The sequence below is a fragment of the Streptomyces sp. NBC_00654 genome, from assembly GCF_026341775.1.
In the GTDB taxonomy this organism is placed as follows: domain Bacteria; phylum Actinomycetota; class Actinomycetes; order Streptomycetales; family Streptomycetaceae; genus Streptomyces.
In genome coordinates this window covers 1,669,717-1,727,387 of the sequence record NZ_JAPEOB010000002.1, presented here as the reverse complement: position 1 = coordinate 1,727,387, position 57,671 = coordinate 1,669,717, and the positions used below count along the sequence as shown (strand labels likewise).

At 72.5% G+C, this 57,671-nt stretch carries 50 protein-coding genes (1 of these 50 running past the window's edge); 39 read left to right on the top strand and 11 right to left on the bottom strand.

The features are described 5' to 3' along the window. Positions 1-453, top strand: the 3' portion of a protein-coding gene (locus OHA98_RS27895) for an ABC transporter ATP-binding protein (protein WP_266929488.1). 456 nt of this gene lie to the left of the window's left edge; only the last 453 of its 909 coding nucleotides appear in the window; its start codon lies beyond the left edge, outside the window; it ends in the stop codon at positions 451-453. 27 nt (positions 454-480) lie between these two features. Here OHA98_RS27895 and OHA98_RS27890 read toward each other — a convergent pair whose 3' ends face one another. Beyond that, on the bottom strand, positions 481-828 hold the full coding sequence (locus OHA98_RS27890; RefSeq protein WP_266929487.1) for an SCP2 sterol-binding domain-containing protein: 348 nt from the start codon (positions 826-828) through the stop codon (positions 481-483). A 42-nt stretch (positions 829-870) separates the two neighbouring features. Between OHA98_RS27890 and OHA98_RS27885 the strand changes: the two genes are divergently transcribed. From OHA98_RS27885 to OHA98_RS27865, 5 genes are all read left to right on the top strand, one after another. Next, positions 871-1,203 carry a hypothetical protein gene (locus OHA98_RS27885; protein ID WP_266929486.1) on the top strand — a complete coding sequence of 111 codons (333 nt, stop codon included), beginning with the start codon at positions 871-873 and terminating at the stop codon, positions 1,201-1,203. A gap of 7 nt (positions 1,204-1,210) precedes the next feature. Next, a complete protein-coding gene (locus tag OHA98_RS27880; RefSeq protein ID WP_266929485.1) occupies positions 1,211-2,026 on the top strand; it encodes a TlyA family RNA methyltransferase in 816 nt (271 codons plus the stop codon). Beyond that, positions 2,023-2,928 carry an NAD kinase gene (locus tag OHA98_RS27875; protein WP_266929484.1) on the top strand — a complete coding sequence of 302 codons (906 nt, stop codon included), beginning with the start codon at positions 2,023-2,025 and terminating at the stop codon, positions 2,926-2,928. The genes OHA98_RS27880 and OHA98_RS27875 overlap by 4 nt, the downstream gene beginning before the upstream one ends. 97 nt (positions 2,929-3,025) lie before the next feature. Continuing rightward, positions 3,026-4,771, top strand: coding sequence for a DNA repair protein RecN (gene recN / locus OHA98_RS27870; protein ID WP_266929483.1), 1,746 nt, complete (start codon positions 3,026-3,028; stop codon positions 4,769-4,771). Between the two features lie 282 nt (positions 4,772-5,053). Next, entirely contained in the window at positions 5,054-6,151 is a 1,098-nt protein-coding gene (locus tag OHA98_RS27865) for a glycosyltransferase family 4 protein (RefSeq protein ID WP_266929482.1), read from the top strand. Positions 6,152-6,221: 70 nt separating this feature from the next. Here the strand turns inward: OHA98_RS27865 and OHA98_RS27860 are convergent, their stop codons facing one another. The 3 genes from OHA98_RS27860 to OHA98_RS27850 all read right to left on the bottom strand — a co-directional run bounded on the left by OHA98_RS27860 (position 6,222) and on the right by OHA98_RS27850 (position 11,262). Beyond that, positions 6,222-7,853 (bottom strand): PucR family transcriptional regulator, encoded by a 1,632-nt coding sequence (locus tag OHA98_RS27860; protein ID WP_266929481.1) that lies wholly within the window; start codon positions 7,851-7,853, stop codon positions 6,222-6,224. An 81-nt stretch (positions 7,854-7,934) separates the two neighbouring features. Continuing rightward, entirely contained in the window at positions 7,935-9,344 is a 1,410-nt protein-coding gene (locus OHA98_RS27855; RefSeq protein WP_266929480.1) for an FAD-binding oxidoreductase, read from the bottom strand. A 115-nt stretch (positions 9,345-9,459) separates the two neighbouring features. Next, positions 9,460-11,262, bottom strand: a complete 1,803-nt coding sequence (locus OHA98_RS27850; RefSeq protein WP_266930952.1) for a glycoside hydrolase family 15 protein — start codon at positions 11,260-11,262, stop codon at positions 9,460-9,462. Positions 11,263-11,693: 431 nt separating this feature from the next. Between OHA98_RS27850 and OHA98_RS27845 the strand changes: the two genes are divergently transcribed. The 14 genes from OHA98_RS27845 to OHA98_RS27780 all read left to right on the top strand — a co-directional run bounded on the left by OHA98_RS27845 (position 11,694) and on the right by OHA98_RS27780 (position 27,312). Further along, positions 11,694-13,358 carry a CTP synthase gene (locus OHA98_RS27845; protein ID WP_266929479.1) on the top strand — a complete coding sequence of 555 codons (1,665 nt, stop codon included), beginning with the start codon at positions 11,694-11,696 and terminating at the stop codon, positions 13,356-13,358. A gap of 82 nt (positions 13,359-13,440) precedes the next feature. Beyond that, positions 13,441-14,067, top strand: a complete 627-nt coding sequence (locus OHA98_RS27840; RefSeq protein ID WP_266929478.1) for an NUDIX hydrolase — start codon at positions 13,441-13,443, stop codon at positions 14,065-14,067. A 229-nt stretch (positions 14,068-14,296) separates the two neighbouring features. After that, complete coding sequence (locus OHA98_RS27835) at positions 14,297-16,363, top strand: tetratricopeptide repeat protein (RefSeq protein ID WP_266929477.1); 2,067 nt, start codon at positions 14,297-14,299, stop codon at positions 16,361-16,363. A gap of 143 nt (positions 16,364-16,506) precedes the next feature. Next, positions 16,507-17,622, top strand: coding sequence for an alanine dehydrogenase (gene ald / locus OHA98_RS27830; RefSeq protein WP_266930951.1), 1,116 nt, complete (start codon positions 16,507-16,509; stop codon positions 17,620-17,622). Between the two features lie 369 nt (positions 17,623-17,991). Continuing rightward, positions 17,992-19,110 (top strand): ParA family protein, encoded by a 1,119-nt coding sequence (locus tag OHA98_RS27825; RefSeq protein WP_266929476.1) that lies wholly within the window; start codon positions 17,992-17,994, stop codon positions 19,108-19,110. After that, positions 19,107-19,724, top strand: a complete 618-nt coding sequence (locus OHA98_RS27820) for a hypothetical protein (RefSeq protein WP_266930949.1) — start codon at positions 19,107-19,109, stop codon at positions 19,722-19,724. The genes OHA98_RS27825 and OHA98_RS27820 overlap by 4 nt, the downstream gene beginning before the upstream one ends. Positions 19,725-19,887: 163 nt before the next feature. Continuing rightward, entirely contained in the window at positions 19,888-20,997 is a 1,110-nt protein-coding gene (locus OHA98_RS27815) for a ScpA family protein (protein WP_266929475.1), read from the top strand. Beyond that, positions 20,994-21,659 (top strand): SMC-Scp complex subunit ScpB, encoded by a 666-nt coding sequence (gene scpB, locus OHA98_RS27810; protein ID WP_266929474.1) that lies wholly within the window; start codon positions 20,994-20,996, stop codon positions 21,657-21,659. The genes OHA98_RS27815 and scpB overlap by 4 nt, the downstream gene beginning before the upstream one ends. Continuing rightward, positions 21,659-22,864, top strand: coding sequence for a pseudouridine synthase (locus tag OHA98_RS27805; protein ID WP_266929473.1), 1,206 nt, complete (start codon positions 21,659-21,661; stop codon positions 22,862-22,864). The genes scpB and OHA98_RS27805 overlap by 1 nt, the downstream gene beginning before the upstream one ends. A 125-nt stretch (positions 22,865-22,989) precedes the next feature. Then, positions 22,990-23,646: a nicotinamide riboside transporter PnuC gene (pnuC, locus tag OHA98_RS27800; protein WP_266929472.1), complete on the top strand. Its 657-nt coding sequence runs from the start codon at positions 22,990-22,992 to the stop codon at positions 23,644-23,646. After that, the gene (locus tag OHA98_RS27795; protein ID WP_266929471.1) at positions 23,643-24,722 is read left to right on the top strand and encodes an AAA family ATPase; all 1,080 of its coding nucleotides are present in this window, start codon (positions 23,643-23,645) and stop codon (positions 24,720-24,722) included. The genes pnuC and OHA98_RS27795 overlap by 4 nt, the downstream gene beginning before the upstream one ends. Before the next feature lie 5 nt (positions 24,723-24,727). Beyond that, the gene (locus tag OHA98_RS27790; RefSeq protein WP_266930947.1) at positions 24,728-25,510 is read left to right on the top strand and encodes an NUDIX domain-containing protein; all 783 of its coding nucleotides are present in this window, start codon (positions 24,728-24,730) and stop codon (positions 25,508-25,510) included. Then, positions 25,507-26,529, top strand: coding sequence for an ADP-ribosylglycohydrolase family protein (locus tag OHA98_RS27785; protein WP_266929470.1), 1,023 nt, complete (start codon positions 25,507-25,509; stop codon positions 26,527-26,529). Before OHA98_RS27790 ends, OHA98_RS27785 begins: the two co-directional genes overlap by 4 nt. 3 nt (positions 26,530-26,532) lie before the next feature. After that, positions 26,533-27,312 (top strand): nucleotidyltransferase domain-containing protein, encoded by a 780-nt coding sequence (locus OHA98_RS27780; RefSeq protein WP_266929469.1) that lies wholly within the window; start codon positions 26,533-26,535, stop codon positions 27,310-27,312. A gap of 33 nt (positions 27,313-27,345) precedes the next feature. On the opposite strand, the gene OHA98_RS27775 is transcribed toward OHA98_RS27780, so the two are convergent. After that, positions 27,346-28,044: a nucleotidyltransferase domain-containing protein gene (locus OHA98_RS27775; protein WP_266929468.1), complete on the bottom strand. Its 699-nt coding sequence runs from the start codon at positions 28,042-28,044 to the stop codon at positions 27,346-27,348. 121 nt (positions 28,045-28,165) lie between these two features. Between OHA98_RS27775 and OHA98_RS27770 the strand changes: the two genes are divergently transcribed. Next, entirely contained in the window at positions 28,166-31,462 is a 3,297-nt protein-coding gene (locus OHA98_RS27770) for a hypothetical protein (RefSeq protein WP_266929467.1), read from the top strand. Positions 31,463-31,522: 60 nt separating this feature from the next. On the opposite strand, the gene OHA98_RS27765 is transcribed toward OHA98_RS27770, so the two are convergent. Next, entirely contained in the window at positions 31,523-31,960 is a 438-nt protein-coding gene (locus OHA98_RS27765) for a Rieske (2Fe-2S) protein (RefSeq protein ID WP_266929466.1), read from the bottom strand. 281 nt (positions 31,961-32,241) lie between these two features. Between OHA98_RS27765 and aroH the strand changes: the two genes are divergently transcribed. The 5 genes from aroH to der all read left to right on the top strand — a co-directional run bounded on the left by aroH (position 32,242) and on the right by der (position 36,677). Then, positions 32,242-32,604 (top strand): chorismate mutase, encoded by a 363-nt coding sequence (aroH, locus tag OHA98_RS27760; protein WP_266929465.1) that lies wholly within the window; start codon positions 32,242-32,244, stop codon positions 32,602-32,604. Then, positions 32,601-33,686, top strand: a complete 1,086-nt coding sequence (locus tag OHA98_RS27755; RefSeq protein WP_266929464.1) for a prephenate dehydrogenase — start codon at positions 32,601-32,603, stop codon at positions 33,684-33,686. The genes aroH and OHA98_RS27755 overlap by 4 nt, the downstream gene beginning before the upstream one ends. Before the next feature lie 101 nt (positions 33,687-33,787). Further along, on the top strand, positions 33,788-34,483 hold the full coding sequence (gene cmk, locus OHA98_RS27750; RefSeq protein WP_266929463.1) for a (d)CMP kinase: 696 nt from the start codon (positions 33,788-33,790) through the stop codon (positions 34,481-34,483). After that, positions 34,480-35,136 (top strand): 1-acyl-sn-glycerol-3-phosphate acyltransferase, encoded by a 657-nt coding sequence (locus OHA98_RS27745; RefSeq protein WP_266929462.1) that lies wholly within the window; start codon positions 34,480-34,482, stop codon positions 35,134-35,136. Before cmk ends, OHA98_RS27745 begins: the two co-directional genes overlap by 4 nt. A 68-nt stretch (positions 35,137-35,204) precedes the next feature. Then, positions 35,205-36,677: a ribosome biogenesis GTPase Der gene (der, locus tag OHA98_RS27740; protein WP_266929461.1), complete on the top strand. Its 1,473-nt coding sequence runs from the start codon at positions 35,205-35,207 to the stop codon at positions 36,675-36,677. Between the two features lie 102 nt (positions 36,678-36,779). Here the strand turns inward: der and OHA98_RS27735 are convergent, their stop codons facing one another. Then, complete coding sequence (locus OHA98_RS27735) at positions 36,780-37,136, bottom strand: hypothetical protein (RefSeq protein WP_266929460.1); 357 nt, start codon at positions 37,134-37,136, stop codon at positions 36,780-36,782. A gap of 137 nt (positions 37,137-37,273) precedes the next feature. After that, a complete protein-coding gene (locus OHA98_RS27730; protein WP_266929459.1) occupies positions 37,274-38,053 on the bottom strand; it encodes a hypothetical protein in 780 nt (259 codons plus the stop codon). Between the two features lie 339 nt (positions 38,054-38,392). On the opposite strand from OHA98_RS27730, the gene OHA98_RS27725 reads away from it, so the two are divergent. Together OHA98_RS27725 and OHA98_RS27720 are read left to right on the top strand one after the other, a co-directional pair. Further along, entirely contained in the window at positions 38,393-39,676 is a 1,284-nt protein-coding gene (locus tag OHA98_RS27725) for a glycosyltransferase family 4 protein (protein WP_266929458.1), read from the top strand. Positions 39,677-40,135: 459 nt separating this feature from the next. Then, positions 40,136-40,351, top strand: a complete 216-nt coding sequence (locus OHA98_RS27720; RefSeq protein ID WP_266929457.1) for an I78 family peptidase inhibitor — start codon at positions 40,136-40,138, stop codon at positions 40,349-40,351. 153 nt (positions 40,352-40,504) lie between these two features. On the opposite strand, the gene OHA98_RS27715 is transcribed toward OHA98_RS27720, so the two are convergent. Then, complete coding sequence (locus tag OHA98_RS27715; protein ID WP_266929456.1) at positions 40,505-41,602, bottom strand: phosphatase PAP2 family protein; 1,098 nt, start codon at positions 41,600-41,602, stop codon at positions 40,505-40,507. A gap of 499 nt (positions 41,603-42,101) precedes the next feature. Here OHA98_RS27715 and OHA98_RS27710 point away from each other — a divergent pair, with 499 nt between their 5' ends. Both OHA98_RS27710 and OHA98_RS27705 read left to right on the top strand, forming a co-directional pair. Then, positions 42,102-43,787: an MFS transporter gene (locus tag OHA98_RS27710; RefSeq protein WP_266929455.1), complete on the top strand. Its 1,686-nt coding sequence runs from the start codon at positions 42,102-42,104 to the stop codon at positions 43,785-43,787. A gap of 272 nt (positions 43,788-44,059) precedes the next feature. Then, positions 44,060-45,298, top strand: a complete 1,239-nt coding sequence (locus OHA98_RS27705; protein ID WP_266929454.1) for an acyl-CoA dehydrogenase family protein — start codon at positions 44,060-44,062, stop codon at positions 45,296-45,298. Between the two features lie 37 nt (positions 45,299-45,335). Here OHA98_RS27705 and OHA98_RS27700 read toward each other — a convergent pair whose 3' ends face one another. Further along, the gene (locus tag OHA98_RS27700; protein WP_266929453.1) at positions 45,336-45,779 is read right to left on the bottom strand and encodes a cell division protein SepF; all 444 of its coding nucleotides are present in this window, start codon (positions 45,777-45,779) and stop codon (positions 45,336-45,338) included. A 309-nt stretch (positions 45,780-46,088) separates the two neighbouring features. Here OHA98_RS27700 and OHA98_RS27695 point away from each other — a divergent pair, with 309 nt between their 5' ends. After that, positions 46,089-47,264 (top strand): DUF5685 family protein, encoded by a 1,176-nt coding sequence (locus tag OHA98_RS27695; RefSeq protein ID WP_266929452.1) that lies wholly within the window; start codon positions 46,089-46,091, stop codon positions 47,262-47,264. Positions 47,265-47,322: 58 nt separating this feature from the next. On the opposite strand, the gene OHA98_RS27690 is transcribed toward OHA98_RS27695, so the two are convergent. Beyond that, entirely contained in the window at positions 47,323-48,270 is a 948-nt protein-coding gene (locus OHA98_RS27690; protein WP_266929451.1) for an ABC transporter substrate-binding protein, read from the bottom strand. Between the two features lie 487 nt (positions 48,271-48,757). Between OHA98_RS27690 and OHA98_RS27685 the strand changes: the two genes are divergently transcribed. From OHA98_RS27685 to OHA98_RS27650, 8 genes are read left to right on the top strand one after another with little or no spacing between them, the layout of a single operon-like run. Then, positions 48,758-49,627 carry an amino acid ABC transporter permease gene (locus OHA98_RS27685; protein ID WP_266929449.1) on the top strand — a complete coding sequence of 290 codons (870 nt, stop codon included), beginning with the start codon at positions 48,758-48,760 and terminating at the stop codon, positions 49,625-49,627. Further along, positions 49,624-51,483 (top strand): FAD/NAD(P)-binding domain-containing protein, encoded by a 1,860-nt coding sequence (locus OHA98_RS27680; RefSeq protein ID WP_266929448.1) that lies wholly within the window; start codon positions 49,624-49,626, stop codon positions 51,481-51,483. Before OHA98_RS27685 ends, OHA98_RS27680 begins: the two co-directional genes overlap by 4 nt. 47 nt (positions 51,484-51,530) lie before the next feature. Continuing rightward, positions 51,531-52,418 carry an amino acid ABC transporter permease gene (locus OHA98_RS27675; RefSeq protein ID WP_266929447.1) on the top strand — a complete coding sequence of 296 codons (888 nt, stop codon included), beginning with the start codon at positions 51,531-51,533 and terminating at the stop codon, positions 52,416-52,418. Positions 52,419-52,435: 17 nt separating this feature from the next. Next, entirely contained in the window at positions 52,436-53,188 is a 753-nt protein-coding gene (locus tag OHA98_RS27670; RefSeq protein WP_266930946.1) for an amino acid ABC transporter ATP-binding protein, read from the top strand. Between the two features lie 32 nt (positions 53,189-53,220). Next, positions 53,221-54,195, top strand: a complete 975-nt coding sequence (locus OHA98_RS27665) for an ABC transporter substrate-binding protein (protein ID WP_266929446.1) — start codon at positions 53,221-53,223, stop codon at positions 54,193-54,195. A 16-nt stretch (positions 54,196-54,211) separates the two neighbouring features. Next, positions 54,212-55,288, top strand: a complete 1,077-nt coding sequence (locus OHA98_RS27660) for an LLM class flavin-dependent oxidoreductase (protein WP_266929445.1) — start codon at positions 54,212-54,214, stop codon at positions 55,286-55,288. Positions 55,289-55,302: 14 nt separating this feature from the next. Further along, the gene (locus OHA98_RS27655; protein WP_266930945.1) at positions 55,303-56,583 is read left to right on the top strand and encodes an NtaA/DmoA family FMN-dependent monooxygenase; all 1,281 of its coding nucleotides are present in this window, start codon (positions 55,303-55,305) and stop codon (positions 56,581-56,583) included. 4 nt (positions 56,584-56,587) lie between these two features. Then, entirely contained in the window at positions 56,588-57,394 is an 807-nt protein-coding gene (locus OHA98_RS27650; RefSeq protein WP_266929444.1) for a DUF1684 domain-containing protein, read from the top strand. The last annotated feature ends 277 nt before the right edge of the window (positions 57,395-57,671 follow it).

Sequence of the window (57,671 nt, the reverse complement as noted above, 5' to 3'; positions counted from 1 at the left end):
GCGCTCGCGCAGCAGACCCCGCTGCTGCTCCTCGACGAGCCGACGACGTATCTCGACATCCAGCACCAGATCGATGTGCTGGACCTCTGCGCCGAACTGCACGAGACGCGGGGACGCACGCTCGTGGCGGTGCTGCACGACCTGAACCACGCTGCCCGGTACGCCACCCATCTCATCGCGATGCGGGACGGCGAGATCCTCGCCGAGGGGGCGCCGTCGGACGTCGTGACGGCGGAGCTGGTGGAGCGGGTGTTCGGGATGCGGTGCCAGGTGATCGACGATCCGGAGACGGGCACGCCGCTGGTGGTGCCCGCCGCGCGCAAGAAGCGCCGGGCGGGAGCGGTCACCGACACGGTCACCGACACGGGCGCCGCCGGGGGTGCCGATGGGGAGGCCGGTGACGGGGGTGCCGGCGACGGCGGTGCGGTGAAGGCTTCGGCGCGGGCGGTGTGAGTGAGGGGCGGGGAAGTGCCCCCGCCCTCACAGCAGTGCTCTGAGCTTCAACAGGTCCCGGAAGCCCGCCTCCAGGCGGACCCGGCCCGATCCCCACGCCTTGGCGAAGTTCAGGTCGCCGTTCACCATCGCCACCAGGTCGTCGCCGGTCATGGCGAGACGGATCTCGGCCTTCTCCCGGGGCGGGCCCTCGACCGTGTCGAGCACCCGGATCCGGCCATCCGCCAATCGGCCGGTGAACGTGATGTCGAGGTCCTTGATGTGGCAGCTCAGCGAACGGTCGAGGGCAGCCGCGCTGCGTACGTCGCCGTCGGCCCCTGCGAGATTCTCGGAAAGTCTGTCGAGTGCGCTGCGGCACTCCGCCATGGTCGCCATCATGATCGACGGTACACCGGCCCGTCGCGGTAGCGTTTCGGCATGAGCGACTGGATGCCGGGACCGGACACGGCGCCCGCGAGTACGCTCGGGGAGCCTCCGGTGGCCCCGGCGGCCGCCGGGCCCACCGCCGAGCCCTCCCGCGAGCCGGCCGGCCCCGCACCCATCGGCGTCGGGCGCACCCCCACCGGCAGCGCGGACGTCGATGCCCAGCTGGAGCGGCTGGCCGATGCCGACCACCTCCCGGCGGACGGGCACATCGATGTGTACGAGGATGTACACCGTGGGCTGCGCGATGCGCTGACCTCGCTGGACACCCGTCCGGCACCCGCACCCGGGCCCGCGCCCATGCCCTCGTACGACAACAGGAGCTGAACCGAACGTGGCAGGAGTGGTACGTCGCCGTCTCGACGCCGAGCTGGTACGCCGAGAGCTCGCCCGCTCTCGTGAGCACGCGAGCCAGCTGATCGCCGAAGGGCGGGTGACCGTCGGCGGCAACACCGCGACCAAACCCGCCACCCAGGTCGAGACCAGTGCCGCGGTCGTCGTCACCAAGGACGACAACGACCCCGAGTACGTCTCGCGCGGCGGGCACAAGCTCGCGGGCGCCCTTGCCGCCTTCGTACCCCTCGGACTGGCGGTCGAGGGGCGGCGGGCGCTGGACGCCGGGGCGTCCACCGGGGGTTTCACCGATGTCCTGCTGCGGGCCGGTGCCGGACACGTCCTCGCCGTCGACGTCGGCTACGGGCAGCTCGCCTGGTCGCTCCGGTCCGACGAACGCGTCACCGTCAAGGACCGCACCAACGTGCGGGAGCTGACCCTGGAGGCGATCGACGGCGAGCCGGTGGACCTGGTCGTGGGCGACCTGTCGTTCATTCCGCTGGGGCTCGTGCTGCCCGCCCTCGCGCGCTGCGCCGCCCCCGACGCGGACCTGGTCCTCATGGTCAAGCCGCAGTTCGAGGTGGGCAAGGAGCGGCTCGGCACCGGCGGCGTCGTGCGCAGCCCGCAGCTGCGGGCCGAGGCGGTCCGGGAAGTCGCGCGCCGGGCCTGGGGCCTGGGGCTGGGCGTCCGGGGCGTGACGGCCAGTCCGTTGCCCGGACCCGCGGGAAATGTCGAGTACTTTCTGTGGCTGCGGGCCGGTGCACCTGAGCTGGATCCCGCGGATGTCGACCGTGCAGTGGCGGAGGGGCCTCGTTGACGACGAATGCGGCACGAACAGTCTTTCTTTTGGCACATACCGGCCGTCCGGCCGCGATCCGGAGCGCGGAGCTCGTCGTCCAGGGGCTGCTGCGCAGCGGCCTCGGTGTACGGGTCCTGGCGACCGAGGCGGCCGATCTGCCGCTGCCGCCGTCCGTGGAGACGGTCACGGACACCACTCCGGGGGCCGTGGACGGCTGCGAACTCCTGATCGTCCTCGGCGGGGACGGGACCCTGCTGCGGGGCGCGGAGTTCTCCCGGGCGTCCGGCGTACCGATGCTGGGGGTCAACCTCGGCCGGGTCGGCTTCCTCGCCGAGGCCGAGCGGGACGACCTGGACAAGGTGGTCGACCGGGTCGTCACCCGTGCGTACCGGGTCGAGGAGCGGATGACGCTCGATGTGATGGTCCACAGCAACGGTGACATCGTCCACACCGACTGGGCGCTCAACGAGGCGGCCGTGCAGAAGGTGTCGCCCGACCGGATGCTGGAGGTCGTCCTGGAGATCGACGGCCGGCCGGTCACCGGGTTCGGCTGCGACGGGATCGTCTGTGCCACCCCGACCGGTTCGACGGCGTACGCCTTCTCGGCGGGCGGGCCCGTCGTGTGGCCCGAGGTCGAGGCGCTGCTGATGGTTCCGATCAGCGCGCACGCCCTGTTCGCCAAGCCGCTGGTGACCTCGCCCACTTCCGTGCTGGCCGTCGAGGTCCAGCCGCACACCCCGCACGGGGTGCTCTGGTGCGACGGGCGCAGGACCGTCGAACTTCCGGCGGGCGCACGCGTCGAGGTGCGGCGCGGCGCGGTGCCCGTGCGGCTGGCCCGGCTGCATCAGGCCTCGTTCACGGACCGGCTGGTGGCGAAGTTCGCGCTGCCCGTGTCGGGCTGGCGGGGCGCTCCGAACTGATCTTCCGGTGCTCCGTCGCGGGGGGCCTTCCGGTGCCCGGGAGAGTGAATTAACGACCGGGGGCCGTCGCACACCGGGCCGCGGACCTCGTAAGGTCATGTCCGTGTTGGAGGAGATGCGGATACGGTCGCTCGGAGTCATCGACGACGCGGTGGTGGAGCTGTCACCCGGCTTCACCGCCGTGACGGGCGAGACCGGGGCCGGCAAGACCATGGTCGTCACCAGTCTCGGGCTGCTGCTCGGCGGGCGCGCCGACCCTGCCCTGGTGCGGATCGGCGCCAAGGCCGCGGTCGTCGAGGGACGGATCACCGTCTCCGACGGCGACGCGGCCGCGCTGCGCGCCGAGGAGGCCGGTGCGGAACTCGACGACGGGGCGTTGCTGATCAGCCGTACCGTTTCGGCGGAGGGCCGCTCCCGGGCCCACCTCGGGGGCAGATCCGTGCCCGTGGGGGTGCTGGCCGAGCTCGCCGACGAACTGGTCGCCGTGCACGGGCAGACCGACCAGCAGGGGCTGCTCAAGCCCGCGCGGCAGCGGCAGGCACTGGACCGGTACGCGGGCGGCGGCGTCGATGTGCCGTACGTCAAGTACGAGGGGGCCTACCGGCGGCTGCGGGCCGTCGTCTCGGAGCTCGACGAGCTGACCACCCGTGCCCGGGAGCGGGCCCAGGAGGCGGATCTGCTGCGCTTCGGCCTCAACGAGGTCGCCGCGGTCGACCCGCTGGCCGGTGAGGACGCCGAACTGGCCGCCGAGGCCGAACGTCTCGGTCACGCGGAGGCCCTCGCCTCCGCGGCAGCCCTCGCGCACACCGCGCTCGTGGGCGACCCCGAGGACCCGGAGGGCGTCGACGCCACGACCGTGGTCGCGGCCGCCGGGCGGTCCCTGGACGCGGTACGGGCCCATGACCCGGTGCTGGCCGCGCTGGCGGAGCGGACCGGGGAGATCTCCATCCTGCTCGCCGATGTGGCCGGGGAACTGTCCGGGTACGCGGACCAGCTCGACGCCGATCCGCTGCGGCTCGCCGCGGTCGAGGAGCGGCGGGCCGCCCTCACGGGGCTGACCCGTAAGTACGGCGAGGACATCACCGCCGTACTGGCCTGGGCCGAGGAGGGCGCGGGGCGGCTCACCGAACTGGAGGGCGACGACGACCGGATCGGCGAGCTGACGGCCGAGCGGGACGCGTTGCGCGCCGAACTGTCCGGGCTCGGGCAGGCGTTGACCGACGCCCGTACGGAGGCGGCGACGCGTTTCGCCGACGCGGTGACCGCCGAGCTGGCCTCCCTCGCCATGCCGCACGCCCGGGTCTCCTTCGCCATCCGGCAGACCGGGGCGCCGGACGAGGACTCCGGCATCGACATCGGCGGACGGAGCGTCCTGTACGGCCCGTCCGGCGCCGACGAGGTCGAACTGCTGCTGGCCCCGCACCCCGGGGCGCCGCCCCGGCCGATCGCCAAGGGTGCCTCGGGCGGTGAGCTGTCCCGGGTGATGCTCGCCGTCGAGGTGGTCTTCGCGGGCTCCGCCCCCGTACCGACCTATCTCTTCGACGAGGTCGACGCGGGAGTCGGCGGGAAGGCGGCCGTCGAGGTGGGCCGCCGGCTGGCGAAGCTGGCCAGGTCGGCGCAGGTGGTGGTGGTGACGCACCTGCCGCAGGTGGCGGCCTTCGCCGACCGCCAGCTGCTGGTGGAGAAGACGGTGGACGGCTCGGTGACCAGGAGCGGTGTCACGGTCCTGGAGGGCGAGGACCGGGTACGGGAGCTGTCCCGGATGCTGGCCGGCCAGGAGGACTCCGAAACGGCCCGTGCCCACGCCGAGGAGCTGCTGGCCACGGCGCGCGCCGACGGATAGCGGACGGACGGGGGGAGCGGGCGACGGTCCGGGGCGGCCGGGTGACGGGGGAACGGCCCGTCACCCGGCCGCCCCGGGCGTTCGCGGTGCCCCCGTTGCCCGGGGCCCCTACCGGAGTTGGCAATTTCGCGCCATAGATCTCACCCATGTGGGTGATGACGTGTGTCCGGTTGTCGATGCAGGTGCCGCAGCAACGTTCCTGCGGTCCCGGAACGTGCGTACGGACTGGCATCCTTGGCGCAGTACCCACCACCGACTCGGGAGCCCCGGGAGCCATTCGACGTGTCACAGCTGCGTACGGTCCAAGTCCTGGGCGGCGGCAGTGCGGGCAGCAGCGCGCACGTCAGCTCGCTGGCCGCGGGGCTGATCGCCAGAGGGGTACAGGTCACCGTCTGCGCCCCCGCCGCGGTGGACCGTGCCTATGGCTTCCCGGCCACGGGCGCCCGCTTCACCCCCGTGCCCCGGCGCAGTGATCCGGCCGCCGTCGCCGCGCTGCGCGCCGCCTGCGCGGGCGCGGACGTCGTTCACGCCCATGGGCTGCACGCGGCCGTGCGCACCGCTCTCGCACTCAGCGGCCGGACCGTTCCCCTGGTCGTGACCTGGCACACCCGTACCCACGCCGAGGGCGCCCGGCGCCGGATGCTGCACCTGCTGGAGCGAAGGGCCGCACGGGCGGCGGCCGTTGTGCTCGCCACCTCGTCGGACCTGGTGGACCGGGCCCGCAGCCGGGGCGCCCGCGACGCCCGGCTCGCACCGCTCTCCGTGCCGCTCGCCCGGTTCCCCGGCGCGGCCCCGGACGGCAAGGCGAGGGCCGAACTGGGGGCGGTGGGGCGGCCGTTGCTGATGGCCGTCGGAAGTCTCGTACCGCATCGCGGATTCCACACCCTGCTGGACGCCGCCCGGGTGTGGCGGGAACTCGACCCCGAGCCCCTGCTGATCATCGCGGGGGAGGGGCGGGACCGGGCGGCGCTGCAACGGCGCATCCGGGACGAGGAGCTGCCCGTCGTGCTCATCGGGTCCCGGGAGGACGTCGGCGAACTGCTCAGCGTCGCTGATGTGGCGCTCCTGCCCAGTCGCTGGGAGGCCCGGTCGCCGCTGGCGCAGGAGGCGCTGCGGCTGGGTGTTCCGCTGGTCGCCACGGCGGTCGGCGGGGTCCCCGAACTCGTCGGGAACGCCGCCGAACTGGTCCCGTACGGGAACGCCGAGGCGCTGGCCCGTGCCGTCGTGCGGCTGCTCGGTGACCCGGCGCGGTGCGAGCAACTGGCCCGGGAGGGGCGGGTGCAGGCGGCGAGCTGGCCCACCGAGGACGACACGATCGCCCATGTGCTGAGTGTGTACGACGAGTTGGCACAGCCGCTGGCGGCGGCCCGGCCGCGCTGAGCCGGACCCGGGCGGTGCGCGGGGTGCCCGGGGAGGCGTCACCCCGGGGCAGTCGGGCGGCGGGACCGGCTCAGCCGGCGTGGCGGCGGGCCCGCAGCGCCAGGCTCAGGGCCAGTACCGTCTGCGGGTCGTCCAGATCGGTGCCGAGCAGCTCACCGATGCGGGCCAGCCGGTTGTAGAGCGTCTGCCGGTTCAGATGCAGCTCGCGCGCCGTCTCCGCCTTGCGGCCCGCATGGGCGAGATAGGCCTCCAGGGTGGGCAGCAGCGGCGGGCGCGAGGTGCGGTCGTGGTCGCGCAGCGGGCCGATCGCCCGGTCCACGAACGCCGCCAGGTCCGGATGGTCCCGCAGCCGCCAGAGCAGCAGATCGATGTCCAGCCGCCGGGCGTCGTACCACGGGCGGTCGCTCAGCCCCTGCGCCGCGGCCGCCGTCTCCGCGGCGTGCCGCAGCCCGGCCCCGGCCGCCGCCCAGCCGCCCGGGACGCCCACCACGACGACCGGCGGATGGGCCCCCGCCCCGGCCCGCTCCAGCCCGGCCCGCTCCACGCCCGCCCGCAGCGCCGTCGCCACCCGGTCGGCGACCGCGGCGCGCTCCGACTCCGAGCGCAGGCCCAGCAGCAGCGGCACCCGGCCCTCCACGGGACGCACCCCGAGCAGTACCGGCACGCCCACGGAGGACAGCTCCTCCAGCACCGCGCGGGCCAGCAGCGCCCAGTTGCCCGAGGGGGACAGCTCCGGGGCCAGCCGCATCACGACCGGCAGCAGCGGGGTGTCGCCGGGCTTGAAGCCGAGCACACGGGCCTGCGCGGGCGCGTCCTCCGGGGCGATCCGGCCCTCCGCGAGGTCGGTGAGGAAGTCGCCCCGGCCGCGGGCCGCCAGCTCCTCCTCCTGCCGGGCCTGCATCAGGACGACGGCGAGGATGCCCGCCGCCCGCTCCGCCGCCATGCGGTGCACCGTCACGAGCGGGCCGGACACGGCGAGCAGCACCAGCCTCGCCCGCACCGAACCGGCACCCGGGCCGCCGCCCGGCACATCCACCAGGACCGCGCCGGCCGGCGGTGTCTCGCGGGCCGCCCGGCCGCCGCGCATGCCGTCCCAGACCTGGAGGGGGTCGGCGCCGACCGGGCCGGTACCGGTGCCGGCCGCGTACAGGAGCTGGCCGTCGGGCGTTTCGAGGAAGACCGGGTTGGCGGTGAAGTCCGCCAGGATCCCGAGGACCTGCGGTACGCCACCGCCGCCGAGCAGCGCCTGCGTACAGCGCCGGTGCACCTCCTCGGCCTGCTGGAGCAGCGCGTAGTGCCCGTTGACGATCTCGGTGTGCACCTCCTCGGTCACCGCGACGAACGGCACCTCGCGGTGCAGCTGGACCAGGGGCAGCCCGGCCGTGCGCGCCGCGTCCACGATGGAGGCGGGCAGCCTGCTGAAGCGCGGGCCCAGCTCGACCACGAGGGCGGCGATGCCGCGGTCGGCGAGCCTGCGGACGAACGCCCGCTGCTCGGCCGGCCGGGTACCGAGCCCCAGACCGGTGGTGAGGAGCAGCTCGCCGCCCTTGAGCAGTGAGGCGATGTTCGGCACCTCGCCCGCGTGCACCCAGCGCACCGTACGGTTCAGCCGCTCGGCACCGGCCACCACCTCCGGGAGCCCGCCGCGCAGGCCGGGCAGTTCCAGCGCGCGTCGGACGGTGATTCCGCCTTGGCTCTCCACAGGATCCGGCCTCGTGCTTCCACTCGCGTACGACAGGGCGACAGCCCTGGTCAGGAAGCTACCGGGCAGCCGGTGCCCGCGTCATGCGCCGGCGGCGGCGGGCTCGATGTTGTGATTGAGACGGAACACGTTGTCCGGGTCGTACCGCGCCTTCACCGCCGCGAGCCTGGCGTAGTTGTCCGTGCCCACACCGGCGACGACGCGGGCCTGGCCCTCATGGCCGATGAAGTTGAGGTACACGGCGCCGCTCGCCCAGGACCGGAAGTCGTCGCGGACCCGGTGGACCCATTCACGGCCCCGCTCGTCGTCGTCCGGGCTCTCCCAGACGCCGAAGGGGTGGACGGCCCAGGGAGCGGCACGCCAGGGCAGCGGGTGGTCGGCGGGGCCCCGGGCGACGGCTCCGCCCATGGGGAACAGGACGTGCTGGGAGCCGGAGGGGACGGGCATCGCTCCGGCGGCGGCGCAGAAGGTGTCCACGGCGGCATCGGGGAACGCGTCCAGGTATTCGGCGGACCAGTAGTTCCGCATCCCCGGCGGGTCGTCGAGCATGCACTGGAGATCCGCGTACGGAATCCCGGTGACGATCTCGGCCTCGTGGGGGAGGGCGAGCAGCGGAGCGGCCGCCGCACGGGCCTCGGCCTCCGGGCCCGCCCAGGTCAGCAGCGCCGCGAAGGTCAGCTGTCCGACGAGATGCGCGGGGACGAAATCCTCGGGCGGCCCGGTCAGGTACATGCACGCCCCGCCCGCCTCGTCGGGGGCCGACTCCATCAGGTCCCGGTAGGCGGTGAGGACAGCGGGGCCGTCGTCCGGGCGGAACAGCAGGAACACGATGCTCATCGCGGGCAGCGGGTGCAGCCTCAGGGTCAGTGAGGTGGCCACGCCGAAGTTTCCGCCGCCGCCGTGCAGCGCCCAGAAGAGGTCGGGGTTCTCCTCGGCACTGGCCCGTACGCTCTCGCCGTCGGCCGTGACCAGTTCTGCGGCCAGCAGGCTGTCGCAGGCCAGCCCGAACTTGCGCTCCAGCCAGCCCGAGCCGCCGCTCAGGGTGAATCCGCCCACGCCGGTGGTGGACACCCGGCCGCCGGTGGTCGCCAGCGCGTACGGCTGGGTCGCCCGGTCCAGGTCGCTCATGGTGGCGCCGCCGCCGACCTGTGCCGAAGCCGCTCGCGGGGCCACGGTCACGTCGTGCATCCGGCGCAGATCGACCACCAGGCCGCCGTCGCTCACGGACATTCCGGCGACGCTGTGGCCGCCGCCGCGCACGGCGATCTCCAGGCCGTTGTCGCGGGCGAAGCGGAGAGCCCGTGCCACGTCCGCGGGGGACACGCACTGGGCGACGACCGCGGGCCGGCGGTCGATCATGCTGTTGAAGACGGTACGGGCCTCGTCGTACCCGGCATCACCGGGCGCGAAGGCGTCGCCGGTCAGATCCTTGCGGAGCCCGGAGAGCCCGGAGAGCCCGCCGGGTCCGTCACCGCTGCTGCGGGGCGTCATGATGCCCCCCTTCGAAGGGTGCTGCAGGACCCTTCAAGCCTAAGGGCGGGGCGGCGGGACAGCCCCTTCCCAGGACTGTCCCGCACGGGTGGGGGATCCCGGGATCCCCCACCCGTCAGCCGACGTACGCCCCGCTGGCCGTCAGCCGCAGTGCCGTGTCGATCAGCGGCACATGGCTGAACGCCTGCGGGAAGTTGCCCACCTGGCGCTGGAGCCGGGAGTCCCACTCCTCGGCCAGCAGGCCCAGGTCGTTGCGCAGGGACAGCAGCTTCTCGAAGAGCTGGCGGGCCTCGTCGACCCGGCCGATCATCGCGAGGTCGTCGGCCAGCCAGAACGAGCAGGCCAGGAACGCCCCCTCGTCGCCCGCCAGGCCGTCCACGCCCGCGTCCTCGCCGGACGTGGGGTAGCGCAGCACGAAGCCGTCCTCCGTGGAGAGCTCACGCTGGATCGCCTCGATCGTGCCGATGACGCGCTTGTCGTCCGGCGGCAGGAAGCCCATCTGCGGAATCAGCAGCAGGGACGCGTCCAGCTCCTTCGACCCGTAGGACTGGGTGAAGGTGTTGCGGTCCTTGTCGTAGCCCCGCTCGCAGACATCGCGGTGGATCTCGTCGCGCAGCTCGCGCCACCGCTCCAGCGGCCCCTCGGCGTCCCCGGACTCGATCAGCTTGATCGTGCGGTCGACCGCGACCCACGCCATCACCTTGGAGTGCACGAAGTGCCGGCGCGGCCCGCGCACCTCCCAGATGCCCTCGTCGGGCTCGAACCAGTGCTTCTCCAGATACTCGATCAGCTTGAGCTGGAGCCCCATCGCGTAGTCGTTGCGGGTCAGGCCCGTCATGTGTGCCAGGTGCAGCGCCTCGGTGACCTCCCCGTAGACATCCAGCTGGAGCTGGTTCGCCGCACCGTTGCCGACCCGGACCGGGCCGGAGTTCTCGTAGCCGGGCAGCCAGTCCAGCTCGGCCTCGCCCAGCTCCCGCTCGCCCGCGATCCCGTACATGATCTGCAGGTTCTCCGGGTCGCCCGCCACCGCGCGCAGCAGCCACTCGCGCCAGGCGCGGGCCTCCTCGCGGTAGCCGGTGCGCAGCAGCGAGGAGAGGGTGATGGCGGCGTCGCGGAGCCAGGTGTAGCGGTAGTCCCAGTTCCGTACGCCCCCGATCTCCTCCGGGAGCGAGGTGGTCGGGGCCGCCACGATGCCGCCGGTCGGCGCGTAGGTGAGGGCCTTGAGGGTGATCAGCGAGCGGACCACGGCCTCCCGGTAGGGCCCGTGGTACGTGCACTGTTCGACCCAGTCGTGCCAGAACAGCTCGGTCGCCTCCAGGGACCCCTCGGGGTCCGGGAGCGCGGGCGGCTGGTGGTGCGAGGGCTGCCAGCTGATCGTGAACGTGATCCGGTCCCCGGGTGCCACGGTGAAGTCGGAGTACGTCGTCAGGTTCTTGCCGTACGTGTCGGCCTCGGTGTCCAGCCAGACGGAATCCGGGCCCGCCACCGCGACGGTACGGGAGTCGACCTTGTGGACCCAGGGGGTCACCCGGCCGTAGCTGAACCGCATGCGCAGCTCCGAGCGCATCGGCACCCGGCCGCTGACGCCCTCCACGATCCGGATGAGCTGCGGTGCGCCGTCACGCGGCGGCATGAAATCGGTCACGCGTACGGTGCCGCGCGGTGTGTCCCACTCCGATTCCAGAATGAGGGATTCGCCGCGGTAGCGGCGCCGGTCCGCGGACGGCGGCTCGGCTCCCTCCGCCCGCGCAGGTCCCAGACGCCAGAAGCCGTGCTCCTCGGTGCCCAGCAGTCCTGCGAAGACGGCGTGCGAATCGAAGCGGGGTAGGCACAGCCAGTCTGCTGTGCCGTCCCGGCAGACCAGGGCGGCGGTCTGCATGTCTCCGATGAGTGCGTAATCCTCGATGCGCCCGGCCACGTGCATCTCCAGTCGAACGGCCATGTCGCCCCTGAGGGGCTCTTACTGCTGGTCAAAGGGGGGGTCGTAGAGAAACCGACGAGCTCTTGCGACCGGTGTGCGGGCTGGGGTGGTGCCGCTGGCAGGCCGGCTCGGCAGCGAGTGTTTGAGCAGGATACGACGCACCGGCAAGATCCGCGCGACGGTCTTCGCAAGACAACTGAGCTGAACGGGTGGGACGTGAAACCAGTGCGATGAACCTGTGATGCCAGTGTGAGGGCTGTGGCCGGAAGCAGCCTCTCGCCGTCGCTGTTACCCTGGTAGCCCGTGGACCGGTGGTCGTTCGCGACAGCGGACGAGGCCCCCGAACCGCAGCGACGGCACCCCCGGATTCTCCGGTTCGGCGGCCGGTACGCACCTCATCATCGCGACCACGGGAGCCCCCTTTGGCTATGCAGCCCACATCCACGACGACCAAGCACATCTTCGTCACCGGGGGTGTCGCCTCCTCCCTCGGCAAGGGTCTGACTGCCTCCAGCCTGGGTGCCCTGCTCAAGGCGCGTGGCCTGCGGGTCACCATGCAGAAGCTCGACCCCTACCTCAACGTCGACCCCGGCACGATGAACCCCTTCCAGCACGGTGAGGTGTTCGTCACCAACGACGGCGCCGAGACCGACCTGGACATCGGCCACTACGAGCGCTTCCTCGACGTCGACCTCGACGGCTCGGCCAACGTCACCACCGGCCAGGTCTACTCCCAGGTCATCGCCAAGGAGCGGCGCGGCGAGTACCTCGGCGACACCGTCCAGGTCATTCCGCACATCACCAACGAGATCAAGCACCGCATCCGCCGCATGGCCACCGACGACGTCGATGTCGTCATCACGGAGGTCGGCGGCACGGTCGGCGACATCGAGTCGCTGCCCTTCCTGGAGACCGTCCGCCAGGTCCGCCACGAGGTCGGCCGCGACAACGTCTTCGTCGTGCACATCTCGCTGCTGCCCTACATCGGTCCCTCCGGCGAGCTGAAGACCAAGCCCACCCAGCACTCCGTCGCGGCGCTGCGCAACATCGGTATTCAGCCGGATGCCATCGTGCTGCGCGCCGACCGTGACGTCCCCACCGCCATCAAGCGCAAGATCTCGCTGATGTGCGACGTGGACGAGGCCGCCGTGGTGGCCTGCGTGGACGCCAAGTCGATCTACGACATCCCGAAGGTGCTCCACACCGAGGGCCTGGACGCCTACGTCGTGCGCAAGCTCGACCTGCCCTTCCGCGACGTCGAGTGGACCACCTGGGACGACCTGCTGGACCGGGTCCACAACCCCGACCACGAGGTCACCGTCGCGCTCGTCGGCAAGTACATCGACCTGCCGGACGCCTACCTCTCGGTCACCGAGGCCATCCGCGCCGGCGGCTTCGCCAACAAGGCCCGGGTCAAGGTCAAGTGGGTCGCCTCCGACGACTGCAAGACCCCGGCGGGTGCCGCGAAGCAGCTCGCCGACGTCGACGCGATCTGCGTACCCGGCGGCTTCGGCGACCGCGGTGTCAACGGCAAGATCGGCGCCATCCAGTACGCCCGTGAGAACAAGGTGCCGCTGCTCGGCCTCTGCCTGGGCCTCCAGTGCATCGTGATCGAGGCGGCGCGCAACCTGGCCGAGATCCCCGACGCCAACTCCACCGAGTTCGACGCCGCCACCTCCCACCCCGTCATCTCCACGATGGAGGAGCAGCTCGCCTACGTCGAGGGCGCGGGCGACCTGGGCGGCACCATGCGGCTCGGCCTCTACCCGGCCAAGCTCGCCGAGGGCTCGCTGGTGCGCGAGGCGTACGACGGCCAGCCGTACGTGGAGGAGCGTCACCGCCACCGCTACGAGGTCAACAACGCCTACCGCGCCGAGCTGGAGAAGAAGGCCGGACTGGTCTTCTCCGGCACCTCCCCGGACAACAAGCTCGTCGAGTACGTCGAGTACCCCCGCGAGGTGCACCCCTACCTGGTCGCCACCCAGGCGCACCCGGAGCTGCGCTCCCGCCCGACCCGCCCGCACCCGCTCTTCGCGGGTCTGGTGAAGGCGGCCGTCGAGCGCCGGCTGGCCGCCCGCGAGACGGGCGAGTAGCGCCGAGGCACTACGGTTGACCGGGGTACGCGTCCTTGAGGGACGCGTGCCCCGGTTTCCGTTTGTTCGTGGGAGGACGTACATGGGTTTCCAGGACACGCCCGAGGAGTGGCAGGTCACCGCGACCGTGACCCCCTTCACCGGCAACAAGACCAGCGTCCGCACCGACGACGTGGTCATGCCCGACGGCAGCGTCGCGCGCCGTGACTACCAGGTCCACCCCGGTTCCGTGGCCGTCCTCGCCATCGACGAGGAGGACCGGGTGCTCGTGCTGCGGCAGTACCGGCACCCGGTGCGCCAGAAGCTCTGGGAGATCCCGGCCGGACTGCTGGACATCCCCGGGGAGAACCCGCTGCACGCGGCCCAGCGGGAGCTGTACGAGGAGGCGCACGTCAAGGCCGAGGAGTGGCGGGTGCTGACCGACGTCTACACCACTCCCGGCGGCTGTGACGAGGCCGTACGTGTCTTTCTCGCCCGGAACCTCTCCGAGGCCGAGGGCGAGCGGTACGCGGTCTCCGAGGAGGAGGCCGACATGGAGCAGGCCAGGGTGCCGCTGACGGAGCTGGTACGCGGGGTGCTCGCCGGGGACCTGCACAACAACTGCCTGGTGGTGGGCGTGCTCGCGCTCACCGCGGCGCTCGCGGGCGAGGGTGTGGACGCACTCCGTCCGGCCGGGGCGCCCTGGCCGGCCCGGCCGTTCGAGGCCTGAGGGGCCCGACCGCCAGAGGTCCGGACGGTCCGGCCGTCCGGGAACGGCCATCGGCTCCCCTGCCTTCCCTGGGGCGGGCTCCCGGTCGGACGATCGTAAAGAACGCTGATCCGATCGGGGGACTTTCCCGCCACGCTCCGCCATGATCGTCCGCACGCCTGAACTACGCTCGGACGGTCCCGCCCGGAGTCCCGGCGGGCACCGCGTGCAGCGAAGTGGAGCGTGGCTCGTGACGGATCAGGCGGTGGACACCAGCGGCCCGGCCCGGCCTGCGGGGACCGAGGAGCCGTCCGGCGCCGCCCCACCCCAATTCTTCGGCCGGGAACGCGAGTTGAAGGCCCTCCGGGCCGACATCGAGCGGGCCGGTCTGGACACGCTGGCAGGCCGCAAGACACCGCGTTCCCGGGTCCTGCTGATCGCCGGGCGCCCGGGTTCCGGCCGCAGCACACTCGCCGCGGAACTGGCGCGGCGGCTCCTGGCCACCGGTGACTATCCCGACGGGGTGCTCCGGGCCGGGCTCACCGACCCCGGCGGCGAACGTGTGCCCACCGAGCGCACCGCCCGCGACCTCCTCGGCCTGCTCGACCTGACGGCCCCGCCCGGTGCAGACGAGGACGAACTCTCCGAGATGGTGCGCGAGGCCCTGGCCGTACGCCGGGTCCTGCTGGTGCTCGACGACGCCGTGGACGCCGAACAGGTGGACCCGCTGCTCCCGGACAGCCCGGACTGTCTGGTCGTCGCCACCGCGACGGGCCCGCTGACCGGCATCCCCGATGTGCGCCCCTGCACCATCGGCGGGCTCGACGCGGGCTCCGCCGTGCGGCTGCTCGGCCGTCTCATCGGCCAGGTCCGCATCACCGTCGACCCGTTGACCGCGGAGGCCCTCAGCGAGGAGTGCGGGGGACAGCCCGCGGCCCTGGTCCTGATCGGCGGCTGGCTCGCGGCCCGTCCCGGGGCCTCGGTCGCCGATGTCGCCAAGCGGCTGCACCTGCTGCCGGACACGGGGGAGCCGCGGCCGGCCGGGGCACGTCCGCTGGCCCGTGCCTTCCGCCTCGTCCACGAGTCCCTCCCGCAGGCCGCCGCCCGGATACTGCGATTCCTCGCGCTCGCGCCCGCCGGGCTCGCCGACGCCCACACCGCCTCCGCGCTGGCAGGCTGCTCGGTGCCGGCCGCCCAGACGACGCTGGACGACTTCGTACGGCTGGGACTGCTGCGGAGCAACGGTGCGCAGCAGCCCCAGTACGAGGTGCCCGGCTGCCTGGCCCCGCTGCTGCGGGCCCTGCTGGAGGAGTCCGACCGCCCGGCCGAGATCCAGCTGGCCAGGGCCAGGATGCTGGAGCGGACGGTGCGCCGGCTCCAGTCCTGCCGGGCGATCACCGAACCGGAGAGCTCCGCCGCCCGCCGCAAGCTCGCCGGACTGCCCCGCTCGCTGCGCTTCCCCAGCGCGGAGGATGCCGCCGAATGGCTGCGGATCCGCCAGCCGGCCCTGCTGGCCTCGGCCAGGATCGCCGTCGAGGACGGTGAACTCGACACCCTGGCCCGCAGGTTGGTGGCCGCGCTGGTGCGCGCGCTGGCCGCGCACCGGGGCACCGAGGCGGCCGCGCCCGAGCTGTACGGGCTGCACGGCCTGGTCCTGGACGTGGCCGAGCGCCGCGATCTGCCCCGGGAGCGGGCCGCCGCGCTGCTCAATCTCGCCGATCTGGATGCCAGGACCGGCCGGACCGAGGAGGCGCTGGCCCGCTACCGGGCCGCGCTGGACGCGGGACGGGAGGCGAAGGACCCGTACGCGACCGGACGCGCGATGGAATCCGTCGGCGGCGCCTATGCGGAGCTCGGGGACTTCCACCGGGCCTCCGACTGGTACGGCAGGGCGCTCGCCCAGCGCCTCACCCAGGGGGAGCGGGCGGACGAGGCGCGGCTGTACGGGCGGCTCGGTGCCGTGCACACGTACGCCGGGCGGTACGGGGAGGCGCTGCGGAACTGGCGGGCGTCGGCGTCCGGCCACCGCCGTCTCGGCGATCTGCCCGCCCAGGCGCGGGCGCTGAGCGAGGCCGCGCGGGTGCAGGAGTACGCGGGCCGGCCGCAGGAGTCGCTGCACACCTGCCGGGAGGCCGTCGAGCTGGCCCGGCGGGCCGGGGACGTGCGGCTTCAGGCGGCGCTTCAGCTCAGGCTGGCCGACACGCTGGACCGGCTCGGGGACCCGGCGGCGGCCGGGCTGCACCGGGGTGCAGCCGACAGATTGCTGGGCGAGGAAGGATCTGCCTACGAAATCCGTAGTGCCACGACTGAAAATTAATGCTTTGTAAGGCTAGACAGCGCGAAGTCCTTCATTAGACTGGCTCTGCCGCGTTCCTCCGTGGCGTCTCCATTTACTCTGTGTATATCCGGGTATGTCTAGTTATGCCCCGGTAGCCCCCCGAGCCAAGGACCGTGATCGACGTGAAGGTCGGCATCCCCCGCGAAGTCAAGAACAACGAGTTCCGGGTGGCGATCACCCCCGCCGGAGTGCATGAGCTCGTCCGTCACGGCCATCAGGTCCTCGTCGAGCGGAACGCCGGTGCGGGCTCCTCCATCACGGACGAGGAGTACGTCGCCGCGGGGGCGCGGATCCTGCCCACCGCCGACGAGGTGTGGGCCGCCGCCGACCTGCTGCTGAAGGTCAAGGAGCCGGTCGCCGAGGAGTACCACCGCCTCCGCAAGGGGCAGACCCTCTTCACCTACCTCCACCTCGCCGCCTCCCGCGAGTGCACGGACGCGCTGCTGGAGTCCGGCACCACCGCCATCGCGTACGAGACCGTGGAGACCGCGAACCGCGCGCTCCCGTTGCTCGCCCCGATGTCCGAGGTCGCCGGCCGGCTGGCCCCGCAGGTCGGCGCGTACCACCTGATGCGCTCGGCCGGTGGCCGCGGTGTGCTGCCGGGCGGTGTCCCGGGTACGGCGGCGGGCAAGGCCGTCGTCATCGGTGGCGGCGTCTCCGGCTGGAACGCCACCCAGATCGCCGTCGGTCTCGGCTTCCACGTCACGCTGCTCGACAAGGACATCAACAAGCTGCGTGAGGCCGACAAGATCTTCGGCACCAAGGTGCAGACGGTCGTCTCCAACGCCTTCGAGCTGGAGAAGGCCGTCGTCGAGGCCGACCTCGTCGTCGGTGCGGTGCTGATCCCCGGAGCGAAGGCGCCGAAGCTGGTCACCAACGAGCTTGTCGCCAAGATGAAGCCCGGAAGTGTACTTGTCGACATTGCAATTGATCAGGGCGGTTGCTTCGAGGACTCGCACCCGACGACGCACGCCGAGCCGACCTTCATGGTCCACAACTCGGTCTTCTACTGCGTCGCCAACATGCCCGGCGCGGTTCCGAACACCTCCACCTATGCCCTCACCAACGCCACGCTGCCGTACATCGTGGAGCTGGCGAACCGGGGCTGGGCCGAGGCGCTGCGCCGCGACGCCGCACTCGCCAAGGGCCTCAACACCCATGACGGGCAGGTCGTTTACCGTGAGGTGGCCGAGGCGCACGAGCTCCCGCACGTCGAGCTGAGCACCCTTCTCGGCTGACGGGTCAACACCTTCCGTCAACCTCTTACGTCCGGCCGGACCTTGCCGCGCAAGGTCCGGCCGCAGGCGTATCCGGCCCTGTGGCGCCCTCGTGCAACTCGTCTCGAACGTAACTCTTTACCCGTTTCGTGCAGCGGCGAAATGTGAGCCTTGCTCGCTGTGCACCCTTGACAGAGGGGTGTTCGATTGCCGACACAACGGGCCGGGTCCGGCGGATTGTGTTGCTGCGGACCGGTGACACGCCATAGAGTCGCCAATCGTCGGCATGGTGCCACGCTGACCTATCGATAAGTTTCCTGGTCACGTCCCAAGGAGGTAAGACGACTTGTGAATGAGTCGACATTTACTCCCGGGGGTGGTCAACCAGGGATGCCTGCACGGGGTCAGGGCCCGATCGGGCTCGAAGCTGTCGGCTCCGTCGCTGTCCGCACCTTCGCCACCCAACAGCACATGACGACAGCCCCCCAGATGATGGACGGCCTACACGTGAACGCCATGGCCGGCAACGAGAGTGGCCGGGACTCCGCCCACTTCGCCGACTTCGCCGAGGTGCCCGAGGGGCACTTCTACGACCCCGACGCCGAGTACGAGCCCGATCCGGAGTACGCGGCCACCCTCGCGCCCGACGCCGCGCGCCAGCGCCGCGAGCGGATCGGCCCGACCGGGCGGCCCCTGCCGTACTTCCCGATCCCGGGTCCGCTGACCGATCACGGCCCCGCGAAGATCATCGCGATGTGCAACCAGAAGGGCGGCGTCGGCAAGACCACGTCGACCATCAACCTGGGCGCGGCACTCGCGGAGTACGGACGCCGCGTCCTGCTCGTCGACTTCGACCCGCAGGGTGCCCTGTCGGTCGGTCTCGGGGTCAACCCGATGGAGCTCGACCTCACGGTCTACAACCTGCTCATGGAGCGGGGCATGTCGGCCGACGAGGTCCTGCTGAAGACCGCCGTACCCAACATGGATCTGCTGCCGAGCAACATCGACCTCTCCGCCGCCGAGGTGCAGCTGGTCAGCGAGGTGGCCCGGGAATCGACGCTCCAGCGCGCGCTGAAGCCGCTGATGGCCGACTACGACTACATCGTGATCGACTGTCAGCCCTCGCTGGGCCTGCTGACGGTGAACGCGCTGACGGCGGCTCACAAGGTCATAGTGCCGCTGGAGTGCGAGTTCTTCGCGCTTCGCGGAGTGGCACTGCTCACCGAGACCATCGAGAAGGTCCAGGAGCGGCTCAACCCGGAGCTGGAGCTCGACGGCATCCTCGCCACCATGTACGACTCCCGTACGGTGCACAGCCGCGAGGTCCTCGCGCGGGTCGTCGAGGCCTTCGACGACCACGTCTACCACACGGTCATCGGCCGTACGGTGCGCTTCCCGGAGACCACGGTCGCCGGTGAGCCCATCACCACGTACGCCTCCAACTCGGTCGGCGCCGCCGCCTATCGACAGCTCGCCAGGGAGGTGCTCGCCCGGTGTCACGCCGAGTGAGTCTGCCGGGGGCCGACGAACTGTTCCGTACCACCGGGGGGATGGGGCTCCAGGCGTCCTCCCCCGCGGACCGGCGACGCAAGGCGAACAGCGAGGGGCGGGTGCCCGCCCCGGCGGGCGAGGGCGACGCCCCGGCGGACGCACCGGGCCCGGAAGGGGCCGGCAGCGGCCCCTCCGGCCGTCCGGCGGCCCGGACCCGTGAGGAGCACTCGGCGGCGGGCGCCGACGGGGGCGAGTCGCGCAGCCGCGGCGCCGAGGGCGACCGGTCCGCGCCGGGCGCCAAGACCGTCCCCGCGACGCGTTCCGCCGCTCAGGCCCCCTCCGCCTCCCAGGATCCGGCTTCCGCCGTCCAGCAGCAGCAGCGCAGGCGCGGCGGAGGGCGTGGGGCCAATCGCCGGCCCAGCGGCCGGGAGCGCCACGACGAGAAGATCACCGTCTATGTGTCGGCCGAGGAACTGATGGACCTCGAACACGCCCGCCTCGTCCTGCGCGGCGAGCACGGGCTCGCCGTGGACCGCGGGCGCATAGTGCGTGAGGCCGTCGCGGTGGTGCTGGCCGATCTGGAGTCCCGGGGCGACGCGAGCATCCTCGTACGGCGGCTGCGCGGCCGCTGAGCGGCGCGGCGCCGGTAGCCTGCCCGGGAGGGGCCGGCCGCGACAGCCGGGCCCGGCTCCACGCCCGTACGGGGCCGGGGGCGTCCTTCCGGGCCCCCGTCCCCGCCGCCCGTGCCGGGGCCGCCACCGCCCGCCCGTGTTCCCGCCGCACCCCTGGACCGCGATGCCCACCACCGACGACTCCGCGAGCCCGCGCCGCCGTACGCTCGGCCGCGGGCCCGGTGCCGGCGCGGCCCGGCACCCACGGACCGGGCCCGGCGCCGGGCCGGAAGCGGGAACCGCACCCGAGCCGGAGACCGGGCCCGAGCCGCCTGTGCCCGTGGCCGAACCCGAGCCGCCCGTGGCAACGGCCGGGACCGCGCCCGGGACCGCGCCCGAGCCTGAGCCCGCGTCCGGGCCCGCGCCCGCGTCCGAGCCCACGCCTGAGCCCCCGTCCCCGGACGGGGACGGTCCCGGCGGTGACGACAAGCGCTTCACGGTGCGGCTCGCGAACTTCGAAGGGCCCTTCGATCTTCTCCTCCAGCTGATCTCCCGGCACAAGCTCGATGTGACCGAGGTCGCCCTGTCCAGGGTCACCGACGAGTTCATGGCGTACATCCGTGCCATGGGAGCGGACTGGGACCTCGACCAGACCACCGAGTTCCTCGTCGTCGCCGCCACCCTGCTGGATCTGAAGGCCGCCCGGCTGCTGCCGGCCGCCGAGGTGGAGGACGCGGCGGACCTGGCGCTCCTGGAGGCCCGGGACCTGCTCTTCGCGCGGCTGCTCCAGTACCGCGCGTACAAGCGGATCGCCGAGATCTTCCACACCCGGCTGGAGTCCGAGGCCCGCCGCCACCCCCGTACCGTCGGTCTCGAACCCCAGCACGCCGAGCTGCTGCCCGAGGTCGTCATCAGCGTCGGCGCCGAGGGTTTCGCCCGGCTCGCGGTGAAGGCGATGCAGCCGAGGCCCAAGCCCCAGGTGTACGTCGACCACATCCACGCACCGCTGGTCAGCGTGCGCGAACAGGCCGGGATCGTGGTGGCGCGGCTGCGCGGGGCGGGCGAGGTGAGCTTCCGGGTGCTCGCCGGGGACGCGCCGGACACCCTCACGGTCGTCGCCCGGTTCCTGGCGCTGCTGGAGCTGTACCGGGAGAAGGCCGTCACCCTCGACCAGCAGGAGGCGCTCGGCGAGCTGCTCGTGCGCTGGTGCGGCGGGGAGGGGGCGGAGCCCGCGGTGACGGACGAGTTCGACCAGGAGATCCACGCGGCGGCCGAGGAGGACGCGGAGACATGAGCACGCAGCACCGGGACGGCGACGAGGGGCCGGAACCCGGTACGGTCGCGGCCCTCGATCTGAAGCCCGCCCTGGAGGCGGTCCTGATGGTCGTCGACGAGCCCGCCACCGAGGAGCACCTCGCCAAGGTCCTCCAGCGGCCGCGCAGGGCCGTGGCGGACGCGCTGCGGGAGCTGGCCGACGAGTACACCGCGCAGCGCCGGGGCTTCGACCTGCGGCTCGTGGCGGGCGGCTGGCGCTTCTACACCCGGCCCGAGTACGCGGACGCCGTCGAGGGTTTCGTCCTGGACGGCCAGCACGCCCGTCTCACCCAGGCGGCCCTGGAGACGCTCGCGGTGGTCGCGTACCGCCAGCCGGTGAGCCGTTCGCGGGTCTCGGCGGTGCGCGGAGTGAACTGCGACGGTGTGATGCGGACCCTCCTGCAGAGGGGTCTGGTCGAGGAGGCGGGCGCGGAACCCGAAACAGGTGCGATCCTGTACAGGACGACGAACTACTTTCTGGAGCGTATGGGCCTGCGAGGCCTGGACGAGCTCCCGGAGCTCGCGCCCTTCCTCCCGGAGGCGGACGCGATCGAGGCTGAGACGCTAGAGGGTGTGCCGTCGTTCGATCCGGACGCACCGGACACCCCGGATACTCACGCAGACGACAAGACGGATTTTTGATGCGAAGCAGTGGCAGGAACAGCGGAAGCGGCGGCGGCAACGGCGGCGGCAGGAGTGGCGGCAGCGGCGGCGGCAGGAGTGGCGGCAGCGGCGGCGGCCGGAACCCCCGGGGCGGCAGCGGCTCCTCCGGCGGCTCCTTCCGGCCGAAGGGCCAGGGCGGCGGTGCCGGCGGCGGCCAGGGCGGGCGCGAGGACAAGCAGGAGCAGCGCCCCCGCCGTCCCCGCCCCGAGGAGCGCCGCTACGACGTGGGCGCCGACAAGCCCGGCGGCGACGGCGGCCTCCGCAAGGGCCGCGGCGCGGCGGCCCGCGGCGGTGCCAAGGGCGGCCCGAAGCCCTCGCAGGGCGCGGGCCGCGGCCGGCGTGCCCCGTACGGCGCCCCGGCCCGTCCGCGCGAGCTCGAAGCCAAGATCGAGCAGCGCAACCGGGACAGGTACGCGAACAAGCCCGACATCAAGCTGCCCAAGACCCACCCGGGTGCCGAGGAGGAGGGCGAGCGCCTGCAGAAGGTGCTCGCCAGGGCGGGCATGGGCTCGCGGCGTGCCTGCGAGGAGCTGATCGAGCAGGCCCGTGTCGAGGTGAACGGCGAGATCGTCGTCGAGCAGGGCATGCGCGTCGATGTGCACCAGGACGAGATCAAGGTCGACGGCCTGACGGTCGCCGCCCAGTCGTACCTCTTCTTCGCGCTGAACAAGCCCGCCGGTGTCGTCTCCTCCATGGAGGACCCGGACGGCCGGCAGTGCCTCGGCGACTACGTCACCAACCGGGAGACGCGGCTCTTCCACGTCGGCCGGCTGGACACCGAGACCGAGGGCATCATCATGCTCACCAACCACGGTGAGCTGGCCCACCGTCTCACCCACCCCAAGTACGGCGTGAAGAAGACCTACCTGGCCGCCATCCAGGGCCCGCTGCCGCGCGATCTGGGCAAGCGGCTCAAGGACGGCATCCAGCTGGAGGACGGGTACGCCCGCGCCGACCACTTCCGGGTCGTGGAGAACACCGGGAAGAACTACCTGGTCGAGGTGACCCTCCACGAGGGCCGCAAGCACATCGTGCGCCGCATGCTGGCCGAGGCCGGTTTCCCGGTCGAGCGGCTGGTGCGGACGTCCTTCGGGCCGATCCCGCTGGGCGACCAGAAGTCCGGCTGGCTGCGCCGTCTCACCAACACCGAGGTCGGCATGCTGATGCGCGAGGTCGGTCTGTAGCCACCGCGTCCGTCCCCGAGGCCCGCGGCCCGGTTCCTGTCCGTGATTCGACAGGAACCGGGCCGCGGGCCTTTCGCTGCCGGCCTTCCGCCTTTATAGTCAGAGTGACTATTAAGGAGGCGGGCGTGAGTCTCGCGGATTTCCTCGATCCCCTGCAGCAACCCCTGGTGACGGTCCTGGACACCCCGGTCAGCTGGACCGAGGTGCTCGGCTTCGGCAGTGGGGCGCTGTGCGTCTGGCTCGTGGCCCGCCAGCACATCGCCAACTGGCCCATCGGCATGGCCAACAACCTCTTCTTCATCCTGCTGTTCGCCCAGTCCGGCCTGTACGCCGACGCCGGCCTCCAGCTCGTCTTCATCACCCTCGCCGTGTACGGCTGGTGGACCTGGACCCACGGGGGTGGACCGGGGACGCCCGTCCTGCCGGTGCGCACCACGACCCGCACCGAATGGGCCTGGCTGCTCACGGCGGGGGCGGTGGGGACCCTCGCGCTCACGCTTGTGCTGTCCCGGGCGACCGACTCGACGGTGCCCTTCTGGGACGCGCTGACGACCTCGCTGTCGCTGATGGCGACGTACGGACAGTGCCGCAAGCGGGTCGAGTCCTGGTGGCTGTGGATCGCCGCCGACGTGGTGTACATCCCGCTGTACGCGTACAAGGAGCTCTATCTGACCTCCCTGCTGTACGTCGGCTTCCTCACGCTCTGCGTCATGGGGCTGCGCGGCTGGAGCCGTGACCTCGCCGCGGGCCGGAACCGCCCGGTGGAGGTGGCCGCGGTATGAAGCGCTTCGCGCACGGCCTGGTCCTCGGCAAGTTCTACCCGCCGCACGCCGGTCACCACCACCTCGTCCGCACCGCCCGCGACCGCTGCGAGCGGCTGACGGTCCTGGTCTGCGCCGCCTCCGTGGAATCCGTCCCGCTCGCCGACCGGGTCGCCTGGATGCGCGAGGCGCACCCGGACGTCCGGGTGGTGGGTGCCGTCGACGACATCCGCATGGACCTCACGGACCCGGCGATCTGGGACGCGCACATGGCGGTGTTCACCGGCGCGGTCCCGGAGCCGGTCGACGCCGTCTTCACCTCGGAGTCCTACGGCGCGGAGCTGGCCCGGCGCTTCGGCGCCACGTCCGTCCTCGTCGACCCCGGCCGCACCCTCTTCCCGGTCTCCGGAACCGCCGTGCGCCAGGACCCGGCCGGCTGCTGGGACTTCCTCGAACCGCCCGTCAAGGCCGCCCTCGCCCGCCGGATCGTCGTCGTCGGCGCCGAGTCCACCGGTACGACCACCCTGGCGCGGGCGCTCGCCGAGCACTACCGGGCACGTGGCGGGATCTGGGCGCGGACCGGGTACGTCGCCGAGTACGGGCGCGAGTACAGCGAACAGAAGCTGGCCGCGCTGCGCGAGCGGTGGCCGGGCGCGCAGTGGGAGGACGTCGCCTTCACCACGGACGACTTCCCGCTCATCGCGAAGGCCCAGAACGCCGCGGAGGAGGCGGCCGCGCGCACCGGCTCCCCGGTGCTGTTCTGCGACACCGACTCCTTCGCCACCACCGTGTGGCACGAGCGCTACGTCGGTGGCCGCAACCCGCTCGTCGAGGAGATCGCGGACCGGGTCCGGCACCATCTGTGGCTGCTCACCGACCATGGGGGCGTCGCGTTCGAGGACGACGGGCTCCGCGACGGCGAGGAGCTGCGGCCCTGGATGACGGACCGGTTCCGCTCCGAACTCACCCGTACGGGAAGGGAGTTCATCGAGGTGACCGGTCCGCGCGGGACGCGGCTGGAGACGGCGGTTGCCGCTGTGGACGCGGTGCTCGCCGCCGGGTGGAACTTCGCCGCGCCCCTTCCGGAGCGGCGGTGAACAGCATCGCGAACGATGATTCCGCGGCGCGGGCGCGGGGCCGCCGCGAACCCGCTCCCGGCGCCCCGGAGGGCTACGACCCGCACGCCTACACCCCCTTCGCGGTCACCGTGGACCTCGCGGTCTTCACGGTCCGGGCGGGGCGCCTGCACGTCCTGCTCGTCGAGCGCGGCGAGGAGCCGTACCGGGGCCACTGGGCCCTGCCCGGCGGCTTCGTCCTGCCCAGGGAGTCGGCCGAGACGGCCGCCCGCCGTGAACTCGCCGAGGAGACCGGCCTCGGCGAGGACACCGTCCGCAGCCTCCACCTCGAACAGCTGCGCACCTACTCCGAACCGGACCGCGACCCGAGGATGCGGGTCGTCTCCGTCGCGTACGCCGCACTCCTGCCCGACCTGCCCGAGCCGCGCGGCGGCGGGGACGCGGCCCACGCGCGCTGGTGGGAGGCGGGCGGCCCCGGCGGCCTCGCCTTCGACCACCGGCGGATCCTCGCCGACGCCTACGACCGGATCGGCGCCAAACTCGAATACACCTGTCTGGCCACGGCGTTCTGCCCCGCCGAGTTCACCCTCGGCGAGCTCCAGCAGGTGTACGAGACCGTGTGGGGCGTAGAGCTCGACCGCCCCAACTTCCGGCGCAAGGTCCTCAACGTGCCCGGCTTCGTCCAGGCCGTCGAAGGGCCGCCGCGCCGCACCGGCGGACGGGGGAAACCGGCCGCTCTGTACCGGGCGGGTGCCGCTACCGCCCTGCACCCTCCACTCCTGCGACCGGAAGGACGGACGACGCGATGAACGCGACCAGGACCCTCACCAAACAGGCGGCCACGGGTGCGCTGACCGGGCTCGCGCTCGGCGACGCGCTGGGCTTCCCCACCGAGTTCAAGGACGTGCCCTCCATCCTCGCCATGTGCGGCCCCTGGCGGCGGATGAAGCTGCCGGAGCCCGCCGTCGTCAGTGACGACACCCAGATGACCATCGCGCTGGGACGCGGCATACGCACGGCGATGGACCGCGGACCGCTCACCCCGCTGCGGCTGCTCCGCCCGGTCCGTGAGGAGTTCGTGGACTGGTACCACTCACCGGACAACAACCGGGCCCCGGGACGCACCTGCATGAAGGCCTGCCACCTGCTCGACGGTGACCGGATCTGGCAGGAGGCCAGTCAGACCGGCTCCAAGGGCTGCGGCGCCAACATGCGGGTCGCGCCCATCGGACTCGTACCCGGCCTCAGCGAGGAGCAGCGCGCCGGTGCCGCCCAGCTCCAGGCCGCCCTCACCCATGGCCACCCGACGGCACTGGCCGCCTCCGACCTGATGGCGCGTGCGGTGTTCCTGCTGGCCCAGGGCGCGGAACCACTGGGACTCGTGGGGCAGTTGCGCTCGTACGCGTACGAGAACAGCGGGCGCTACCCGGAGCGGTGGCTCGGAGACCTCTGGCGCTACGCGGGCGACTCCTCGCCCGAGGCGTACATCCGGCGCGGCTGGGACGAGTGCCTGACCGCGCTGGGCAGGACCCAGGACGCCCTGCGTTCCCCGTCGCCGGAGACCGACCCCTGCCTCGCCACGGGCGACGGCTGGGTGGCGGAGGAGGCCCTCGCCACCGCCCTCCACTGCTTCCTGCTCTTCCCCGAGGAGCCCGTCACCGCCCTGCGCAGGGCGGCCTGCACCCGGGGCGACTCCGACTCGCTGGCCTGTCTGACGGGTGCGCTGGCCGGGGCGCACCTGGGCGCGGGCGCCTGGCCCAAGGAATGGTCCGAACGTATCGAGTACCGCAGCGACCTGTTGTCGCTGGCGGCGCTCTGGGACGCGTGATCCATGACGGCCGCGACCACCCTCCTCCGGCGGGCCGGGCTGCCGGTCACCGACCTCGGCCCGGTCCTCGCCGACGAGCCGGCACCCCTGCTCTTCGCCACGGTCTCCGGGGCCCATCTGTACGGATTCCCCTCCAAGGACTCGGATGTGGACCTTCGGGGGGTCCACATCCTGCCCCCGCACGACCTGGTCGGGCTGCGGGAACCGGAGGAGACACGCACCCGGATGTGGGACCGCGACGGGGTCGAGATGGATCTCGTCACGCACGACCTCCGCAAGTTCGCCCGCCTCATGCTGCGGCCCAACGGATATGTGCTGGAACAGCTGCTGTCCCCGCTCGTCGTGCACACGAGCCCGCTCCACGCGGAGCTGTGCGCCCTGGTCCCGGGCGTGCTGACCCGCAACCACGCGCACCACTACCGGGGGTTCGCCGGTACCCAGTGGCGGCTCTTCGAGAAGACCGGTGAGCTGAAACCGCTGCTCTACACCTTCCGCGCGCTGCTCACCGGCATCCATCTGATGCGCAGCGGCCGGGTACTGGCCCATCTGCCGACGCTGCTCGGTCAGGTGGCCGCCCCGGCGTATCTGCCCGGCCTGATCGCGGCGAAGGCCGAGGCCGAGCACGGGGCGGCGGAGGAGCTGGACACGGCGGCGGTGGAGCGGGACGTCGAAGGGCTGCACCGGGTCCTGGACGAGGCGCGGACCAGGTCGCTGCTGGCGGACGCGGTGACGGAGTTCGACGCGCTGAACGAACTGGTCGTGCGCGCCCGGCTGGGGGACTGACCCCGTTCCGGCCCGCGGGCCGGGCCGGGTCCCTCAGGCGGCCCTTCCCGCCGACGCCCGCCGGGCCCGGACGAGGAAGTCCTCCACCCGGGCCCGGTCCGGCCCGGCCGGCAGCGGGGAGCGGGCGGCAGCCTCGTCGCTCTCGTCGGCCAGCCGGTTCATCCGGCGTTCCACCTCCGCCCACGGGACCTCCCCGCGCTTCACTGCCAGCAGTTCCTCGCGGGCGTCACCGACCTCGATCGTCAGCTCTCCCGTACGGAGCAGGTCCCGGCAGCTCGCCAGCAGCCGCAGCAGATGCATCGCGTGCTTCCAGCGCGGCGCGCCGTACTGTCTGACGTCCGCGTCCAGCTTCCCGCGCTGGCCCCGGGCGTAGCGGACGAACGTCCGGTGGGCGACCCGGGACAGGAACGCCCCGCGCAGTGCGAGCAGTTCGCGGCCCGTGTCGTCGATCCGCTCCACCAGCGGGGAGTGCAGGCACTCCAGCACATTCGGGTTGGCCCGCAGCGCCAGCTCGCAGAAGCGTTCCAGCTCCCAGGAGAACTGCTCGTCGGCCGGACCGTCGACATGCGTCGGCGGCTTCTCGAAGCACCAGAACAGCGGGGTGGGGGCGAGGAAGATCCCGCGCCGGTCCGTGTCGCTCCCGTCCGTGGCGAGTCCGAACGCGCGCGATCCCATCACGCACGAGTAGATCGTGTGGTCGCGTACGAGGTTCTCGGCTTCGGCGCTGGTCATCTGCGCGACAGTACGTCAGGGACGGCCGTTCCGCGCCCGAAAATCATTGCGCGCCGACGGTGCCCGGTGCCACCATGACGATGATCCGAGAGGTCCGGCCCGCCCCCACCCGGTGAGCGCTGTGAACCCACCCACGTCCCGCAGAGAAGAAGCCGCCGTTCTGTACGCCCGGTTCGACCACCTTCCGTACCCGGCCCGTATGCGGGCCATCGCCGTACACACCCGCTCCCTGGACGACGCCGGCTATCGCGCCGCCCGCGCGGCCCTGGACACCGCGGACCCGGACGACCGCCGGCTGGCGCTGTTCCTGGCCGTCGTCCGCCGCGATCTCGAAGCCGTCGCCCACGCCCTCGCCGACCCGGTGCTGCGCCCGCGCGCACTGGCCGCCGCGATCCGGCTGCCGGTGCCCGGACAGGCCCTGGAATCCCTCGCCCTGAGCCCCCTGAGAGCCGTACGCCACGACACGTACCGCGTGCTGAGGCTGTCCCGCCGGCGCGCGCTCGCCGACCTGTTGCTGACCCGGGTCCACGCGGCCCACGGCGACGACGACACCGCCCGGCTGCTGCCCGCCTGCACCTCCGGGGCCGTCGCCCGGTGGCTGCCCCGGCTGTCCGGGGTGCCGCGGCCGGTCCTGCACGCGCTGGCCCGCACCGCGCCCCTCGCGCTCGCCGCCCACCTCGCCGACAGCGCCCCGGCCGGCGGCCCGGACCGCTGGGAGGCGGACCGGCTCCGCGACCGGAGCCGGTACCTGGTCGGCCGCCTCACCGCACGCGATCCGGCCGCCGGAGCGCTGCTCCTGGAGCGCGCCCCGCACCTGGTCACCGGTCCGGCCGCGGCGGTGCTGCTCAGGGAACCCGCCGCCGTGGCGGCCTCCCTGCGGCGCACCGGAACCGAACGGATCCCGCTCGCCCCCGATGGCCTGTCCCGGCGGACGCGCCGTGCGCTGGTCGCGTGCGGCCCGGACGACGCTGCCCTGCTCGCGGACGTCCTGCGGGTGGAGCACCGGACCGGCGGCCCGTTCGAACGGTGGACCTCGCAGGAGCCCCTGCTCGCCCTGCTGCCACCGGACGTACGCCGCCGCAAGGTCGAGGAACGGATGGCCGAGGGCAACTGGACCGGCCACATCGGCCCCGTCTCCGCCCTGGCCCCCGAGGACCGGACGGCGCTCGTCGGCCGCCTGCTGACGGGGCGGACCGGACGCCGCACCTTCCCGCGCACCCGGTTCGCCTCCCTGCTGCCGCTGCCCGAGGCGGAACCGATCCTGCGGGAGCTGAGCGCCGCCCACCGCCCGACGGAGCGGGCCATGGCCTGGGCCGCCCTGCTGCGCTGTGTCAACGATTCCGAGGATCCGGAGGCGTACGCACGCGTCCTCCTCTCCTGCGAGCGGGCCTGGCACGACCAGGAGGAGGTCCGCCGCAGCACCCTTCTCGCGGCGGGCGAGGCCCCCGGCCCGCTGCTGGACGCGGCACCCTTCGCAGCCCTGCGCGACGCCGCGATGACCACTGTGCAGTCCCGCGACTCGACGGCGGCGACGCTCCGGACCGCCGGACAGTGGCTGCGGCGCACCGCCCTGTCCGCCGTACGCGCCGGTGACCCCGGGCGGGCGGCGGCCGTCATCGGGCTGCTCGTCGAGGTACTGGCCGATCCGCGCGGGAGCGGGGAGGTGCGCCCGCTGGACATGGCGGGCGACGGGGTGCTCGCGGTCCAGGAGCACTGCGGCGGGCCGGCCCCCGGCCGGCTGCCGCTGTACGCGGGCCTGTTCGCACGGCACCTCGCACGGCTCCCCGGACTCGACGCGGCGGTGGGGCGCGCGGCCCTGGACGATCCCCGCGGCGAACGGGGACGGCGGGCGGCCGCGCTGTGGCTCGCCGACCCGGCCACCCGCGAGCGGCGGTGCGCCGAACTGCTCGCCGCCGACGTGTCCTTCGCGGCCGTGCCGGAGGTCTGGCAGACCCTGGCCCGGCGCCGCACCGATCTCCTCGACACCGTCGTCGGACCGGGACTGCCACCGCGCTGGGCACCCCGGCAGACGCGCACCGGGCTCGGACGGTGGCTGCCGCACCAGCGCGCCCTGCTGGACGCCCGGCTGGCCCGGGTGGCGGCCGACGACGGCGTACCCCTGCGGGAACGGGCCGACGCGGCGGCCCTGCTGGGCGACACCGAGGCCCTGCACGCACTGGCAGCCGGGGCGCCGCAGCCCGTCGCGGCGGCCGCCTGCACGGCGCTGGGGGCACGGGCCGCCGAGCGGGGCGGGGCCGCCGCACACCCGGAGACGCTGGACTTCCTGCTCGACCGCGCCGGAAGCGGCGGGGTACGGGGCCGGGCGGCGATGGCCGGGGCCTCGCTGCTGCTCGACACGGTGCCCGACGGGGAGGCCACGGCCCGGTTCGCCCGGATGGTGCTGGACACCGGCCGGTCCGTCGGCAGCCGGAAGGCGGCCGTCCGGGGGCTGTCCGCGCTGGCCTCCCCGGCCGCGTTCGCCGCCGTGCTCGCGGGCTGGGACGCACCGGAGCAGCACCGTGACGTCCACGCCGCGATGGCCGGCCCGCTGACGGAGCGGATGGACGATCCGGGTGTCGCGGAGCGGCTCGCCGCGCGGCTGCACCATCGGGCGGTACGCGAACGGGTCCTCGCGGCCAGCCCCGGCCGGGCCCCGGCCGCCGGTGCCCTGTACCGGTTCCTGGCCCGCACGGCGGCCACCGCCGAGCGGGACACCGCCCTTCCGGCAGCCCGTGCGCTGAAGGGGCCGGCCCGCGCCGACCGGGCGGTGCGCGCGACGATCGCCGGCGTGGCCACCGACCCGGAGCGCCCGCGCGAGGTCCGGGGCGTCGCGGCGGACCTGCTGTGCGAAGGGGCCGATCCCGGGCCGCGCCACCGGGAACTGGTCACCGTGCTCGGCATCCTGGTGGCGCAGGCCCGGGGCACCGCCCCCGACGTGCGGCGCGGCGCGCTGTGGGTCCTGGACGGGCAGAACACCCCGTACGGCGACCGCCCGGCCGGTGCGCTGGACGCGGTCGCCGACGCGCTGGAGCAGGCCGGACTGACACACTCCGCGTCCCGGGCGGCCCTGCTGGCGGCACTGACGGCCCTGGCGTCCTCGGACGCCTCCCCGGAGCGCTGGGAGCGCTGGCTCGGCCTGGCGGGGGAGCGGCCCGGCTGTCTCGACCCGGTGCTCAGCCACCGGCGGATGCCGAGGAACACCCAGCCCGTGGAGACCATCGCGGCGGTGGTGGAGACACTGAGCCGGCACGGCTCGGTCACGGCCGGGCTCGCCGCCGTGCAGCTGGTCGTCCGGGCGGGCGCGGCCGCCTCCTGGGCGCGGCCGTGGACGGACCGGCTGGACGCGCTGCGCGCGAGCGGGCATCCGGAGGTCGCGGAGGCCGCGCTGCTGGCGGACCTCGGGCGCCCGGCCGCCTGACAGGTGTGCCTCTCCCCGCCGCGACGGCCGTACCGGCGGGGAGAGGCACGGGCGGGACGGTCAGGCCGTCCGGATGATCCCGCCGGAGACGGTGATCCTCTCGGCGGGCAGCGGGCGCGGCGCGGGACCGGCTTCCACCGCGGCGTCGGTGATGGCATACCTGCTCCCGTGGCAGGGGCAGTTGATGGTGCCGTCACTGACGGACGAGACCGTGCAGCCCGCATGGGTGCAGATGGCCGAGAACGCCTTGAAGTCGCCGGCCACGGGCTGGGTCACCACGATCTTCCGGTCCTTGAGGACCGTGCCGCCGCCGACCGGGATGTCGGAGGTCCTGGCGAGCGCCTCACCGGCTCCGGGCGAGGTGCCCGTACGGTCCGGGGCCGTCGGTGCGGGGCTCTCGCCGCCGCCGTCACCGCCCGACGACCCGCAGCCGGCCGCCAGTGCGGCGGCGCCCGCCGCGCCCGCGGTCAGGACCGTCCTTCGCCGTGCTGCGTCCATCGCTCTCCGCCATCCGTCCATGCGCCGGTTCGGCGGCCGTGAGTCGTCGGCCGGCCGGGGAGGGCCATCGTGGCGCCGCGTACCGGGCACGCGAAGCGACCCGGCGGTGCCGTGCGCCACGACACCCGTCCGGCGGATGCCTCACGCCGTCCGCGCCACCGCCCGTCTCACGGACAGAGCACGGTGTCCCGGGGCCCCGCCGCACCTCTAGGCTGAATCACACCGTGCGTGAAGACGCCGGAACACGAAGACGCTGAACACGAAGAGGCGAGGAGTACGACGTGGCGGTACGAGCGGTCCGCGGAGCCGTCCAGCTGGAGCAGGACGAGGCCGGACACATGGGCGAGCAGGTCGGTGCCCTGCTCACCGCCGTCCTGGAGCGCAACAACCTGGACGCCGACGACCTGATCAGCATCTGGTTCACCGCCACCCCGGACCTGCACAGCGACTTCCCGGCTGCCGCGGCCAGAAGCCTGGGCATCGTCGACGTCCCGCTGATCTGCGCCCAGGAGCTGGACATCGACGGGGCCATGCCCCGTGTCGTGCGGATACTCGCCCATGTGGAGACCCCGCTCTCCCGGGCCGGGATCCAGCACGTCTACCTCGGTGCCACCGCCACCCTGCGCAAGGACATCGCCCAGTGAGAACCGCCCTCGTCATCGGCACGGGACTGGTCGGCACCTCCGCCGCCCTCGCCCTCGCCGGCCGCGGCATCCATGTCCACCTCGTCGACCACGACCCCGAGTCGGCCCGCACGGCCGCGGCACTCGGCGCCGGTTCGGACGAGGCGCCCGAGGGCCGCGTCGACCTCGCCGTCGTCGCCGTACCGCCCGCCCACACGGCGTCCGTGCTGGCCACCGCCATGCGCGAGGGGGTGGCCCGCGGCTACCTGGACGTCGCCAGCGTCAAGGGCGGCCCGCGCCGCGAGCTGGAAGCCCTCGGCATCGACCTCACGCCCTACATCGGTACGCATCCGATGTCCGGCAAGGAGCGCTCGGGCCCCCTCGCCGCCACCGCCGACCTCTTCGAGGGCCGCCCCTGGGTCCTCACCCCGACCCGGGACACCGACACCGAGGTCCTCAACCTCGCCCTGGAACTGGTCGCGCTCTGCCGCGCCGTCCCGGTCGTCATGGACGCCGACGCCCACGACCGCGCCGTCGCCCTCGTCTCCCACACCCCGCAGCTGATCTCCTCCATGGTGGCCGCCCGGCTGGAGGAGGCCGACGAGAGCGCCGTACGCCTGTGCGGCCAGGGCATCAGGGACGTCACCCGCATCGCCGCCTCCGACCCCCGGATGTGGGTGGAGATCCTCTCCGCCAACCCCGGCCCGGTCGCCGATGTGCTGACCGGTCTCGCCGCCGACCTGGAGGAGACGGTACGGGCGCTGCGCGGCCTCCAGTCCGCCGACGAGGACGAACGCCGCGCGGGCACCGACGGCATCGAGGACGTCCTGCGCCGCGGCAACGCGGGCCGGGTCCGGGTGCCCGGCAAGCACGGCGCGGCTCCCGCGTCGTACGAGACCGTGGCCGTACTCATCGGCGACCGGCCGGGCGAGCTGGCCCGGATCTTCGCCGACGCGGAACGCGCCGGGGTCAACGTCGAGGACGTCCGTATCGAGCACGCCACCGGCCAGCAGGCGGGCCTGGTCCAGCTGATGGTCGAACCGAACGCGGCGGCGGTGCTCGCGGCGTCGCTCCAGGAGCGGGGCTGGTCCCTGCGCCCGTGAGCGGCCCCGGCCGCACGGGGTACGAGGCTCCGCCCGGCACTCGGTAACCTGGTGCGTGGCCCTCCGTGCGGCCCGTTCGCCCTCACCCGTGTACCAGGAAGGTGTCCACCACCGTGGAAACCGTAAGCGCCTCAGTGATCGTCGCCATTGACGGGCCCTCCGGCACCGGCAAGTCGAGCACGTCCAAGGCCGTCGCCGCCCAGCTCGGCCTGAGCTACCTGGACACCGGCGCCCAGTACCGGGCGATCACGTGGTGGATGCTGAACAACGGTATCGACGTGCGGGACGCGGCGGAGGTGGCGACCGCCGCAGCCAAACCGGTCATCGTCTCCGGGACGGACCCGGCCGCACCGACGATCACCGTCGACGGCGAGGACGCCTCGGGCCCCATCCGCACCCAGGAGGTCACCTCCAAGGTCAGCGCCGTCAGCGCGGTCCCCGAGGTGCGCACCCGGATCACCGAGCTCCAGCGCTCCATCGCCGCGGCCGCCGAGCACGGCATCGTGGTCGAGGGCCGTGACATCGGCACCACGGTGCTCCCGGACGCCGACCTCAAGATCTTCCTGACCGCCTCGCCGGAGGCGCGCGCCGCCCGCCGCAGCGGCGAGGTCAAGGGTTCCGATCTCGCCGCCACCAAGGAGGCGCTGATCAAGCGGGACGCCGCCGACTCCGGCCGCAAGACCTCGCCGCTGGCCAAGGCGGACGACGCCGTCGAGGTGGACACCACCGAGCTGACCCTTCAGCAGGTCATCGAGTGCGTCGTCACCCTCGTCGGGGAGAAGCGGGTCGAGGGGTGACCGACGCCACGGGGGCGCCCACGCTGCGCGGAGCGGCCGTCGGGCGGGGCATCGGGATCGGCCTGATGTACGGGCTCTTCAAGCCCCGGGTCCTCGGCGCGTGGCGGGTGCCCGCCGCCGGACCCGTCATACTCGCGGTGAACCACTCCCACAACATCGACGGACCGATGCTGATGGGCACCGCGCCCCGGCCGGTGCACTTCCTGATCAAGAAAGAGGCGTTCGTCGGGCCCCTCGACCCGTTCCTGCGCGGAATCGGTCAGCTGAAGGTGGACCGTACGACCGTCGACCGTACCGCCATCACCCACGCCCTGGGCGTGCTGGAGGACGGCGGGGCCCTGGGGATCTTCCCCGAGGGCACCCGGGGCGAAGGAGACTTCGCCTCGCTGCGTGCCGGACTCGCGTACTTCGCGGTACGCGGCGGGGCTCCCATCGTCCCGGTGGCCGTCCTGGGAAGCACGGAGCGCCGCGGACGGTTGATACGGGGGCTGCCGCCGCTGCGCAGCCGGGTCGATGTCGTCTTCGGCGACGCCTTCGACGCGAGCGACGGCAGCGGGCGGCGGACGCGCAGGGCGCTGGACGAGGCGACCCTGCGGATCCAGGGGAAGCTGACCGCCCACCTGGAAAGTGCCAGGCGCCTCACCGGGCGTTAGGCGAGACTTGAGTAGTGGACCGCGCTGACCGCGGTCCATCGATGATGATGCAAAGAGGAACGGACTTCATGAACGACCAGATTCACTCCGACGGCTCGGACCACGAGCACGGAGCACTTGGCGATGCCGAGTTCGCGGAGTTCATGGAGCTCGCCGCGCAGGAGGGCTTCGACCTCGAAGAGGTCGAGGGCGCCCTCGGTGAGGCCGGTCACGGCCCGCTTCCCGTGCTCGCCGTCGTCGGCCGCCCCAATGTCGGCAAGTCGACCCTGGTGAACCGGATCATCGGCCGCCGTGAGGCCGTGGTCCAGGACAAGCCCGGCGTCACCCGCGACCGCGTCAGCTACGAGGCCGAATGGGCCGGACGCCGCTTCAAGGTCGTCGACACCGGCGGCTGGGAGCAGGACGTGCTGGGCCTCGACGCCTCCGTCGCCGCCCAGGCCGAGTACGCCATCGAGACGGCCGACGCGGTCGTCTTCGTCGTCGACTCGACCGTCGGCGCGACCGACACCGACGAGGCCGTGGTCAAGCTGCTCCGCCGGGCCGGCAAGCCCGTCGTGCTCTGCGCCAACAAGGTCGACGGCCAGAGCGGCGAGGCGGACGCCACCGCCCTGTGGTCGCTGGGCCTCGGCGAGCCCTACCCGGTCTCCTCCCTGCACGGCCGCGGCACCGGCGACATGCTGGACGCCGTCCTCGAAGCCCTGCCCGAGGCCCCGGCCCAGCGCTTCGGCGACGGCACCCTCGGCGGTCCCCGCCGGATCGCCCTGATCGGCCGCCCGAACGTCGGCAAGTCCTCCCTCCTGAACAAGGTGGCGGGCGAGGACCGCGTCGTCGTCAACGAACTGGCGGGCACCACCCGCGACCCGGTCGACGAGCTGATCCAGCTCGGCGGCATCACCTGGAAGTTCATCGACACCGCCGGTATCCGTCGCCGCGTGCACCTCCAGGAAGGCGCGGACTACTACGCCTCCCTGCGTACCGCCGCCGCCGTCGAGAAGGCCGAGGTCGCCGTCGTCCTGATCGACTCCAGCGAGTCCATCAGCGTCCAGGACCAGCGCATCATCACCATGGCGGTGGATGCCGGGCGCGCCCTGGTCGTCGCGTTCAACAAGTGGGACACCCTCGACGAGGAGCGCCGGTACTACCTGGAGCGCGAGATCGAGACGGAGCTGGCGCAGGTCGCCTGGGCCCCGAGGGTCAATGTCTCGGCCGTCACGGGCCGCCACATGGAGAAGCTCGTCCCGGCGATCGAGACCGCGATCGAGGGCTGGGAGACCCGTGTTCCCACCGGCAGGCTGAACGCCTTCCTCGGCGAGATCGTCGCCTCCCACCCGCACCCGGTCCGCGGCGGCAAGCAGCCCCGGATCCTGTTCGGTACGCAGGCGGGCACCAAGCCGCCGCGCTTCGTCCTGTTCGCCTCCGGCTTCCTGGAGCACGGCTACCGCCGCTTCGTCGAGCGCCGGCTGCGCGAGGAGTTCGGCTTCGAGGGCACCCCGATCCACATCTCGGTCCGGGTCCGCGAGAAGCGTGGCCGCAACAAGTAGCCGGCCACGGCGGCAGCGGGCCGCCACGGGCAGGGAGAAGCCCCGGACCGCTCGCCCGAGCGAGCGGTCCGGGGCTTCGTCCGTCGTACGCGGTACGCCGGTTCAGTACTCCCGGGACCCCGACCCCGGTGGCAGCGCCGCAGGCTGAGCCCGTCCGGCGTGCCGTCCGACCCGCTGCCAGGAGCCGAGGCTCCCGCCGGGCGTGCTGGCGTGCCCGCTCTGGCCGCCGCCGCTCTGCCCGCTCTGAGCACTGTGGCTGCTGTGCCCGCTCGCGGCGGAACGGCCGCCCAGGGGGGAACGGCTGCCGAAGAGCCCGGCGCCGAAGGCGGCGAAGCCGAGATTCTCCTCACCGCTCCGATCGCCCGGCAGCGCCCGGAACGAGCGCCGGTACTCGGAGTACAGCGCGTCGTAGATCGGGGTGGGGGACTTGCCCTCCGATGGATCCTGCGCGGGGCGCATGGCAGGGATCTGACGCTGGTGCTGGCGGGAGGAGTCGTATGAGTGCACGTAGGTGCCAACGACCTCACCGCCCGTCGGATGCGGTCCCGGCGGAGAAAACGCTGTTCGGCGGGGGTGCCCGGGAGGGACGGACATGATCAGGTCCCGGCCAGCGGCATGGCCGCGGCCACCAGGAGGCCATTGACCGCGGCCTTCTCCAGGGCGTCGCGGAGCAGGTCCTCACGCGGCTGCTGGCCGATCGAACCCGCCGGCGCGGCGAAGACGAGGACGGTCTGCGACTTGTTGACCGCGGCCCGCCACCCCTCGGTGACCTGGAGCGGCTGATGGGCCTGCCACCAGGCGACCGGGGCGCCGCCGGAGCCCGGCTGCAGCACGGCGTGCAGCTGGCCCATGGCGAGCAGGACCGACCAGCCGGGCAGGATGTCCGGCAGCCGGTTCATGTCGGGGGCCGAGCGGAAGCCCTGCTCCAGCAGCAGCTGGAGGAAGGCGTCGCCCCCGCTGCCGTCGGTGCCCGGCCGGGCGACCGGGCCGGTCGGTTCCACGACCAGGGCGGGGCGGAGATCGTCCTCGATCAGGACGAGGCCGCTGGTGATGCCGAGGACGGCCTGTTCGGGCATGAGACCCTCCGGGTTCTGTGGTTCGCTGCCGGTGATGCTTCGCACCGCTCCCTGGAGCTGGTCCTCCGCGACCTGGACGACCTGCGAAGGAATGCAGGTCGCGTGGGCGAACGCGAGCACGGCGGTCTCGTCGCCGATGAACAGCACCGTGCTGGTGCGTTCCTGGTCGGAGTCGCCGGGGGTGCGGCAGGAGGTGCAGTCGTAACTGCCTGGGGCGTTGTCGCCGACGAGCAGCCGGTCGGCTTCGGCGTCGCCGATCTCGGCGCGTACGTCCTCGCTGACGTCGAGCATGCGCGGCACGGGGGGCTCCTCGGACTCGGTGCGTGAGCCGGGCGGTTCCCGGCTCATGAAAGAGACAACGCGGGATCCGCGGCCGGGGTCACGCGCCAGGGCGCGCGGATACGGGAGACCGGGCGCCGCACCGGCACGCCGGCCTGCCGGAGCGGTCCGTCGGCGGCCGGGCGGGCGGCGATCCGGACCGGATCATTCCGTGAACACGCGGGTCAGGTAAGGGACTTGGCGCGTTCCGCCACCGGCCCGTCCGACCCGCCCGGGGGCGCTGTTCGGATTCTGTGCGAGCGGTGGGCGGCCAGTACAGTCCGCAGCAGACCGAGTCGATCAGGGGGATATGACGACGACATGCACATTTCATTCCTGCTTCACAACGCGTACGGCATCGGGGGAACGATCCGTACGACCTTCAATCTCGCGAGGGCGCTCGCCGAGCAGCACGACATCGAGATCGTGTCGGTCTTCCGGCACCGCGACGCACCCGCGCTGGGCGCGCCTCCGGGGGTGACCGTGCGTCACCTCGTCGACCTGCGCAGGAAGAGCGCGGCCTACGACGGCGATGCGGCCGAATGCGCCAGGCCCGCGGCGGTGTTCCCGCGCGGCGACACCAGGCACAAGCAGTACAGCAGACTCACCGACACCAGGATCGCGGCCCATCTGCGCTCCCTGGCGGCGGACGTGGTCGTCGGCACCCGGCCCGGCCTCAACGTGCACATCAGCAGGCAGGCCCGCCGGGGTCCGGTGCGCGTGGCTCAGGAACACCTCACGCTGGACAGCCACAGCTACCGGCTGCGCCGCGAGATCGCCCACCGCTACGCGCTGCTCGACGCGGTCACCACCGTCACCCGGGCCGACGCCGAGGACTACCGCAGCCGGCTCCGGCTGGACGGCGTACGGATCGAGGCGATCCCCAACAGCGTGCCCGCTCCGGCGGGCGCGCCCGCGCGGGGCGACCTGAAGTGGGTCGTCGCGGCGGGCCGGCTGCACAAGGTCAAGCGGTACGACCTGCTGTTACGGGCCTTCGCCGAGGTGAGCGCGGTGCGCCCCGACTGGCGGCTGCGGATCTACGGCGCCGGCGACGCCACCGGCAATGAACAGCAGGCGCTGCGCACCCTCATCGGCGAACTCGGTCTGGGCGAGAGGGCCGTCCTGATGGGCTCCGTCCACCCGATGGAGGCCGAGTGGCCCAAGGGGTCCATCGCCGCCGTCACCTCGGACCGGGAGTCGTTCGGCATGACGATCGTCGAGGCGATGCGCTGCGGTCTGCCGGTCGTGGCCACCGACTGCCCGCACGGTCCGGCCGAGATCATCGAGGACGGGGCCGACGGACGCCTGGTGCCCGTGGGGGACCGGGCGGCGGTCACCGCCGCGCTGCTGGAGCTGATCGACGACGACGGACTGCGGCGGCGGATGGGCGCCGCGGCGCTGGCCGCGTCGGAGCGATTCGACCCGGCCCGGATCGCCGAACGCCACGAGAGCCTGTTCACCGAGCTCGCCGCGCACGGGAGCCGGGGGCGCACGCAGAGTGCCCTGCGTACCGCGGTGCACCGCTCCAGGGGCACCGTCCTGGACGGGGCGTACGCCCTGCGCTACAAGGCCGCGGACACGATCCGCAAGGGGCGGTCCGCCTGAGCGGCGCCGCCGCACCCGTCGGCCGGGTCGTGTCGGCCGGTCGCCGGGTCGCCCGTGTCGCGGTCCGCTGCCGCCGCTTCTCGGATGGCGAGATTCCGATAGTGCACGCCGGTGGAGCGGAGTGTGGGAAGCGTGTGGGGAATATAAGACCTGCATAAGGGCGTATGAATTCCCGGGGTTATGGGCATTCGAGTGAATCATTCCGGGTGCCGAGCGGAAAGGCGGATCATGTCCGTGATCCCGGAAGAGATTTCCGCGCTCCCGGTTCCCGGACCCTTTTCCCGGCGTACGGAAAGGAACGATCACCCGTTCAGGCTGCCCGTTCGGGTGAATAGTTCGAAGTAAGCGAGTGTGGGGATCCTGTGACACAAGCGTGACCGGCACGGCATGCGGGGATGGGACACGGGCCGTCGGGACCCCGCCTTCCGTCACGGTCCGAGTCCGCCTACGGTGAGAGACATGGCATCCATACCGACCCCTCCCACGCAGCCGGACGACGTCCCCGAGTCGTATGTCGGCCTCGGTGCCGAGGCCGCCGAGCGGCGGGCCAGATCCCGTGGCTGGACCTCGGTCAGGGCCGTGCCGCCGGGCACGTTCCTCACCATGGAGTTCCGTGGCGGACGCATCAACTTCCAGGTCGAGGACTCGACCGTGACGCGCTGCTGGGTGGGCTGACGGCCGGCGCGCGCCCTGGAGCAGGCGGGCCCGGGAACCGGGGGAACGCGCCGGGGCGGGACGGACACGAGCGAGGGCCCCGACATGTGCGTCGGGGCCCTCGCTCGTGCGGGGAGAGGCTTGTGCGTACCGTCCCCGCGGTCCGGGGGCGGCTCAGCCGCCCGTCATCGGGCGGGCCGGGCTCGTGCTGCCGCGTGGCGTGCGGTCCGCGTGCGGCGGGCGACGGGGGCCCGCCGGGGTGACCGGGGTGCGCTCCGAACGGGCCGGATGCGCCGGGTGCGCGGAGTGTGCCCGCGCCCGTGCCCCCACGCCGGGGTACGCGGGGTTCTGCCCGGCGCTCTGTCCGGTGCCCTGCGCGGCGCTCTGCCCGGCCGCGGGAACCGCTCCGGCCGCCGGGACCGCCGCCGCGCTCCCGTCCTCCGCGGCGATGCTCTCGGAGCCGATCGGCTGGGGGAGCGGCACCGTCTGCGGGGCGCCGGCCGCGACGGGCGCGGGTACCGGCGCCGGTGCGTCGGCCCGGCGGCGCTGCCGCCACTGCGCGCGCACCGAGAAGATCCAGGTCTCGGCGCGGGTGATCAGCGGCTCGAACCACGGCAGGGCCAGCAGGATCAGCAGTCCCGCCGCCCAGCCCAGCAGGACGTCGCTGAGCCAGTGCGTGCCGATGTAGACGGTGGTGAGGCCGACGCCCAGGGAGACCGTCGCCGACAGGGCGGACAGATAGCGCCTGGCCCGCGGCGTGGTGGCCAGGTAGGCGAGGATTCCCCAGGTCACCACGGCGTTGGCGGTGTGTCCGGAAGGAAATATATCGCCGCCCGCGAACATCTCCGCGGAGCCGATCTGGGTGGCGTAGTGCGGTCCGAGCCGCCCGAGGCCCAGCTTGACCGCGCCCACCGTCACATTGAGCAGCAGCAGCGAACAGCCGAGGGTGAGCAGCGGCCGGATCGTGTGCTGCCGCCAGGAGCGCCAGCCCAGCCAGCTGGCGATCATCACGGCCGTGGGGCCGCGCTGGCCCAGCACGACGTAGTAGTCGAGGAAGGCGTGGAGTTCGGGCCACTGCTGATAGGGCCGGAACAGCATGACCTTCCAGTCGAGGGCCACCAGCCAGGACGAGACCAGCACCGCGACGACGATGGCGACATAGAACGCCAACGTCCCGCCGAAGAGAGCGATGCGGTGACGACTCATCCGCGGTGCCTCTATCTTCGGCGGTTCCGGCTCCCGGTCCAGCCGGGCAAAGATGTCGGTACGCACCCAATCGACGTTACAGCGAGTGAGTAGGCGACCAGGCCGATCCGGCCGCTTTGTGATGACGATGTGATGTGGACCATGTCTCAGAGCGGTGGGAAATCGCGGTGCGGCGGAGAATATCCGTGATCTTGTGATCAATTGCCCGCGCGCCCGATTCGTCAGGGTGTTTGAACGGCCGGGCAATTCCGCTCCGGGGTTTTCCGGGAATTCCGCCGGACGGTCTCGGGGGGCGCGGTTCATCCGCCGGCCGGCCGGCCGCGGCCGTCGCTCACCGCCCCGGAAGGGGCCCGGGGCGGGCTCGCGGAGGGGGCGCCGCGGGGCGCGGGGGTGGCGTACGCCACACTCGGTGGCGCACCGGCGTATGAGCTGGACCACGTGTGACCACGGCGAACTCGCGTACGCTGACGGCTCACTCGCCCGTCGATGCCGGGCCTGCGGGACACCGTGCACCGGGTCCCCGGTTGGTCTGCCGAGCGCGAGGGACTCTCTGGGAGGTACGTAGATGTCCGCGACGACCACGGCCGGGGTCCGGCTGCGTGCAGCTGCCGACGGCGCCAACCGCTGGGTCGTCCTCGTCGTTCTCTGTCTCAGTCTGCTGCTGGTCGCGCTGGACGCGACCGTGCTCCATGTCGCGGTGCCCGCGGTCACCGAGGACCTGCGGCCCAGCGCCGTCGGCCTGCTGTGGATCGTGGACGCCTATCCGCTGGTCTGTGCCTCGCTGCTGATCCTCTTCGGCACTCTCGGTGACCGGATCGGCAGACGGCGGGTCCTGCTGTTCGGGTACGCGCTCTTCGGCGTCGCCTCCGCGATGGCCGCGATGGCCGACACTCCCGCCGTACTGATAGCGGCGCGCGCCCTGCTCGGTGTCGGCGGCGCGATGATCATGCCCGCGACGCTGTCGATACTCCGCCAGGTCTTCCCCGACCGCCGGGAGCGCGCCACGGCCATCGGGGTCTGGACCGCGGTGGCCGCCGTGGGGGCCGCCACCGGACCGGTCATCGGCGGTTTCCTCGTCGAGCACTTCTGGTGGGGCTCGGTCTTCCTGATCAATATCCCGCTGATGGCGCTGATCCTGCCGATCGGCCGCTGGCTGCTTCCGGAGTCCCGCGGCGGCGACGACGGCCCGTGGGACGTGCTCGGCGCGCTGATGGCGGCGGCCGGTGTGCTCGGCGTCGTCCTCGGGGTGAAGCGCGTCGGCGGCGGCGAGGGCCTCCTCGGCCCGGCCACCCTCGTCCCGCTCACGGTCGGCGCCGCGCTCCTGATCGTGTTCGTGCGCCGCCAGAAGCGCCGTACGCATCCGCTGATCGATGTCGGGATGTTCGCCCGGCCCGCCTTCAGCACGGCCGTCGGCTGCATCGTGCTCGCCATGCTGGCCCTGGTCGGCCTGGAGCTGATAGCCGTCCAGTACCTCCAGCTGGTGCTGGACCTCAGCCCCCTGGAGACCGGACTGCGGCTGCTGCCGCTGACCTTCGCGGCGATGGCCGCGGGCGTCACCGGCTCGTACACCCTGCGCCGCGTCGGGCCCCGCCGGATGGTCGGCTGGGGCTTCGTCCTCACCGCGGCAGCCGTTCTGCTGCTGACCCTGATGGGGCAGCACGACCGGCCCGCCCTGCTGACGGCCGGCTTCGTCCTGCTCGGCTTCGGGCTCCAGTCCACGCTCTTCGGGGCGTACGAATCGATGCTCAGCGAGGCGCCCGCCGACCGGGCGGGCGGCGCGGCGGCGATCGGTGAGACGTCCTACCAGCTGGGCGCGGGCATGGGGATCGCCCTGCTCGGCAGTGTCATGAACGCCGCGTACGCCCCCGGCCTGGCCACGCTGCACGACAAGGGCGTGCCCAAGGAGGCGGGCGAGGCGGCCGCGAACTCCCTGGGGGAGGCCTACCAGGTGGCGGCGCAGCTGGGCGGCCCGCTCGGCGACCTGCTGCGGTCCACCGCCCGGCACGCCTTCATCGACGGGCTGCACATCACGCTGTTCGTCAGCGCGGGGCTGCTGCTCCTCGGGGCGCTGGCCGCGCTGCGGCTGCCCAGGGCGATGGACTGCACCGTGCGGGAGGCCTGCCCCGAGGAGGAGCCCCGGGTTCCCGCGCCCGCCGCGGCGGGCGTCCAGGACCGTCCGGGACGGCGGATCGCGCTGCCCGCGCGGCGCGAACCGGCCGAGGCCACCGGCTCTGGACGCGCGGCACACTGAGCCGTAACGTCAGCGCACGACGCCCTGACTATCACTGCTAAGGGCTGTCCCGTAATCCCTGGCGGACGCACGACGACAGCTACGGCACCTCGCCGCGTTGTCGGAACGCCCGCATACATCCGGTATGCGGGCGTCCCTCCGCCTTGCGATGCACCGCATCCGACGCCGCGCGCTGATCCGCCAGGGATGACGGGACAGCCCTTGGTTTCCGTAGGGCCCGCGGGCGTCCCGAGGGCCCTTCGAGCACCGTGCGAGCCGCCGGAGGCATCCTGATGTCCACCACCGAGTCCGCGAACCCGTCGAAGCGGGAGAAGCCGTCGAAGCTTCCGCCCTTCGACGCGGGCGATCCCCTCGGCATCGACGATCTCCTGGACCCCGAGGACCTCGCGATCCGGGACGCCGTCCGCGCCTGGGCCACCGACCGGGTCCTTCCGCACATCGCCGAGTGGTACGAGAACGGCGAGCTGCCCACCATCCGCGAGCTGGCCCGCGAGCTGGGCTCGCTCGGTGCGCTGGGCATGTCCCTGGAGGGGTACGGCTGCGCGGGCGCCACCGCCGTCCAGTACGGGCTGGCCTGTCTGGAGCTGGAAGCGGCGGACTCCGGGATCCGCTCCCTGGTCTCCGTCCAGGGGTCCCTCGCCATGTACGCGATCCACCGCTTCGGATCCGAGGAGCAGAAGCGGCGCTGGCTGCCCGGTATGGCGGCCGGTGAGATCATCGGCTGCTTCGGCCTGACCGAGCCGGACCACGGTTCCGACCCCGCCGGGATGCGCACATACGCCAAGCGCGACGGTGACGACTGGATCCTCACCGGCCGCAAGATGTGGATCACCAACGGCTCGGTCGCCGGGGTCGCGATCGTCTGGGCGCAGACGGGCGACGACGACGGTGGCAGCGGCATCCGCGGTTTCGTCGTACCGGCCGACAGCCCCGGCTTCACCGCGCCGGAGATCCGGCACAAGTGGTCGCTGCGCGCCTCGGTCACCAGCGAGCTGGTCCTGGACGGCGTACGGCTGCCCGCCGACGCGGTGCTTCCGGGGGCCGCGGGGCTGCGCGGTCCGCTCAGCTGCCTCGGTCACGCCCGTTACGGAATCGTCTGGGGGGCGATGGGCGCGGCGCGCGCCAGCTTCGAGGCGGCCCTGGACTACGCGAGGACGCGGGAACAGTTCGGCAGGCCGATCGGTGGCTTCCAGCTCACTCAGGCCAAGCTCGCGGACATGGCCGTCGAACTGCACAAGGGCATCCTGCTCGCCCACCATCTGGGCCGTCGGATGGACGCGGGCAGGCTCCGCCCGGAACAGGTCAGTTTCGGAAAGCTCAACAATGTGCGGGAGGCGATCGGGATCTGCCGCACCTCGCGCACGATTCTCGGCGCCAACGGGATCTCTCTGGAGTACCCGGTGATGCGTCATGCGACGAATCTGGAGTCGGTGCTCACCTACGAGGGCACCGTGGAGATGCACCAGCTGGTGCTGGGCAAGGCGCTCACCGGTCTGGACGCGTTCCGGTAAACGGGACGCCGCCGGACCTGTCCGGCGAGCGCCCTGCTCAGCTCTGGTTGAAGAAGCCGTCGGCCTTCCGGCCGGCGGCTTCGCCGTTGAGTACCTGTGTGTCGGCCGGGGTCAGCAGGAAGACCCGGGTGGCCACCCGGTCGATCGAGCCGCGCAGACCGAAGATCAGTCCTGCCGCGAAGTCCACGACGCGCTTGGCGTCGGCGGGGTCCATGGCCGTGAGGTTCACGATCACCGGGACGCCGTCCCGGAACAGCTCGCCGATGGCCCGCGCGTCCCGGAAGCTGTCCGGGGTCACGGTCGCGATCCGGCGGTCCTGCTCCTCGGCCGTCTCGGCGGCCACCTGCACCCGCGGGTCGGTCACCCAGGCCTGGCCGTTCGTCCCGGTCTCCGCACCCCCGGCGTACTCGTCGTCGTAGTACCGATCGTCGTTGTCCTCTACGAGGCCCAGCCAGGCACTCGCCTTGCGCACCGATCCCATGGACGCCTCCTCTCACCGCGGTTCCTTGGCGTTCCGCATCTCTTTCGTATCCCTATGGTCGTCCATGATGCGGATACCGCGCCAAGTGGATAGTCGGCGCGCAGGGGATTCGTGACGGTACTGGTGCAGAACATGTGGCGGTTCGTCAAGGTTCCTCCTGCCTACGGGCGGTTGCGGAAGGAAAATATGATGCGCCGGTCCGTACGGGTGACATGGGGGACGTACGGGTGAACGGAGCACTCGATACGATGCACGACGCGCGGGTGCACGAGTGGCGCGCGCCCGCTGAACGGCTCTCGGGGGATCGTCGTGTTCGGAATCGTCAGGCCCTGTACCCATCGGCTCTCCGAGGGACTCAGGACGGAGTGGATGGCGCATCTGTGCGGGCTCTGTCTCGCTCTGCGCGCGGACCATGGACAGTTCGCCCGTATCGTTACGAACTATGACGGCCTGATCGTCTCGGTCCTGACGGAGGCTCAGTCCGTGCGCACTCCGGCGGGACGGCGCACCGCGGGCCCCTGTCCGCTGCGTTCCCTGCGGACCGCCCCGGTCGCCCGGGGCGAGGGAGCCAGGCTCGCCGCGGCCGTCTCGCTCGTCCTGGCCTCGGCGAAGGTCCGCGACCACGTCGCCGACCGGGACGGTCTGTTGGCCCGCCGGCCGGTCGCCGCCGCCGCCCGCCGGGTCGCCGCGAGCTGGGACCGGGCCGGGGCGCGCACCGGCGCCGCGCTCGGGTTCGACACCTCGCTGCTGGTCGACGCGGTGGACCGGCAGACCGGGATCGAGGCGCTCGCCGGGCCGGGCACCCCGCTGCTGACCGTCACCGAACCCACCGAGACGGCCACCGCCGCGGCCTTCGCGCACACCGCCGTACTCGCGGGAAAGCCGCGGAACGCCGCACCGCTCGCGGAGGCCGGCCGGCTCTTCGGACGGCTCGCGCATCTGCTGGACGCCGTGGAGGACCGGGAAGCTGACGCGGCGTCGGGAGCCTGGAACCCGCTCACCGCGACCGGCACCCCGCTCGGCGAGGCCCGCCGGCTCTGCGACGACGCGCTGCACGGCGTACGGCTGGCGCTGCGCGACACGGAGTTCACCGACGGCAGGCTCGTCCATGTGCTGCTCGCGCACGAGCTGCGGCGCTCGGTGGACCGGGCGTTCGGCTCCTCGTCCTGCTCGCACCGGGGCGCGTTCGGACCGCCGCCGGGGCATCCGTACGCACCGGCGCCCGGCGGCCCGGCCTCCCCGCCGCAGCCTCCGCCCGAGCCGCCGCGCGACCGGCGCGGGCTGATCGCGGGGTGCCTGGTGTGGGCCGGGCTCGCCTGCACCTGCCAGATGTGCTGCGGGTCCTTCTCGGACCCCTGGTCCCGGCAGGAACGCGAAGGACTCTGCCGTCAGTGCGACTGCGGAGGCTGCTGCGACGCCTGCAACTGCTGCAGTTCCTGCGGCGACGGCTGCTGCTGCGACTGCGACTGCGGGTGCGACTGCTGAAACCGGTGACGGGACGCGGCCGCCGGGACGGGGGTGACCGCGGCCGTGCGGCGCCGGGTCACCTCAGCTCGGGCGGGGAGATCCGCGAGGTGGTGATCGCCGACTCGGTGGTGCCCCACTTCTTCAGGATGCGGTCGTACGTGCCGTCCGCCCGGAGGCCGTTGACCGCGGCCTGGAAGGCCGGCGCCAGCGGGGTGCCCTTCCTGAAGGCGAAGCCGACGTCCAGCCGCTTGTACTCGTTGAGGAAGCGCAGCCCCTCCTGCTGGGTCACCGCGTAGCGGAGCCCGTTGATGGTGGACATCACCACATCGCTGCGGCCCTGCTGGAGGGAGATCCAGATGGCGGCCTGGTCGTTGTACGTCTTCACCTCGTACGGCTTCCTGCCCGCCTTCTCGCACAGGTGCCTGTTCTCCTCCAGCGTCACCTCGAACGTGGTGCCCGCCCCGGTGCCCACGGTCAGACCGCAGAGCTGGGTGAGGTCGGTGACCTTCTTCAGCTCGCTGTCGTCGCGGACCGCGAAGCCCTGGCCGTCGTTGATGTACGTCACGAAGTCGATCGTCCCGCGCCGCTCGTCGGTGACCCCGAAGTTCCCCGTGCCCAGGTCGTACTTCCCGCTGCCCAGCGCCGGCAGGATCGCCTCGAAGGAGGCGACCTCGCGCTTCAGCCTCAGCCCGAGCGCCCTGGCTGCGGCGTCCGCGAAGTCGATGTCCGCGCCGGCGGCGGTCCTGCCGTCCTCCAGATAGAAGGCCCCGGGCGGGGCGCCGATGCTGGAGGCGATCCTGAGCGTCCCGGAGGAGCGGACGTCCGCGGGCAGCAGTGCCGCCGCGGCCTCGTTCTTCCGCACCGCCGACACCACGTCGGCCGTCGGGATCTTTCCCCGGCCGGCGCCCGCCGCCCCCGCACCACCGCCCGGCGCGGCCGCCGGAGCGTCCGATCCGCACGCGGTGAGCGTGAGCACGGCGACGGTGATCAGGGCGAAGGCGGCGGTGTGGCGGGTTCGGGGCATGGCGGGGCTTCTCCGGATTCATCGGATGCGGCGGGTACGTCGGACCGGGTGCGGGTACGCCGGCCGGACCCCGGTGCCGGAAACAGCACGGGGCCGGAGGCGGGAGATCAGCGGTGCGAGGGGAGGGTGACGCGGCGTTGTGTACGTGAGGGCACGCGGGAAGGGGCGCTCGAACGCGGACAGGGGCGCGAGCGGATGAGAACGAAACGCAGGGAGTCAGCTCAACAGGAAGAGGACCACACGCGACCGAAGTCGATGTGGGAGCGGGTGACCAGCCACTGCTGCGAATGCATGGCCCAAGTGGAACAGTCATCCGGTTGCGCGTCAACTGACATGAGACGTACGGCTCATAGTGTGGACAGCCTTGACAACAGGCCTCGTGCACCGCTTATCTCGGAAGCGGACCGGCGCTGAGGGGCCCGGTCCACGTTGTGTTTGGTGTGAAGGCACGCCCCGTGTTCGATCTCTGCATCCACGGAGCCTTCGCATGTCCGCGCAGACAGATGTCCTGCCTCCCTCTCCTCTTCCCGTACCGCCCGCCGCGGCCGACGCCGCCACCGTGCCGCGCATCGTCCCGGTCCGCCGAACAGGCCAGTGGGCGGCGGCCGTTGCCGTTCTGGTGCTGCTCGCACTGGCGCTGGGATCCGTCATCCGCAACGACGCCTTCCAGTGGGACGTCGTCGGCGAGTACGTCACCACCGCCTCCGTCCTGCGCGGACTCGGCCTCACCCTCTGGCTCACGGCGCTCGTCATGGTTCTCGGCTTCGCGCTCGGTACCCTGCTCGCCATCCTCAGGCTCTCCGGCAACCGCGTGCTCCAGGCGGTCAGCTGGGGGTACGTCTGGCTGTTCCGGTCCACCCCGATCCTGGTCCAGCTGCTGTTCTGGTTCAACATCGGCGCCCTGTACCCGCAGATCCTCGGCGTCAGCACGGTCAACCTCCTCGGGCCCGTCACCGTCGCCGTCGTCGGACTCACCCTGCACGAGGCCGCGTACGCCGCCGAGGTCGTGCGCGGCGGCATCCTCTCCGTCGAGCGCGGACAGGTGGAGGCCGCCCAGTCACTGGGGCTGGGCCCCTGGCGCAGGCTCCGCCGGATCGTGCTCCCGCAGGCCATGCGCTCCATCGTGCCGCCCGCCGGGAACATGCTGATCGGCACCCTCAAGGGCACCTCGATCGTCAGCATCATCGCCGTGCAGGACCTGCTCTACTCCGTGCAGCTCGTCTACCACCGCACCTACCAGGTCATCCCGCTGCTGCTCGTCGCCACCCTCTGGTACGTGGCCGTCACCTCGCTCCTCGGCATCGGACAGCACTACGTCGAACGGCACTACGCACGCGGCACGGCGGGCACCCGATGACCGGCGCCCCCGCTCCCGGAACCACCCCCGCCCTCGTCGTCATCGGCGCCGGACCGCGCGGCACCGGTGTCATCGAGCGCATCGCCGCCAACGCGGCCGGCCTGTCGCCCGGCCTCCGGCTCGACATCCACCTCGTCGACCCGCACCCACCGGGCGGCGGCCGGATATGGCGGCAGGACCAGTCGCCGCTGCTCTGGATGAACTCCATGGCCGAGGACGTCACGATGTTCACCGACGACACGGTGCAGCAGGACGGCCCCGTAGTGCCCGGCCCCGCCCTGGACGCCTGGGCGGACGACGTCCGCGCCGGGCGGATCACCGTCGATGCCGCGCCCGCCGTACTGGCGGAGATACAGCGGCTCACGGGGCAGGACTTCCCCAGCCGCCGGCTCCAGAGCGCCTACCTGCGGTGGGTGTACGAACAGGCGCTGGCCGCGCTCCCGCCCGGCATCACCGTGCACGAGCACCGGACCCGTGCCCTGCGGATCAGCGGACCGCGCGGCGGCCGTCAGCGCGTCCGGCTCCAGGGCCGCGGCGAACCCCTCCTCGCCGACCTCGTCGTCCTCACCGTCGGCCACCTCGACGCCGAGCCCGACGCCGGACAGCGGGAGCTGAGCGCGTTCGCCGGACGGCACGGGCTCACCCACCTCCCGCCCGACTTCACCGCCGACAGCGACCTGAGCGCGCTTCGCGCGGGCGAACCCGTCATCGTCCGCGGCTTCGGGCTCGCCTTCATCGACCTGATGGTCCTGCTCACCGAGGGCCGCGGCGGCCGGTACGAGAACGGGGAGTACCTGCCCTCGGGCCGGGAGCCCGTACTGCACGTCGGATCGCGGCGCGGAGTCCCGTACCACTCCAAGATCGGTTACGGCTGGGAGGGCGAACGGCCGCCCCTGCCGCGCTTCCTCGGCCCCGGTCTCACCGCGGAACTGCTGAGCGGACCCGGACCGCTCGACTTCCGGCGCGATGTGTGGCCGCACGTCGCCAAGGAGCTCGGCCACGCCCATTACCACCGGCTGTTCACCGCCCACCCCGAGCGCACCACCGTCGACCGACAGGTCTTCGAGGACAAGTACGCCGCCGCCGGGCCGGGCAGCCCCGAACTGGACTCCCTCGTCGCCGCGGCCGTGCCCGACCCCGCCGACCGGCTCGACCTGGCGGCGCTCGACCACCCGCTGGACGGGGTGCGCCACCCCTCGTACGACGCGCTCCAGGACGGCCTGCGCGGCTACATCACCGCCGACCTGGCACGCCGTCACGACCCGGCCCACAGCCCCGACCTCGCGGTCTTCCTCGGACTGCTCTCCGCGTACGGGCAGCTGATCAGGCTCGGCGACATCGGTGACTGGTGGCACGGCTTCTTCAGCCACCTGGCCTCCGGCCCGCCCGGCCCCCGGCTGGAGCAGCTCCTCGCCCTCTCCCGGGCCGGAGTCGTCCGCTTCCTCGGCGCGGGTGTCACCGTGGAGGCCGACGAGGAGGCGGGGCTCTTCCGGGCCGGCAGCGCCACCGTCCCCGGCGGACGGGTCGAGGCGAGGGCGCTGGTCGAGGCCCGCCTCCCGGACCCCTCGCTCCGCCACACCAGCAGCCCGCTGCTCCGCGGCCTGTACGAGGACGGCGCCGCCACCACCGGCACGGGCCTGCTCTCCGTCGACCCGGCCGACGGCCGGATCCTGGACCGAAACGGCCTCGCGCACCCGCGGCGCTTCGCGCTCGGCCCGTACACCACCGCCCGCAGCAGCGGTGCCTTCACCCGGCCCCGCACCGGCGGCCCGGCCTTCCGCCAGAACGACGCCACCGCACGCACCGCGCTGATGTTCCTGCGCGACCTCTCCTGTCGCGGCCGCCTCAGCGCCTGACCGCGACCCCTCCTCCCGTACATATACATGTCGCTTAAGGAACCCTCATGTCGCTCACCAGCGATCCACCCATCGACAAAGAGACCGTGCAGGACCCCGTCACCGACCACGGCCGGCTGACCGTCGTCCCGGTGCGCCATCCCTGGCGGTGGGTGGCCGTCGCCGCGACCGCCGTGCTGCTCGCCCAGTTCCTGCACGGGCTGGTCACCAACCCCGGCTGGGAATGGGACGTCTTCGCGCGGTTCTTCACCACCGAGACCATCCTCAGGGCCGTCTGGGTCACCCTCCAGCTGACCTTCTACGGCACCGTTCTGGGCTTCGCGCTCGGCATCGTCCTCGCCTTCATGCGCCTGTCGTCCAGCCCGTTCCTCAGGGCGGTGGCGTACGCGTACATCTGGGCGTTCCGCTCGATCCCGCGCATCGTGCAGCTGCTGTTCTGGTTCAACCTCGCCTACCTCTACAAGGAGCTGCAGTTCGGCATCCCGTTCGGGCCGGGCTTCTTCACCTTCGACACGATGAACCTCGTCGGCGCGATGAGCGCGGCGGTGCTCGGGCTCGCGCTGCACCAGGCCGCCTATGCGGCGGAGATCGTCCGGGGCGGCGTACTGGCCGTGGAGGCGGGGCAGTTGGAGGCCGCGGCCGCCCTCGGCATCCCGCGGCTGCGACAGCTGCGCCGGATCGTGCTGCCGCAGGCGATGCGCTCCATCCTGCCGAACGCGGCCAACGAGATCATCTCCCTCTTCAAGGGCACCTCGATCGTCTCCGTCATGGCGATCGGCGAACTCTTCTACCAGGTCCAGGTCGTCTACGGCCGCAACGGCAGGGTCGTGCCCCTGCTGATGGTCGCCACCGTCTGGTACATCCTGCTGACCACCGTGCTCTCCGTCCTCCAGTACTACGTCGAACGTCACTACGCCAAGGGGGCCGTGCGATGAGCGCACCCAGCGATGCCATGGTCGAGATCCGCTCCGTGCACAAGAGCTTCGGCTCCCTCGACGTGCTGCGCGGCATCGACCTGACCGTCCGCACCGGAGAGGTCACCGTCATCCTCGGCCCCTCCGGCTCCGGCAAGTCCACCCTGCTGCGCACCATCAACCACCTGGAGAAGGTCCAGGCGGGCTGGATCAGCGTCGACGGCTCCCTGGTCGGCTACCGCAGGGAGGGCGACAAGCTGTACGAGCTGCGCGAACGCGAGGTCCTGCGCCAGCGCACCAAGATCGGCTTCGTCTTCCAGAACTTCAACCTCTTCGGACACCTCACCGTCCTGGAGAACATCATCGAGGCGCCCGTCTCCGCCCTGCGCCGCCCCCGCAAGGACGCCGTCGAAGCGGCCGGAGAACTCCTGGCCCGGGTCGGGCTCGGCGACAAGGCGCAGGCGTACCCCCGACAGCTCTCCGGCGGCCAGCAGCAGCGCGTCGCCATCGCACGGGCGCTCGCCCTCGAACCGAAACTGCTGCTCTTCGACGAACCGACCTCCGCGCTCGACCCCGAACTGGTCGGTGAGGTCCTCGACGTCATCAAGGACCTGGCCCGCCGGGGCACCACGATGATCGTCGTCACCCACGAGATCGGCTTCGCCCGTGAGGTCGCCGACACCGTCGTCTTCATGGACGAGGGCCGCATCGTCGAGCAGGGCCCGCCCGCCGGCGTACTCGACCGCCCCGCCCAGGAACGCACCCGCGCCTTCCTCTCCAAAGTCCTGTGATCCCGCCCGTGTTCTCACCGAGGAGCCCTCACGTGCCCGTCCGCCGCACCCTCGCCGTCGCCCTCGCCACCCTCACGGCCGCGGGGCTGCTCACCGCCTGCGGCACCAGCGACGCCGCCACCGATGTGATCGGACCGAAGGGGCAAAAGGACACCGGGGTCAACATCGGCCCGGACCAGAAGCGGATCAGGGGCGAGAAGGTGGCCGCCATCGCCGCCCGAGTACCGCGGGCCGTCCGCGAGCGCGGCACCCTCCGGATCGGCTCGGGCGCCGACGCCTCGCCGCCCCTCGGCTTCTACGCGACCGACGACCGGACCCGCATCGGCTCCGAGATCGACCTCGCGACCCTGATCGCCGACACCCTCGGACTGGAGCCCCGGTTCGACGAGGTGTCCTGGGAGAACCTCTTCGTCGGCCTCGACAGCTCCAAGTTCGACGCCGTCCTGTCCAACGTCACCGTCACCGAGGAGCGCAAGGAGAAGTACGACTTCGCGACCTACCGGCTCGACAACATCGCCTTCGAGGCCAAGAAGGGCTCCGGCTGGAAGGTGAAGGCGGCCCCCGACATCGCCGGGAGGACGATCGCGGTCGCCTCCGGCACCAACCAGGAGAAGATCCTCGTCGACTGGAGCGCGGAGAACGCCGAGGCCGGCCGCGAACCGGTGGAGATCAAGTACTTCCAGAAGGACACCGACTACTACCTCGCCCTCCAGTCCGGCCGGATCGACGCCTATCTGGGCCCGAGCCCCTCCGTCAGCTACCACGTCGCCTCGGCCGGACAGTCCGAGATCATCGGCACCCTGTCCGGCGCCGGGGACGGGCTCCAGGGGAAGATCGCCGCCACCACGAAGAAGGACAGCGGCCTGGTCGGGGCCTACGCCGCCGCGATCGACCACATCGTGCGGAACGGCTCGTACGGCGAGGTGCTGAAGCGCTGGGGACTGACCGACGAGGCCGTCGAGAAGTCGGAGATCAACCCGCCCGGACTCCCCAGGACCGAGAACTGACCCCGAGAGGTCCCGCATGACTGCCAACAGGCCCCTTCACCTGGCCGCCGAGATCGGCGGCCCGCCCCACTACGACGCCGGGCACTACCTGGCCCTCGCCCGGCTCGCCGAGCGCGGCACCCTCGACTTCGTCACCCTCGGCGACTCCTTCGCGCGCCCGGGACCCGATGCCCTCGCCGTACTCTCCCGCATCGCCCCCGCCACCGACCGCGTCGGCCTCGTACCGACCGTCACCACCACCCACACCGAGCCCTTCCACGTCTCGTCCGCCGTCGCCACCCTCGACTGGGTGAGCCGCGGCCGGGCCGGCTGGAACGCGGAGGTCTCCACGACCGAGGCCGAGGCCCGGCTGTTCGGCAGACGCTCCGCCGCACCGGCCGCCGCGCTCTGGCAGGAGGCGGGGGAGACCGCCGACGTGGCGGCCCGGCTCTGGGACAGCTGGGAGGACGACGCCGAGATCAGGGACACCGCCACCGGACGGTTCATCGACCGGGACCGGCTGCACTACGTCGACTTCGAGGGCAGCACCTTCTCGGTCCGGGGACCCGCCATCGTGCCGCGCCCGCCGCAGGGCCGGCCCGTCACCGTCATCGACGGCACCGGGACCCCGGCCCGTGAACCGGCCGCCCGGCACGCCGATGTCGTCCACATCCGGGCCACCACCCCCGAGCAGGCTGCCGCGGTGCGCGACGACGTACGCCGCCGGGCGGCCGCGCACGGCCGTGACCCCGCCGACCTGCGGTTCCTGGCCGCGCTCACCGTCGACCTGGGGGACGCCGAAACGACGCCCGAACCCGGTCTGGAGAGCGGCCCGCGGTTCGCCGGGCGGGACTCCTACTTCCGGGGCGGCCCGGTCGACCTCGCCGAACTCATCACCCGGTGGCACCGCTCCGGGGCCGTGGACGGCTTCCACCTCACCCCCATCACCCCGGCACGCGACCTCGAAAGGATCGTCAACGGCACCGTGGCACTCCTCCAGCACCGCAGCCTCTTCCGCACCTTCTATCCCGGCGGCACCCTGCGCGAACACCTGGGCCTCACCCGCCCCGCCTCCCGGTACGCCCTCGCCCGGACCGCCGGGGAGGGAGCATGAGCACGCCGCGCCGGATGCACCTCGCCGCGCACTTCCCGGGCGTCAACAACACCACGGTGTGGGCCGATGCCCGGTCGGAGAGCCAGATCGACTTCTCCTCCTTCGAGCACCTGGCCAGAACGGCGGAGCGTGGGAAGTTCGACTTCTTCTTCCTCGCGGAGGGGCTGCGGCTGCGCGAGCACAACGGCCGCATCCACGACCTGGACGTGGTCGGCCGGCCCGAGTCCCTGACCGTGCTGAACGCGCTGGCCGCCGTCACCGACCGGCTCGGGCTCGCCGCGACCGTCAACGCCACGTTCAACGAACCGTACGAACTGGCCCGCCGCCTCGCCACGCTCGACCACCTCAGCGACGGCCGCGCCGCCTGGAACGTGGTGACCTCCTCCGACGCGTTCACCGGGGAGAACTTCCGGCGCGGCGGCTACCTCGACCGCGCCGACCGCTACACGCGGGCCGCGGAGTTCGTCGCCACGGCCCGGGAACTCTGGGACTCCTGGACCCCCGACGGGGAGTCCCGGCCCTTCGCGCACCACGGGCGGCACTTCGCCGTCTCCGGGGAGTTCACCGTCCCGCGCTCCCCGCAGGGGCACCCGGTCGTCATCCAGGCCGGAGACTCGGACGAGGGCCGGGAGTTCGCCGCAGGCGCCGCCGACATCATCTTCACCCGGCACGGCACCCTGGAGGCGGGCCGGGAGTTCTACGCCGACGTCAAGGCACGGCTGGCGAAGTACGGCAGGCGGCCGGCGGACCTCAAGATCATGCCCGGGGTCACCTTCGTCCTGGGGGACACGGACGAGGAGGCGCAGGAGAACGCCGCGGAGATCCGGCACCAGCAGATCTCCCCGCAGAACGCCCTCCTGGCCCTGGAACAGGTCTGGGGCCGTGACCTCTCCGGGTACGACCCCGACGGACCGCTCCCCGCGAGCGACCCCGTCCCGGACTCCGACCTGGTCCAGGGCCGTGTCCGGCACGGCGACCCCCTCGCCGTGGCCGCCCGCTGGCGTGCCGTGTCCGAGGCCAAGGGGCTGTCCATCCGGCAGACGGTGATCGAGACGACCGGGCGGCAGTCGTTCATCGGCTCCCCCCGGACCGTCGCCGCGCAGCTGACCGCGTTCACCGAGGCCGGCGCGGCCGACGGGTTCATCCTCGTACCCCATCTCACCCCGGGCGGCCTCGACGACTTCGTCGACCGGGTCGTCCCGCTGCTCCAGGAGAGCGGGACATTCCGCTCCGAATACACCGGTTCCACACTGCGGTCGCACCTCGGCCAGGCGGATCCGGTATGGAAGGGTTGACCGCATGAGCACGGACGCACAGCAGAACGAGCAGGGCCGGCAGGACTGGCAGCGGTGGCACGAGGAGCGGATCGTCGCGGTCGCGGCACCGTACGGTCCCCTCTCCCTGTCCGGTACCCATTGGCTCTCCGACTACCCGGAAGGGCGAATTCCGGCCGTCCCGGGGCACTGGCGCGAGGACGGTGACGAGCTGGTGCTCACCGCCACGGCCGAGGACGGTCTCGAGGTCGACGGCAAGCCGCTGACCGGTGAGGTCCGGCTCGGACCCGACCGCGGACCGATCGGCACGGCCCGGGTGGCGCGGGGCGAACGGCGGCTGTTCGTCCTGCGCCGCGAAGGGCTCTGGGCGGTACGGGACTTCGATCCGCACTCCCCGGCCCGGCACGCCTTCCGGACCATCGAGGCGACCGGCTACGACGGGAGCTGGACGCTGCCCGGCACCTTCCGGCCCTACGCCGCCGACCGCACCGTCCGGGTGAAGAACGCCGACGGGGCCGAGCGGGGTCTCGGGCTGGCCGGTGAGATCGCCTTCGAGGTGGACGGCACCGCGCACACCCTTCAGGTCGCGGTCGAGCCCGACGGTTCGCTGTGGGCCGTCTTCGCCGACGCCACCAGCGGGAACAGCAGCTACCGCTTCCGCTTCCTGCGGCCCGCCGCACCGGCCGAGGACGGCAGTGTGAGCGTCGACTTCAACCGTGCGCTGCTGCCGCCCTGTGCCTTCGCCGATCACTTCATCTGCCCGTTCCCGCCGCCCGGCAACACCCTCACGATCGCCGTCCCGGCCGGGGAGCGGAACCGTCTCGACGCCTGACCGGTCACACCGGTCTCCCGGATCCGGTCCACCCGGAATCCCTGATCCCGGACATCGCCCCGGCAGCCGCGGAGCTGCCGGGGCCGATCCGTGTACGGGGCGGGTCGGGCGCGGGGTTCGGCGCAGGTTCGGCCGAAAACGTGCCCTTGCGCGGCCGGTTGACGCCCCCTGATACTCCCGAGCAGCGCTTGTCAGGAGCACGGCGCTCGGAATCCGGACGTACTCCTCGACTGCGCCTCACGGGTCCGGCCACCCCACAGGCAGGACCCCCGATTCC

Excerpts from the sequence above, each read along its gene's own strand:
- der (WP_266929461.1), top strand. The coding sequence starts at position 35,205 with ATGAACGACCAGATTCACTCCGACGGCTCGGACCACGAGCACGGAGCA.
- recN (WP_266929483.1), top strand. The coding sequence starts at position 3,026 with ATGTCCGTGTTGGAGGAGATGCGGATACGGTCGCTCGGAGTCATCGAC.
- OHA98_RS27680 (WP_266929448.1), top strand. The coding sequence starts at position 49,624 with ATGACCGGCGCCCCCGCTCCCGGAACCACCCCCGCCCTCGTCGTCATC.
- OHA98_RS27655 (WP_266930945.1), top strand. The coding sequence starts at position 55,303 with ATGCACCTCGCCGCGCACTTCCCGGGCGTCAACAACACCACGGTGTGG.
- OHA98_RS27725 (WP_266929458.1), top strand. The coding sequence starts at position 38,393 with ATGCACATTTCATTCCTGCTTCACAACGCGTACGGCATCGGGGGAACG.
- OHA98_RS27795 (WP_266929471.1), top strand. The coding sequence starts at position 23,643 with ATGAAGCGCTTCGCGCACGGCCTGGTCCTCGGCAAGTTCTACCCGCCG.
- OHA98_RS27650 (WP_266929444.1), top strand. The coding sequence starts at position 56,588 with ATGAGCACGGACGCACAGCAGAACGAGCAGGGCCGGCAGGACTGGCAG.
- OHA98_RS27710 (WP_266929455.1), top strand. The coding sequence starts at position 42,102 with ATGTCCGCGACGACCACGGCCGGGGTCCGGCTGCGTGCAGCTGCCGAC.
- OHA98_RS27735 (WP_266929460.1), bottom strand. The coding sequence starts at position 37,136 with ATGCGCCCCGCGCAGGATCCATCGGAGGGCAAGTCCCCCACCCCGATC.
- OHA98_RS27765 (WP_266929466.1), bottom strand. The coding sequence starts at position 31,960 with ATGGACGCAGCACGGCGAAGGACGGTCCTGACCGCGGGCGCGGCGGGC.
- OHA98_RS27690 (WP_266929451.1), bottom strand. The coding sequence starts at position 48,270 with ATGCCCCGAACCCGCCACACCGCCGCCTTCGCCCTGATCACCGTCGCC.
- OHA98_RS27840 (WP_266929478.1), top strand. The coding sequence starts at position 13,441 with ATGGGTTTCCAGGACACGCCCGAGGAGTGGCAGGTCACCGCGACCGTG.
- OHA98_RS27855 (WP_266929480.1), bottom strand. The coding sequence starts at position 9,344 with ATGACGCCCCGCAGCAGCGGTGACGGACCCGGCGGGCTCTCCGGGCTC.
- OHA98_RS27670 (WP_266930946.1), top strand. The coding sequence starts at position 52,436 with ATGGTCGAGATCCGCTCCGTGCACAAGAGCTTCGGCTCCCTCGACGTG.
- OHA98_RS27845 (WP_266929479.1), top strand. The coding sequence starts at position 11,694 with ATGCAGCCCACATCCACGACGACCAAGCACATCTTCGTCACCGGGGGT.
- OHA98_RS27780 (WP_266929469.1), top strand. The coding sequence starts at position 26,533 with ATGACGGCCGCGACCACCCTCCTCCGGCGGGCCGGGCTGCCGGTCACC.
- OHA98_RS27825 (WP_266929476.1), top strand. The coding sequence starts at position 17,992 with ATGCCTGCACGGGGTCAGGGCCCGATCGGGCTCGAAGCTGTCGGCTCC.
- OHA98_RS27675 (WP_266929447.1), top strand. The coding sequence starts at position 51,531 with ATGTCGCTCACCAGCGATCCACCCATCGACAAAGAGACCGTGCAGGAC.
- OHA98_RS27785 (WP_266929470.1), top strand. The coding sequence starts at position 25,507 with ATGAACGCGACCAGGACCCTCACCAAACAGGCGGCCACGGGTGCGCTG.
- OHA98_RS27700 (WP_266929453.1), bottom strand. The coding sequence starts at position 45,779 with ATGGGATCGGTGCGCAAGGCGAGTGCCTGGCTGGGCCTCGTAGAGGAC.
- OHA98_RS27805 (WP_266929473.1), top strand. The coding sequence starts at position 21,659 with ATGCGAAGCAGTGGCAGGAACAGCGGAAGCGGCGGCGGCAACGGCGGC.
- OHA98_RS27890 (WP_266929487.1), bottom strand. The coding sequence starts at position 828 with ATGGCGACCATGGCGGAGTGCCGCAGCGCACTCGACAGACTTTCCGAG.
- OHA98_RS27720 (WP_266929457.1), top strand. The coding sequence starts at position 40,136 with ATGGCATCCATACCGACCCCTCCCACGCAGCCGGACGACGTCCCCGAG.
- OHA98_RS27685 (WP_266929449.1), top strand. The coding sequence starts at position 48,758 with ATGTCCGCGCAGACAGATGTCCTGCCTCCCTCTCCTCTTCCCGTACCG.
- OHA98_RS27775 (WP_266929468.1), bottom strand. The coding sequence starts at position 28,044 with ATGACCAGCGCCGAAGCCGAGAACCTCGTACGCGACCACACGATCTAC.
- OHA98_RS27705 (WP_266929454.1), top strand. The coding sequence starts at position 44,060 with ATGTCCACCACCGAGTCCGCGAACCCGTCGAAGCGGGAGAAGCCGTCG.
- OHA98_RS27885 (WP_266929486.1), top strand. The coding sequence starts at position 871 with ATGAGCGACTGGATGCCGGGACCGGACACGGCGCCCGCGAGTACGCTC.
- scpB (WP_266929474.1), top strand. The coding sequence starts at position 20,994 with ATGAGCACGCAGCACCGGGACGGCGACGAGGGGCCGGAACCCGGTACG.
- OHA98_RS27815 (WP_266929475.1), top strand. The coding sequence starts at position 19,888 with ATGCCCACCACCGACGACTCCGCGAGCCCGCGCCGCCGTACGCTCGGC.
- OHA98_RS27660 (WP_266929445.1), top strand. The coding sequence starts at position 54,212 with ATGACTGCCAACAGGCCCCTTCACCTGGCCGCCGAGATCGGCGGCCCG.